Raw genomic sequence first — 56365 nt, forward strand, 5'->3', positions numbered from 1 at the left:
GGCGCTGATGGCGCACAAGAAGGAGGCGCTGCTCGTCATCGCCCTCACCATGGGCGGCACGGTCGCGTACTACACCTACACGACCTACCTGACGAAGTACCTGGTCAACACCGCGCACCTGGAGAAGCAGACCGCCACCCTGATCAGCTTCTGCGCGCTGTTCGTCTTCATGCTCATCCAGCCGCTCGCCGGCTCGCTGTCGGACCGGATCGGCCGCCGGCCGCTGCTCATCACGTTCGGCATCGGCTCGCTGCTCGGCACCGTGCCGCTGATGACCGCGCTGGGCAGCGTGGACGGCTTCCTGGGCGGGTTCGTCCTGTCGCTGATCGGGCTGATCATCATCACCGGTTACACCTCCATCAACGCGGTGGTCAAGGCGGAGCTGTTCCCGACGAACATCCGGGCGCTCGGCGTGGCCCTGCCGTACGCGATCGCCAACGCCCTGTTCGGCGGCACCGCCGAGTACGTGGCCCTGTGGTTCAAGTCCAGCGGCATCGAGTCCGGCTTCTACTGGTACGTCTCCGGTTGTGCCGCGGTGTCGCTGGCCGTCTACCTGACGATGCGCGAGACCCGCGACGCGGCCCTGAGCCGGGCCGAGCAGAAGTCGGGCGAGGCGGAATCGATCCCCGTTCGCCTCTAATCTGGCGACATGCGAGTTCTCCTGGTCGAAGACGACGATCGGCTCGCCTCAGCGCTCACCACGGCCCTCGCCCGCCACGGCCACCAGGTCGCGCGGGCGGGGCTGGCAGTCGACGCCCTCCGCCTGGCGGGGGGCGTCGACTTCGTCCTGCTGGACCTCGGCCTGCCCGACATGGACGGCCTCGACGTGCTGCGCCGCCTGCGCCGCGTGTCGGCGGTGCCGGTGATCGTGGTGACCGCGCGGACCGAGGAGCGCGAGGTGCTGCGCGGTCTGCGCTCGGGGGCCGACGACTACCTGGTCAAGCCGTTCCGCACGGTCGAGCTGATGGCCAGGATGGAGGCCGTGGTGCGGCGCGGGACGCGGCCCATGCCGGACCGGGGCCAGGTGGTCAGCGTCGGCGACGTCCGCATCGACCTCGTCGCCCGGCAGGTCACCGTGGCGGGGGCGGCGGTGACGCTGACGCGGCGCGAGTTCGACGTGCTGGCGTTGCTGGCCCGCGAGCCGGGCGTGGTGCGCAGCCGCGAGGAGATCCTCGACGAGGTGTGGGGCGATCCGCTGCTGTCGGCGTCACGCTCGCTCGACGTCCACGTCGCGGGGCTGCGCTCGAAGACGGGCCGGCCCGGACTGGTCGAGACGCTGCGTGGCACCGGCTACCGCCTGGGCTCCTCGGCGTGAACTCCCGCCTGGTGATCACGTTCACCACGCTGATCGCCTTCCTCATCACGGCGCTGGCCGTGCCCCTGGCCCTCTCCTACGCCTCCCACCGCACCAACCGCCTGCTGCTGGACCGCCGCGCCGACGCCACCCGCTTCGCGGAGCTGGCCGACCAGGCCGCCCGCGACGGCGACCACACGGGCCTGACCTCCGAGGTGGTGCGCTACGCCGAGCTGTACGGTGCGGCGGTGCGGGTGCGCGACCGCGGCGGCCGTGTCCTCGTCACGGCCGGCCGGTTCGAGGCCGACGACGCCGAGGCCACCCACCTCGCGCTGTCCGGCCGCACCACTGAGGACCTGCCGACGGTCGGCCCGTTCGGCCCGGCCACCGTGCTGCTGGCCGAGCCGGCGGGCCGCGACGCCCAGCTCTCGGGCGCGGTGCTGCTCCAGGCCCGCACCGACCAGGCCCGGCAGGACGTCGGGCTGGTGTGGGGCGCGCTGGCGCTCGGGTCGCTGATCGCGCTCGGCTACGGGGTGCTGGCGGCGCGCCGGCTGGCCCGCTGGGTGCTGCGGCCGGTCACCGAGCTGGACCGCACGACGCGGGCCATCGCCGAGGGCCACCTCGACGCCCGCGCCCACCCGGGCGGCGGCCCGACGGAGCTGCGGCGGCTGGAGGAGCGGTTCAACGCCATGGCCGACGCGCTGTCGGGGGCGATGGAGCGGCAGCGGGCGTTCGTCGCCGACGCCTCCCACGAGCTGCGCACCCCGCTCACCGTGCTGGGCCTGCGGCTGGAGAACCTGGAGCCGCACCTGACCGACGACGGATCGGCCGAGTTCGAGGAGGCCATGGCCGAGCTCGACCGGCTGGCCGTGCTGGTCGAGGACCTGCTGGCGCTGGCCCGCGTGGAGGCGGGGGCGGTCCCCGACGACAAGGAGGCCGAGCTGCGGGTCCGGCTCGGGGTGTGGCGCGAGGTGTACGCGGCGCAGGACCTCACCTTGGCCATGGACGTGCCGGAGATGTCGGTCGTGCCGGAGGCGGCGGCCCGGATCGCGGACATCGCGCTGGACAACGCCCAGAAGTTCGTGCCGGCGGGCGGCACGGTGACGGTCACGCTGCGGGACGGGGTGCTGCGGGTCGCCGACGACGGGCCGGGGCTGTCCGAGGAGGAGCGGGCCGACGCGCTGGGCCGCTTCTGGCGGTCGGTCGGCCACGCCAACGTGCCGGGCAGCGGGCTCGGACTGGCCATCGCCGCCGAGCTGGCCAAGCTGTGCGGGGCGACGCTGTCGCTGCTGCCCGCCGACCCGCACGGGCTGGTGGTCGAGATCCGCCTGCCCGAGCCGTACGCGAACGGGTAGGCCGCCTCAGCCGTACACGGAGCGGTAGTAGCGGGCGGCGCCCGGATGGAGGGGGACGATGCCGGTCCCGATGGCGTACCTCTTGTCCAGCCGGCCGCCGGGGGCCGACGGGGCCTGGAGCCGGTCGCGGGCGCGGAAGAGGGTCTCCGTGACGGTGAAGGCGGCGTCCTCGCCGAGGTCGCGCCGGCACATCAGGTAGCTCGGGGTGCCGACGGTGGGCACCGGAACCGTCCCCGCGTACACGCCGACCGGGACGTCCGCCGACTCGTAGACCGGCCCGTACGTGCGGCGCAGCACCGGGACCAGCGACCCCAGCGGGACGAGCCTGATGCCCTCCGTCGCGGCGAGCGCCGGGGTGGGCACGCCGCCCGACCAGAAGAACGCGTCGACGTCCCGCTCGCGCAACGCCAGGATGGAGGCGTCCAGCCCGAGCCGCAGCGCGCCGCCGCTCGGCAGGCCCGCGGCCGACAGCACCCGCGCGGCGGTCACCGCGGTGCCGGACCCCTCGGCGCCGATGGACACGACCCGCCCGGCCAGGTCCTTCGGTTCGAGGATCGAGGAGTCGCGGCGGACGACCAGGTGGACGTAGTTCATGTACATCCGGGCCAGCGCCGCGACGGGCTGGTGGCGTACCCGTACCGCGTCGTCGGCGCTGTCGGCGAGCGAGAAGCCCACGTCGGCGCGGCCGTCAGTGAGCATCATCAGGTTCTGTACGCTGGCCGCGGTCTTGATCACCTGGACAGCGACGCCGTCGCGCCGCAGCTCGGCGGCGAACCTGTCGCCGAGCACCTCGTACGGCCCGCCCGCCAGCCCGGTGGCCAGCCGGATCGTGTGCTCCGCGTCCTCGGCCGACGAGCAGCCCGTGGCCGCGAGCGCGGTGAGCGCGAGGAAGACGCGGCGGGACATCGGCACGAGCTCACGCTATCGAATCACGCAGAATGATAGATATGACCCAACGGGACGCACTTCTCCGGATCGCCCCGGAGCTGAGGATGTTCCTGCCCGTGAGCCGCCGCCAGGAGTGGCAGCGGGTGACGCCCGACGGCACCTCCACCCTCGGCCACCACGTCGAATCGGCCGGCATCCCCCTGACCGAGGTCGGCCCCATGACCATCGGCGGGTACGGGGTCGGGCCCTCCCGCCAGCTCGCGGCCGGGGACGTCGTCGAGGTCGGCCCGGTGCCCCGGCCCCAGCAACTCCCCCGCGAGCCGCGCTTCCTGCTGGACGTCCACCTCGGCACGCTGGCGCGGCGGCTGCGGCTCCTCGGCATCGACGCCGCCTACCACAACGACATGGACGACCCCGCGCTGGTGGTCCAGGCCAACGAGGAGCGGCGGGTCCTGCTCACCCAGGACCGCGGCCTGCTGCGCCGCCGCGCCCTGTGGCTCGGCGCGTACGTGCACGGCTCCCGGCCGCAGGATCAGCTCCGCGACCTGATGGAGCGCTTCGCCCCGCCGCTGCGGCCCTGGACGCGCTGCACCGCCTGCAACGGCGAGCTCGCGGCCGCCGACAAGGGCGAGGTCGCCGCCCGGCTGGAGGCGGGGACGCGGCGCAGCTACGACGCGTACGGGCAGTGCCGGGTGTGCGGCCAGGTGTACTGGCACGGCGCGCACAGCGATCACCTGGAGGAGATCGTCCGCACGGCGCGGGAGTGGGCCGGCAGCCTCTCCTGAGCCGGGGCGGCGCCGCGGCTCGTCCCGGAGCGGGCTTGGAGTGCGGAAGGACCGCGCGTGGCCTGGCCGGGGCGGCTCGGCCGTCCTAAGGTGACCGTGTGGCCGACCACCTTCAGCAAAACCCCGCGAGGCGCGGGAGGCGCGGTTACGCGCTGGCCGTCAGCGTCGCCGCGGCGCTGCTCGTCCTCTGCGCCGTCCTGCCGTGGGCGGGCATCGAGGCCAGGAGCGACGTCATCGGCGGCGGCCTGACCAGCGACGTCCGCGGCGTCGACGCCGCCGTGGGCGTCTACACGCTGCTGGCCGGGCTGGCGGCGCTGGTGCTCGGGGTGGCGGGGCTGCTGGGCCGCCGCCCGTGGGTGGCCGCGCTGGCCGCGCTGCCGGGGGCGTTCGCGACCGTGCTGCTGGTGATGTTCGTGGCCGACCCGGGCGGCGTCGCGGACCGGGTCTCGCTCGACCTGGGCGGGCTGCTGTCGGTGAGCCCGGTCATCAGGTACGGGTGGTTCGCGGCGCTGGCCAGCTCGCTGGCGCTGATCCTGTTCGCCGTGCTGACGGCGTTCCGCCGCCGCTGAAGCGGCCGGTCACCGAAGCGGCCGCTCAGCGGAGGCGGCCGGTCCGTCAGTCGAAGAAGCCGAGGCGGCGCAGCTGCTTGGGGTCGCGCTGCCAGTCCTTGGCGACGCTGATGCGCAGGTCGAGGTAGACGCGGGTGCCGAGCAGGGCCTCGATCTGCTTGCGGGCCCGCGTGCCCACGTCGCGCAGCCGCTCGCCCTTGTGCCCGATGACGATGGCCTTCTGCGACGGCCGTTCGACGAACATGTGCGCGTAGATGTCGAGCAGGTCGTCGCGTCCCTCGCGCGGCAGCATCTCGTCGACCACCACCGCGATCGAGTGCGGCAGCTCGTCACGGACGCCCTCCAGAGCCGCCTCCCTGATCAGCTCGCCCACCAGCACCTGCTCGGGCTCGTCGGTGAGCTGCCCGCCCTCGTACAGCGGCGGGGACTCGGGCAGGTGCTCGATCAGCACGTCGCCCAGCACGTCGAGCTGGTCGCCCCGCTCGGCCGACACGGGCACGATCGCGGCGAACTCCGCGATCTGCGACACCGCCAGCAGTTGCTGGGCGATCTGCTCCTTGGTCGCCAGGTCGCACTTGGTGACCACAGCGACGACCGGGGTGCGCTTGACGGCGGCGAGCTTGTCGGCGATGAACCGGTCGCCCTTGCCGACCGGCTCGTTGGCCGGCACGCAGAACCCGATGACGTCCACCTCGGTCAGCGTCGACAGCACCAGGCTGTCGAGCCGCTCACCGAGCAGGGTGCGCGGCCGGTGCAGGCCCGGCGTGTCCACGATGACGATCTGCGCCTCGGGCCGGTGCACGATGCCGCGGATGACCCGTCGGGTGGTCTGCGGCTTGGACGAGGTGATCGCCACCTTGGTGCCGACCAGGGCGTTCATCAACGTGGACTTGCCGACGTTGGGCCTTCCCACGAAGCAGGCGAATCCGGCGCGATGGCTGTCTGGCGAGGTCACATAGTGCATTGTGTCCCATCAGCGGGTCTGCTGGCGCCACCAGGTGAACACCTCGGGCAGCACCCGCGGCGACCACGGCGTCATCGACAGCCCCGCGAGCTCGTCCTCGGTCACCCACCGGGCGTCGGTGATCTCGTCGCCGTCGGGCACCGGAGTGCCCGACGCGAGCGTGCAACCGTAGACGGCGATCACGTACGCGCAGCGGTGCCCGTTCGGGTAGACGGTCTGGAACTCGGGGCCGCCGTACACGCCGATCACGCCGCGCACCTCGATCTCGACGCCGAGCTCCTCCCGCAGCTCCCTGGCCACGGCCTCCTCGGGCCGCTCGTCCGGGTCGACGCCGCCGCCCGGCGCGGCCCACAGCCCGGCGTCGCCGTGGCGGGCCACCAGCAGCCGCCCGGACGCGTCGAACACGCACCCGCACACCGACGGCAGCAGCAGCAGGTCGTTCCCGACCTTCTCCCGCAGCCCGGCCAGGTACGGCGACATCGGCATGTCAGCTCCTCAGCGAGCCGTCAGGACCGGCCACGAGCAGCGCCTTGACGCCCAGCTCGCGGACCACCTCCTCGTCGGCGGCGCCCGGCCCGTCGCCGGCGGTGACGAGCGCCGCGGCCTCCAGCGACCGGGCGCCGCTGGAGACGGCCATCGCGACGGCCACCTGCACGGCCGACAGCCGCAGGGAGGAGAGCGCGACGTCGGTCGCGGAGTACGTGCGGCCGGTCTCGTCGCGCACGGCCGCGCCCTCGGCGGAGCCGTTGCGCGCGCGGGCGGCACGGGCCAGAGTGATGATCTTGCTGTCTTCGGGATCGAGAGTCACGAGGACTAGGTTAGGCGCCGGCCATCCTCATCACCGCGCCGACCAGCTTCTCGGTGCTCTCCGGCTCGACGCGGGCCATGCCGGTGTGGACGACGGAGACGAGTGTGTCGCCCGAGCGGGCCAGCACCACGTCCATCGTGTACGGGTAGCCGCGCAGCCTGCCCCGCAGCCGGGCGCTCACGGCCTGGTCGCCGGGCGCCTGGACCGGCAGCGAGCGCAGCCTGAGCCGCGTGCCGCCGGGCGCCCGCAGCGCCTGGCACTGGGACAGCGACTCGGCGAGCGCGTCGAGGTGGCTCTCGACCTCGGAGCCCGAGTAGCGGGCCAGGCCCACGGCCACCTGCTCGCCGACCCCGTCCCCCTGATAGCTGACCGCCGCCTGCCCGGTCAGCGACCGCTGGGGTGCCCGCCCGCCGGCGGGCTGGAGGGCGGCGCGGCAGTCGCGGTCGGCCACCCTGAACGGCACCCGCCACGCCTCGCCGGCCCGGGGCGAGAAGCCGTCGGGCAGCCCTTTCGGCCCGTCGAGCAGCACGCGCAGCCGGGACTCCGACCGTGAGCCGGTGTGCGTGCTCGTGTGCGTGCCGGCGCGCGTGCCTCTGTCCTCCCGGCCTCTCCGCGCCTCGCACGCCGCCAGGCATCCGGCCAGGAGCCCGGCCGCCGTGACGAGCCCGATGATCCGCAGTCCGCGTCGCATGATTACCTCCGCACGCGGATCTCCCCGGGGGGGTAACCGGACAACCCACTGCACTCGCCAATAAAGCCTCAAACGCCGAAAGGGTGCTCTCGTCCGGCCTTCCGGACGAGAGCACCCTTTACGTCAAGCAACGTCACGATCGTGATGATCGAGACGTTGCCGCCCCCCGGGGAGCGCCCTCCGGCCGCGAACCCCACCCGGCGTTCGGACGCTTCCCTCGTTGACACCCTCCGCACTGGGCGTCGAGACAAGACTGGGGCAACGCGCTTGCAGAAGACTTGTAGAACGCTTGCCACAACTGCCGACAAAAGCCGCATCCCTGCAATCAAGCGGGCCTGAGGTCAGGAGCGGTCCTGGTGCTCGGCGGCGGCCGGGACGGCCTCGTCCTCCGGTGGCGTGACCCGGCGGACCACGACCGTGCTGATGCGGTTGCGGCGGCCCGCGAGGCTCTCGGCGGTGAGCCGGAGCCCGGCCACCTCCGCCTGCGAGCCGGCGATCGGCACCCGGCCGAGCGCGTGGGCCAGCAGCCCGCCGACCGTCTCCACGTCGTCGACCTCGATCTCCGTGTCGAACAGCTCGCCCAGCTCGTCCACCGGCATCCGGGCCGTCACCCGCAGCGCCCCGTCGGGCGTGGACTCGACGCGGGGCGCCTCCTGGTCGTACTCGTCGGTGATCTCACCGACGATCTCCTCCAGGACGTCCTCGATGGTGACGAGACCGGCCGTCCCGCCGTACTCGTCGATGACGATCGCCATGTGGATCTGCCGCGCCTGCATCTCGCGCAGGAGCTGGTCGATGGGCTTGCTCTCGGGCACGTACGTGGCCGGGCGCATGGTCGAGTCGATCCGCTCCGTACCGCCGTCCTGGCCGGACTCGTGCACCCGGCGGATGATGTCCTTGAGGTAGGCGATGCCGACGACGTCGTCCTCGTTCTCCCCCACGACGGGGATGCGGGAGAAGCCGCTGCGCAGCGCCAGCGAGAGCGCCTGGCTGAGCGTCTTGCCCCGCTCGATGAAGACCATGTCGGTGCGCGGCACCATGACCTCGCGCACCAGTGTGTCGCCCAGCTCGAACACCGAGTGGATCATCTCGCGCTCGTCCGGCTCGATCACCCGGCGCTCCTCGGCGAGGTCCACCAGATCGCGCAGCTCGGCCTCGGAGGTGAACGGGCCCTCGCGGAAGCCCTTGCCGGGGGTCAGCGCGTTGCCGAGCAGGATGAGCAGCTTGGGCAGCGGGCCGAAGATGCGGGTCAGCCCGTAGACGATCGGCGCCCCGGCCAGCGCGATGGGCTCGGCGTGCTGGCGGCCCAGGGTGCGCGGCGAGACGCCGACGATCACGTAGCTGACCACGATCATCACTGCGGCGGCCGTCACGTACGCCCACCCCTGGTTGCCCAGCCGGTCGATGCAGAGCAGCGTCACGATCACCGTGGCGACCAGCTCGCAGCTCAGCCTGAGCAGCAGGAGCAGGTTGAGGTAGCGCGGCGGGTCGGTGACGATGGCCTGCAGCCGCACGGCGCCGCGCCTGCCCTCGCGCACGAACTCCTCCGCCCGCACCCGTGAGATGCGGGTCAGAGCCGTCTCCGCGCTGGCGATCAGGCCACCGATCACCACGAGGGCGATGGCCAGGGGCAACCAGGCGTTCACCGCGGGTCGCGCACCTCCTGCCACGCCTCCAGCAACCGCGCCTGCAGCCCGAACATCTCCTTGTGCTCCTCCGGCTCGGCGTGGTCGTAGCCGAGCAGGTGCAGGATGCCGTGCGTGCACAGCAGTTCGAGCTCGTCGCGGGCCGAGTGGCCGGCCTCCTCGGCCTGCCGGGCCGCCACCTGCGGGCAGAGCACCACGTCGCCGAGGAGCGCCGGATCCGTGGGCGCGTCGACGTCGCCGCGCGCCCCGCCGCCCGGACGCAGCTCGTCCATGGGGAAGGCGAGGACGTCGGTGGGGCCGGGCTCGCCCATCCACTTCTCGTGCAGGTCGGCCATGGCGTTCTCGTCGACGACCATGATGGACATCTCGGCGAGCGGGTTGACGCCCATCTCGCCGAGCACGTGGGCGGCGAGGCGGACGATGTTCTCCTCGTCCACCTCGACGCCCGACTCGTTGTTGATCTCGATGCTCATCGCCGCTTACCCCGGTGCTGGATCGACTTGGCGGGCTCCGTCGCCTCCTGGAGCGCGTCGTAGCGCCCGTAGGCGTCCACGATCTCGCTGACCAGCTTGTGGCGGACCACGTCGGCGCTGGTCAGGCGGGAGAAGTGGATGTCGTCGATGCCCTCGAGGATCTCCTGCACGACGCGCAGCCCGCTCGTGGTGCCCGCCGGCAGGTCGACCTGGGTCACGTCGCCGGTCACCACGATCTTGGAGTTGAAGCCGAGCCTGGTCAGGAACATCTTCATCTGCTCGGCCGAGGAGTTCTGGGCCTCGTCGAGGATGATGAAGGCGTCGTTGAGGGTGCGGCCCCGCATGTACGCCAGCGGCGCGACCTCGATCGTGCCCGCCGCCATCAGCTTGGGGATGGAGTCGGGGTCGACCATGTCGTGCAGCGCGTCGTACAGCGGCCGGAGGTAGGGGTCGATCTTCTCGTACAGCGTGCCCGGCAGGAAGCCGAGCCGCTCGCCCGCCTCGACGGCCGGGCGGGTGAGGATGATCCGGTTGATCCGCTTCTCCTGGAGCGCCCGCACGGCCTTGGCCATGGCGAGATACGTCTTGCCGGTGCCGGCCGGGCCGATGCCGAAGACGACCGTGTGGTTGTCGATGGCGTCGACGTAGCGCTTCTGGTTGACGGTCTTGGGCCGGATCGTCCGGCCACGCGAGGAGAGGATGTCGAGGGAGAGCACCTCGGCCGGCCGGTCGGAGGTCATGCGCAGCATGGCGATGCTCCGCTCGACCGCGTCGGGCGTGAGCTCGCCGCCGCTTCGCAGCACTTCGACGAGCTCTTCGAACAGCCGCACCACGGCCCCGCTCTCGTCGGGGCTGCCGGTGACGGTGATCTCGTTTCCTCGGACGTGAATGTCGGCCCGGAAGGCGCCCTCGATGACACGCAACAGCTCGTCACGGGAGCCCAGGAGGCTGACCATCGGGTATTCGTCCGGAATCAGCACCTTGGCCTGTGTGCGCATCGGAGGTGCGGTCCGGCGGGATTCGTGTAGTTCGGACATGGGCAGGCCAGCGGCCTGATGCCTCCCGGTCTGTTCGTGTGTGCTTCTCCGCCCATGGTAGCCGGGACCACGCGAATCGCTCTCGCCAATATCACCCCGGCGGCCACGTCAGGTCACGGCCGCCCAGCACGTGCGCGTGGACGTGGAAGACCGTCTGGCCCGCGGCGGGCCCGGTGTTGAGGACCACGCGGTAGCCGGCGTCCGCCACGCCCTCCTGGACGGCCACCGCGTGCGCGGCCTTGAGGACGTCGTCGGCCAGGCCGTCGTCGGCCGCCGCCAGGGCCGCCGCGTCGGCGTGGTGCTCCTTGGGGATCACCAGCACGTGGGTCGGGGCCTGCGGGTTGCGGTCGCGGAACGCGAGCGCCCGATCGGTCTCCAGGACGACCTCGGCCGGGATCTCCTTGGCGACGATCTTGCAGAAGATGCAGTCGGTCACATGGTCACCCTACCGAGGCACTCCGTCCTCCTCACGGTGATCACCGCGCTATGCTGCTTCCGCCCCGCCTGGAACGTTCCGAACTCCCTGCGCCTGTTGCGAATCGGTGACCGAGCCCGCCGTGCGCAGGAAGATCCTCGCGGTTAGGGTGGGTGTGCGACACTTCGGCACAACAGGACAATCAGGGTCTGGGCAAGGCCGCCTGGCGAGGACACGACTGGGTAATGCCCCCTAAGGAACCGGAAGAGCGTAAACCCTCTCGGAAGGCCGCGCGTCCTCATGAGGTGACCACCGAGACCCTGCTGGCCGACAGGTCGTTAGGGGCGGTGCCGGTCGGGTGGGACGCCGACATGGCCGTGACCGCGCTGTACAGCGCGCACTTCCGGTCATTGGTGCGTCTCGCTGTGTTGCTGGTACGCGACATGGCGACCGCCGAGGAGGTCGTGCAGGACGCGTTCGTCGCCATCCACGGCGCCTGGCGGAGACTGCGCGACCCCGACAAGGCACTCGCCTACCTGCGTCAATCCGTCGTCAACCGCTCCCGATCCGTGCTGAGACACCGCGCGGTCGTCGAGAAGTATGCTCCCAAGGGTCTGCCCGACGCCCCGAGCGCCGAGAACGGCGCGATCGGCGAGCTCGAACGCTCGGCCGTGATCGAGGCGCTGCGGGCCCTGCCGGCACGTCAGAGAGAGGCACTCGTCCTTCGCTACTACGGTGATCTGTCCGAGGCTGAGATCGCCCACGCCATGGGCATCAGCAAGGGAGCGGTCAAGAGCCACACCGCGCGTGGCATGGCCGCCTTGCGTTCCGTCCTGGAGAAGATGTCATGACCCAGCCCCCCGACGAGTACGGCGACGTACTGCGCCGTGTGCTCCGCGCGGAGGCGGACACGGTCGTGCCCTCGCCGGACGGACTGGAGATCATCCGTGCCCGCATCGAGCGGCGCGGTATCCGCAACCTGTTCTGGTGGCGGGCGGGCGCCGCCGCGGCGAGCGCGGTGCTGGTGGCCGGCACGATCGTGATGGTGGTCCCCGAGCTGCGCCACCAGGTGCTGCGGGAGACCGTGCAGGACGTCCGCACCACCTCGACCCCGCCCGCCGGGTCCTCCACCAACCGGGCCGTGTCGCCCGATCCGCCGCAGCGCAGCGAGGAGCATGAGGTCGTGGTGCTGCCCGAGCCCACGACGCGGCCGCCGCGGCACGTCCCCGAGACCGCCAGGTCGACCAGCAAGCCGACGCCCACGGCGTCCTCCCCCAACCCGTGCCCCACGCCGCCCGGCGAGCCGGCCGGCCGGCGGACCGCCGGACAGGTCGACGACCAGACGGACGGGCCGACGTCCGACCAGACGGACGGGCGGACGGACGAGCCGACGGACCAGCCGACGGGCGGGCCGGCCGAGCCGCGCAACGACTGTCCCGGCACGACGCCCACCCCGACCCGGACGCCCACCCCGGCCGCCACGGTGACCGAGACGGCGCCGGCGGCCGTGCCGTGCCCCGCCGACGACTGCCCGGCCGACGCCCCCGAGCCGACGCAGCCGGTCCAGACCGTCACCACGATCCTGGACGCCAGCCCGCTCTCCTCGCAGTAGGGCCACCGGCGCCCGCGAGGCGGGCCGGCGTCAGCGGGTCACCAGCGCCCGGTACGAGCCACTCGGCGGGTGATCGACAGCCGGTACGAGCCGTTCAGCGCGTCACCAGCGGCCGGTACGGGCCATGAGGACCGCGGCCGCCGCCACCCCCGCCGTCGAGGTGCGCAGCACCGTCGGCCCGAGCAGCACCGGCACCGCTCCGGCCGCCCGGAACCGGGCCACCTCCTCCTCCGACACCCCGCCCTCGGGGCCCACGACCATGACCACGTCGCCGTCGGCCGGAGTCTCCAGGCGCGACAGCGGCTCGGCGGCCTCCTCGTGCAGCACCAGCCCGAGGGCCGCGCCGCGCAACAGCGCCTCGACCTGAGCCGTGGAGGCCGGCTCGGTCACCTCGGGCAGGTGGAAGCGGCGGGCCTGCTTGCCCGCCTCGCGCGCGGTGGAGCGCCAGCGGGCCAGCGCCTTGGCCGCCCGGTCGCCCTTCCACTGGGTGATGCTGCGCGAGGCGGACCACGGGACGATCACGTCCACGCCCGCCTCGGTCATCATCTCGACGGCCAGCTCACCCCGGTCGCCCTTGGGCAGGCCCTGCACGGCGACGATCCGGGGCCGCGGCGCCGGCACGTCGTGGCGGGCGACCACGTCGAGCCGGAGGGAGTCCTTCAGCGCCTCGCGCACGACGCACTCGGCCACCGCGCCGGCGCCGTCGGTCACGTCCACCCGCTCACCGGCGCGCAGCCGGCGCACGGCGGCGGCGTGCCGTCCCTCGGGCCCGTCGAGCAGCAGCTCCGGCCCGTCGAGGGCGTCGGACAGGAAGACGGGAACGCTCACGTTCGCCCGTCACCACCCCGCGGCGGCCTCATCTCCCGTTGAACGCGTCGCGCAGCCGTGAGAAAAAACCCTGCTGCCCCGGTGCGAACTTACCCGGAGGCCGCTCCTCTCCCCGGAGCTTGGCCAGCTCCCGCAGCAGCTCTTCCTGCGCCGGGTCGAGCCGCGACGGCGTCTCGACGTTGACGTGGATCAGCAGGTCGCCGCGGCCGCTCTCGTTGAGCCGCTGGACGCCCCGGCCGTACATCGTGATGACCTGCCCCGACTGGGTGCCCGGCCGCACGTCGAGCTCCTCGGAGCCGTCGAGCGTCTCGACGGTGAGGATCGTGCCGAGCGCCGCGGCCGTCATCGGGATCTGCACCGTGCAGTGCAGGTCGTCGCCGCGCCGCTCGAAGATCTCGTGCGGGCGCTCGACGATCTCCAGGAACAGGTCGCCGGGCGGGCCGCCGCCGGGGCCGACCTCGCCCTCGCCGGCGAGCTGGATGTGGGTGCCGTCCTCGACGCCCGCCGGGATGCGCACCTTGATCGTACGGCGGGTGCGCACGCGGCCGTCGCCGGAGCACTCCTGGCAGGGATGCCGGATGATCGACCCGAAGCCGCCGCACTGGGGGCACGGCCGGGACGTCATGACCTGGCCCAGGAACGACCGGGTGACCTGGGAGATCTCGCCGCGGCCGTTGCACATGTCGCAGGCGTCGGGGTGGGTGCCGGGCGCGGCGCCGGCGCCCTGGCAGACCTCGCACAGCACGGCCGTGTCGACGACCAGCTCCCGGGTCGTGCCGAACGCGGTCTCGCGCAGGTCCAGCTCGACGCGGATGGTCGCGTTGCGGCCCCTGCGGGCGCGCGAGCGGGGCCCGCGCGCGCCGCCGGCCGAGCCGAAGAACGCGTCCATGATGTCGCTGAACGGGAAGCCCGCGCCGAAGCCGCCGGCCCCCGCGCCCGCCCCGCCGCCGCCGAACGGGTCCGCGCCCAGGTCGTACATCTGGCGCTTGTTCGCGTCGGACAGGACCTCGTAGGCCTGCGTGATCTCCTTGAACCGCTCCTGGGTCTCAGGATCGGGGTTCACGTCAGGGTGGAGCTCCCGGGCCAGCCTGCGGTAGGCCTTCTTGATCTCGTCCTGACTGGCGTCACGGCGCACCCCGAGGGTGGCGTAGTAGTCGCTGTTTGCCACTTATCGACCTCTTATGATGCAGCCAGGATCTGGCTGACGTAGCGTGCCACCGCGCGTACGGCGCCCATCGTCACGGGGTAGTCCATCCTCGTGGGACCCAGCACGCCGAGCCGGGCCAGTTGGTTGTCGCCAGAACCGTATCCGGTCGCGACGATGGACGTGCCGTGCAGATAGGGGTTTTCCGAGCCGATGCGCACGGTGAGCGCGGACGGGGTGTCGCTGGACGTCTCGCCGAGCAACCGCATGAGCACGACCTGCTCCTCCAGGGCCTCCAGCACGTCGCGCAGGCCGACGGTGAAGTCGGCGCCGGCGAGGTTCGCCGCCCCGGCGAACACGATCTTCTCGTCGTGGCGTTCGACGAGGGTCTCCAGCAGCACCGACAGGATCGTGGCCACCGCCGGCCGGTCCTCGGCGGGCAGCCGCTCGGGCAGGTCGGCGACGAGGTCGGGCACGGCGCTCAGGCCGCACCCGTCGAGACAGGCGTTGAGCACGGCCCGCAGGTGGGCGATGCGGGTGTCCTCCACGACCTCGGGCAGCTCGACGACGCGCTGCTCGACGCGGCCGGTGTTGGTGATGAGCACCAGCATGACGCGCCGCTCCGAGAGCGGCACCAGCTCGACGTGCCGGACGGTCGAGCGGGTCAGCGTCGGGTACTGCACGACCGCGACCTGCCGGGTGAGCTGCGCGAGCAGCCGCACGGTGCGGGTGACCACGTCGTCGAGGTCGACCGCCCCGGCCAGGAACGTCTCGATCGCCCGGCGCTCCGCCCCGGACAGCGGCTTGACCTGCGACAGCCTGTCGACGAACAGCCGGTAGCCCTTGTCGGTCGGCACGCGGCCGGCACTGGTGTGCGGCTGGGTGATGTAGCCCTCCTCCTCCAGCGCGGCCATGTCGTTGCGCACCGTGGCGGGGGACACCTTGAGATTGTGGCGCTCGGCCAGCGCCTTGGAGCCCACCGGTTCGTTGGTGGACACGTAGTCTTCGACAATGGCGCGGAGCACCGCCAGCTTACGTTCGTCGAGCACGTGCTCACCTCCTGCCTCTGCCTCGGGGAACGACCCTCTAGCACTCTGTGTTCCCGAGTGCCAAGTGTACGGCTCTCACCCACAAGGTGCGATAACAGCCGGCCATCCTGCCGCTGGCGCGGGCCCGCCTCCAGGGATCACACTTGCCGACATGACCGACGAGTCCCCCTCCCAGCCGAACGGCCCGGCGCCCGGGTCCGGCCCCTATCCCGGTCAGCCTCCTCCTCCGCCGTACGGCCGGCAGCCGTACCAGACGGGGCCGCACGGCATGCCGCCGCAGCAGGCCCCGTACCCGCGGCAGCCCCCGTACCCGCAGCCTCCGTACCCGCAGCAGCCCTACGGGCCGGGGCCGGTGACGGGCGAGCAGGCCGCCTACCCGCAGGTCCCGTACCAGCCGGGCCCCTACGGCTCTCCTTCGGGCGAGCAGGGGCCGTACGGCGGCCAGCCGCTCACCGGCCCGTACGGCAGCCCGCCCTTCCCGGTGGCCGGCGCGTACGCCGGCGGCCCGCTGTACGCGCCCCGGGTGGACCCCAAGCTGCTCCGGCCCCCGCTGTGGTGGGTGTGGGCCGCCTGGGGACTCGCGCTGGTGTGCGTGGTGGCCGGGGTGGCGCTGTTCGCGAGCGGCGTGGCGGACACGGCGCGGAGCGCGCTGCCGACGAAGACGTTCGGCTCCGGTGAGACCGTCACCGTGACCGTGGACCCGGCCGACGAGCCCGTGGTGTACCTGGCCAGCGCCTCGCCGGTGCAGTACACCTGCTCGGCCGGCGGCGGCACCGGCAGGGCGCTGCTGGCCAGGATGCCCGGGAGCATGACGGTCACGCAGGACTCGACCACCTGGCGGGCCATCCTCGCCCTGAACGTGCCGGAGGCGGGCGCCTACCAGCTCAAGTGCGACACCGCCGAGGGATCGGGCGCGCGCTTCGCGGTGGGATCGGCCGTGGACGCCGGCGGGCTGCTGGGCGGCGTGGCCGCGCTGTTCCTGCTGCCCGGGGCGGGCGTGCTCGTGGCGGTGGTCCTGACCGTCGTCGTCCTGGTACGGCGCAGCGGCCACCGCAAGCGCCTCGCGGCAGGCGGGTGATTTGCTACGGTCCCCGGTGTGTATGACGGTGATGTTCTCGCGGGCAACTGGCGGCGGCCGGGCAAGGGCACGATCCCGAAGGTGCCCGCCGAACCCGACCTCGTGGTGGAGGACGCCGACAGCGGGTTCTGCGGCGCGATCGTGGCCTGCGACAAGGAGGCCGTCACGCTGGAGGACCGGTTCGGCAGGCGGCGCCTGTTCCCGCTGGCGCCCGCCGCGTTCCTGCTGGAGGGCAGGCCCGTGACGCTGGTGCGGCCGGTCGCGGCGCCCGGCGGGCCGAGGCGCAGCGCGTCGGGGTCGATCGCGGTCGAAGGCCTGCGCGCCAAGGTCGCCAAGGAGAGCCGCATCTACGTCGAGGGCGTGCACGACGCCGCCCTCGTCGAGAAGATCTGGGGCCACGACCTGCGCGTGGAGGGGGTGGTCGTCGAGTACCTGGAGGGCGTCGACGACCTGCCCGCGATCGTCGAGGAGTTCGGCCCCGGGCCGGGGCGCCGGCTGGGGGTCCTGGTGGACCACCTGGTGCCCGGCTCCAAGGAGAGCCGCATCGCGGCCCGGGTGACCTCTCCGGAGGTGCTGGTGGTCGGGCATCCGTTCATCGACATCTGGCAGGCGGTCAAGCCGTCCGCGCTGCGCATCCCCGCCTGGCCGGACGTGCCGCGCGGGGTGCCGTGGAAGGAGGGCGTGATCGCCGCCCTGGGGTGGCGCGTGGAGCCCGCCGAGGCGTGGCGGCGCATCCTGGGGGCCGTCTCCTCGTTCGCGGATCTGGAGCCCGAGCTGCTCGGCCGGGTGGAGGAACTGATCGACTTCGTCACGGAGGCACCATGAGCCAGGATCCGCCGCAGCACCAGCCGGACGACGACGTCACCCGGCGCGTCCCCCGCCCGGACCAGCCAGGCCCGGCCTCGGGGCCGCACCCTGGACCCGGTTACGGCTCGGGGCCGCAGTCGGGTGGCCAGGGCCACGGTTACGGCCAGCAGCCGCCTCCGCCGCCGGGGTACCAGCAGCCCGGATACCCGGGGCCCGGATACTCGGGGCCCGGATACTCGGGGCCCGGATACCAGCAGCCCGGTCACCCGCAGTCGGGCCCTCACCAGCCCGGGCCTCAGCAGCCTGGATACGGCTACCAGCAGCCTGGCCACCCGCCGCCCGGTTACCCAGGCAGCTCCGGATACCAGCAGCCCGGTTACGGCTACCCGCCGCCGCCCCTGCGCCCGCCGCACCAGCCCGGTGTGTACGGCCCGCGCCCCGGCACCGACGACACCACCATGGCGATGCTCTCCCACCTGCTGGGCCTGCTGGTCTCCTGGGTCGGCCCGCTGATCATCTACATGATGAAGAAGGACGAGGCCCCGTACGTCAGGGACCAGTCGGCCGAGGCGCTGAACTTCCAGATCACGATGTTCATCGGCTACGTGGTCGCCGGAATCCTGTCGATCTTCGTGATCGGGCTGTTCCTGTTCCCGGTCGTGTGGATCGTGTCGCTGGTCTTCCACATCCAGGCGGCGCTGGCCGCGAACCGGGGCGAGAACTACCGCTACCCGATCTCCGTCCGCCTGATCAGCTGACCAGGTCGCGTACCAGCGCGTCGGCGAGCAGCCGGCCCTTCAGGGTGAGGACCATGAGGCCGGCCTTGAACGCCTCCGGCTCCAGCAGCCCGCCCCCCAGCGCGGCGGCGACGGCCGTCCGCGCGCCGGGGACGACGTCGGCCAGCGGGTAGCCGGACACCAGCCGGAGCTCCAGCATGAGGCGTTCGGTCTCACGGTCGTCGGCGGTCAGCACCTCCCGCGCGTGCGCGGGCGAGACGCCCGCGGTCAGGCGCTGGGCGTAGGCGGCGGGATGCTTGACGTTCCACCAGCGGGTGCCGCCGACGTGGCTGTGGGCGCCGGGGCCGGCGGCCCACCAGTCGCCGCCGGTCCAGTAGAGCAGGTTGTGGCGGCAGCGGGCGGCGTCGGACGTGGCCCAGTTCGACACCTCGTACCAGCGGAACCCGGCCTCGCCGAGCATCGCGTCGGCGATCTGGTAGCGGTCGGCGGCCACGTCGTCGTCGGGCATGGGCAGCTCGCCGCGCCGGATGCGGGCCGCCAGGCGGGTGCCGTCCTCGACGATGAGCGAATACGCGGAGACGTGGTCCGGCTCGGCCTCGATGGCGGCGGCGAGCGAGGCCCGCCAGTCGTCGTCGGACTCTCCCGGCGTGCTGTAGATGAGGTCGAGGTTGACGTGGTCGAACCCGGCCTTGCGCGCCTCCTTCACGGCCTGGCCGGCCCGGCCGGGGGTGTGGTGGCGGTCGAGGACCTTGAGCACGTGCTCGCGGGCGCTCTGCATGCCGAAGCTGACACGGGTGAAGCCGCCCTCGCGCAGGCTCTCCAGCGAGGCGGGGTCGACGGACTCGGGGTTGGCCTCGGTGGTGACCTCGGCTCCCGGCGCGAGGCCGAACTCGTCCCTGACGGCCGCGAGGACGCGGACCAGGTCGGCCGGGGGCAGCAGCGTGGGGGTACCGCCGCCGAAGAACACCGTCTGGACCGGGAGATCGGCGTCGCCGAGGACGCGCCGCGCCAGCCGCACCTCCTCGACGACCGTGTCGGCGTAGTCGCGCTGCGAGGCGCCGGGGCCCAGCTCGGCGGCGGTGTAGGTGTTGAAGTCGCAGTAGCCGCAGCGCGTCACACAGAACGGCACGTGGACGTAGAAGCCGAACGGGCGCTCGCCGAGGCCGCGCAGCGCGCTCTCGGGGAGCTCGCCCGAGGCGGGCGCGGCTTCGCCGTCGGGCAGGGTGGATGGCACACCTCCAGTCTGCCCGCCACCGGCCACTGCCCCGACCACGGGACAGCGCCGCCCGGCGACCGCTCCTGCAACCGTCCTCAGCTCGGCGAGCCGCCCGGTGACCGCCGCTCCGTCGCCCCTAGCTCGGCGAGCCACCCGGTGACCTCCGCTGCGTCGTCCTCAGCTCGGCGAGCCGCCCAGCACCCGGGTGGCCACGTCGTCCCAGAACGCGGCGCGCTCTGGTACGGCCAGCACGCGCCGCAGCAGCTCCTTGTCGCCGTGGAAGGCCCGGAACGCCTCGGCCACCGTCACCCCGTCGCTGGGCCGGCGCACGATCCGCACCCCGTCGCCGGCGCCCAGCTCCCCCGTCTCCACGACCTTCAGGTACGCTCCCGGCCGCCCGGCCTCGGTGAACCGGCGGACCCATCCCGGCTCGTCCATCCAATTGCGGAACACCACGCACGGCACCCGGGGGCCGCTGATCTCCAGCACGACCGACCCGATGCGCCACCGCTCCCCGAGCATGGCGCCGTTGACGTCGAGTCCCTCGGTCGTCAGGTTCTCGCCGAACCGGCCGTCACGGAGCGGGCGCCGCAGCTCACCCTCCCACCAGTCGTAGTCCTCGCGCGCGTACGCGTAGACGGCATGGCCCTCACCTGCGTGATTGACCAGGTCACCTCGCCCGTCGCCGGCGAGCCCGCCGGGGCGCGCCTCGACCCGGTCGAGCACCGGTGACTTGTCGATCGCCGTGCGCCCCGTCTTGCCGGCCCAGGCCGCGTCCACCACTTTTCCGACATTTACCGAGATGATCCGCATGGCGCTGACGGTAACCGAGCGGTCCGGCGACGGCGATCCCTTTTCCGCCCGGAAGTCCTGTCCGGGGAATCGTCCGACGGCCGATCAGAGGTTCTCCGGCATGTCGGTCATCGCATTGAGAAGCGGTACGAGCTGCTTCTCCTCGTAGTCGAGGTGTGCCTCCAGCTCACGGGCGAGCCGCTCCAGCTCGTCCCCGATCTCCACCGGGTCACCCGTGGCGACCAGGGACCGGATCCGGGCCAGCAGACGTCCCACGACCTGGTGCTCATCCCTCAGCCGGCCCAGGACGGCGGCGAGTTCGGGGTGCAGGCCGTCCAGGTGCGGGAAGAGCACGTCGTCCTCACCGGTGTGATGGGTGTGCAGGGCCTCGCAGAACCTCAGGCAGTGCGCCCGCAGGTCGGGCGCGCGCATCGACCCGCTCCGCAGCTCCGCGAGGTCGCGGCGGAACGTGTCGTGCAGCTTCACCAGCTCGTCACCCCAGGCGACCGCCCGCTCGTGGGACGCGCTCCCGCCCGGTGCGTTCCCCTTGCCGCCCCGCTCGTGGGCCGGGTGCCCGCCGCCGCTCATGCCGCCTCCCCCGCCACGAGGGCCGGCGCCCGGTCGAGCACGCCCTGCGCGAAGGCGAACAGCGCGGAGACCAGGGCCGCGATCGCCGAGGCGGCGAAGCTCCAGCCCGCTCCCGCGGTCGACAGCAGCGCCGCCGTCACCGCGCCGGCCAGGCTGCTCCCGACCACCCTGACCAGCGAGTTGACGCCTCCCGCCGCGGCCGTCTTGGCCGGTTCGACGTGCTCGACCGCCATCGTGCCGAGCGCCGCGTACCCGAGGCCGATGCCGAGGCCCAGAACGGTCGCCGCCCCGTACAGGGCCGCCGAAGACCCGTGCGCGAGGCTCAGCCACAGCGCCGCGACGGCCACCACCGACGAGCCCGCGCCGACCAGCGACGAGGCGCTGAAGCGGCGCATCAGCCGGCCCGCCAGCAGCGAGACCCCCAGCATCAGCAGCGCCGTGGGCAGCAGGTACAGGCCGACCTGGAGCACCGAGGCGCCGAGCCCGGCCTGGGCCACGGACGACAGCGTGGTGATCACGCCGAACAGCGCGAAGCCGAGCAGCATCGAGGCCACGGTCGCCCCGACGGTCCCCCGGTGCAGGAGCATCGGGATCTCGATGAGCGGCGCCGCGGCGCGCCGGGCCGACAGCACCCAGGCCCCGAACAGCACGGCGCTCGCGACCAGCAGCCCCAGAGTGATCGGCGACGTCCAGCCCCAGGCCGCTCCCTTGCTGACGGCGAGCAGCAGGCAGACCAGCCAGGCGGCCACCAGCGCCGCCCCCGCGAAGTCGGGCAGGGCAGCCGACTGGCGGCGGATCGGCTCGCGGACGAACAGGACCACCAGCGCCATTCCGACGGCCGCGAGACCCGCCAGGATCCAGAACAGCGCCTGGTAGCCGCCTCCGACCAACCCCGCGATGATCATGCCGCCTCCGCTGCCGACGCCCATCATGGCGCTCAGCACGCCGATCGCCGTGGGCAGCCGGTCACGCGGCACCTCCTGCCGGGCGATCCCCATGGCCAGGGGCAGCAACGGCGCGGCGAAGCCCTGGAGCACCCGGCCGGCGATGACACCGGCGAGCGTGGTCGCCAGGGCGGCGACGACCGACCCTACGACGAGCAGGCCGAGGGAGACGATGGCCAGGCGCCGCCGGCCGTACAGGTCGCCGAGGCGCGCCAGCAGAGGGATGGAGATCGCTCCGGACAGCAGCGAGGCGGTCAGTGTCCAGGAGACGGAGGTCAGCGGCGCCTGGAGGTCGCTCTGCAGCGTGGGGAGCATCGGCACCACGGCCGTCATCTGGAGGGTGCCGACGGCCACGCCGAAGGCCAGGACGCCCACGGCCGCCCGGGGAGAGTTTCTATACATGTATAAAAAGTAACATGGCAGGATGCCGGCGCGCACGGGGCGACCCCCCAAGATCTCGAAGACGGACATCCTCACCGCGGCCCACCGCGTCATCGACCAGGAGGGCACACAGGCTTTGACCATGCGCAGGCTGGCCCGCGAGGTGGGGACCACGCCGATGGCGCTCTACCACCACGTGCGCGACAAGGACGAGCTGCTCCTGCTGCTCCTGGACGACTACGCGGCGAGCCTCCCGCGGCCGGAGCCGCCGGCGGGGGCGGGGCCGGGCGAGCGCGTCGTGGCGGCCGCCGTCACCATGCGCAACGCGCTCATGGGGGTGCCGTGGATCGTCGAGGTGCTCAGAGCCGACGACCTGATGTCGGCCCGCGCCCTGTGGTACCCGGAGGAGATCATCGACGCGGCCGTCCAGGCGGGGCTGACGCCGGAGGAAGCCGTGGACGCGTACCGGATCATCTGGCACTACACGGCCGGAGAGATCACCGCACGGTCGGCCGCCGCGCGCCGGCGTGAGAACGGCAGGCCGACGCACCGCAGCCAGGTGTTCGAGAGCCTCGACGCGACCCGGCTCCCCCGCCTGGCCGCGCTCGGCGCCGGCTGGGAGGAGCTGACGTCCCGCGACACGTTCGACAAGGGGATTCGAGCCCTGGTCCGCGGCCTGCTCCCCCACCCCTCCCCCTGACCCCGGGACCCGGGCTGCGGACTCCTCCCGGACCGGCCCTTCAGAACCCGGCCGGGACTCGCCGGCCGCCGCCTCCCCGCACCGGAGGGGGCCGCGGAACCGTGCCACCTCGGCCCCGGTCTCATCCCCGGGCGCCGAAGCGGTCGCGGGTCACCGGGGCGGCGAAGTTGAGCTGGGACTCGGCGTCGAAGCCGGCGAGCTGTAACAACTTCTCCAGCGCGGCCTGCCGCGTCTCCTCCACGGTCTCGCCCCGCTCACCGAAGCAGTCGGCCGCCACGTCGAGCACGGCCATGACCACCGCCGCGTCCGGATACGGCACGTCGATCACGATCGCGCCGTCCTTGGCCCGGTCGGCGGGCACCAGGTGCAACCGCAGCAACCGGCGCATCTCCTCGGCCATGGCGACCCCCAGCACGGCCGCGTACTCGAACTTCTCGGCAGCAAGCATGTCACCCTCCAGTCGCACAGGTGTTCGGGAACACCAAAGCTAGCCTCCAGCACCGACAGAATCCGCGCTCCAGGCCTCCCCTCGGCGACGCGCTCGACAAGATCCTCCAAGCAGCCTCGAACGGTGTACGCGAAGTCCGTCATCGCCGACGACCTCCATGTCGCCCTCGGCGGCGACCCGGTGCTCCAGCGGTTCGCGCTGAGCGCCTCGCCCGGCGAGATCGTCGCCGTCGTGGGCCCGAACGGCTCGGGCAAGTCCACCCTCCTCCGCTGCCTGACGGGGCTGCAGCCAGCCGACCGGGGCCGGGTCACCGTGTTCGGGGCAGCGCCCGCCGATGACGCCACGTTCTGGCGGGACGTGGCGCTGCTGACCGACGAGCCCGCCTGGTACCCGGGCCTGACCAGCCGCGAGCACCTCGAACTCGTCGAGGCCGTCCACGGCACGCCCCGCATGACCGCCGGGACGGCTCTCGACCTCTTCGAGCCAGCCGGGCGCGCCGACGCGCCGTCGCAGAACCTGTCCACGGGCCAGCGCCAGCGCGCTGGACCGGTACGTCACCGGGTTCGCCCTGGCCCTGGTGGCGGCGATCGCCGGGCAGCCGGTCTGCTCGCTGATCGCCGGCATGGCCGGGCAGATGACGCCGGCGCGCACGAGCGCGGGACCGGCGCTGGCCGTGCTGACCTTCGCCGGACTCGTCGCCGTCGCACGGGCCGCGGGCCCCTCGCGGTGTCCGCCCCGGACGCGACCTGCTGGCCTCCCGCGCCGTGCTGCCCGCGCTGCTCGCCGCCGCCTGGACGACCGCCGCGCGCGCCGGCGGCCGATCAACCGTCCAGGCCGTCGCGGGCGCGGCGGTACTCGCGGCCTATCTGCTGAGAGCGCGAACGGCCACGAACGCCCGATGAGCCGAACATCGCCCGCCGCCCGGCCACCGCATGGGCCGGGCGGGGGGTGGGGCCGGGGGAAAGCTAGCGCTTGGACTTGTCGGCGCTGGAGTCGGTCGACAGGGCGGCGACGAACGCCTCCTGCGGCACCTCCACCCGCCCGACCATCTTCATGCGCTTCTTGCCCTCCTTCTGCTTCTCCAGCAGCTTGCGCTTGCGGGAGATGTCGCCGCCGTAGCACTTGGCGAGGACGTCCTTGCGGATGGCGCGGATGTTCTCGCGGGCGATGACGCGGGCGCCGATGGCCGCCTGGATGGGCACCTCGAACTGCTGCCTCGGGATCAGCTCGCGCAGCTTCTTGGCCATGTCGACCCCGTAGGCGTACGCCTTGTCCTTGTGCACGATCGCGCTGAAGGCGTCGACCGGCTCGCCCTGCAGCAGGATGTCGACCTTGACCAGGTCGGCCTCCTCCTCGCCGGCGGGCTCGTAGTCGAGCGAGGCGTAGCCGCGGGTGCGGGACTTGAGCTGGTCGAAGAAGTCGAAGATGATCTCGCCGAGCGGCAGCGTGTAGCGGATCTCGACGCGGTCCTCCGACAGGTAGTCCATGCCCTTGAGCTGCCCGCGGCGGCCCTGGCAGATCTCCATGATCGCGCCGATGAACTCGGACGGCGCGAGGATCGTGGACTTGGTGACCGGCTCGAAGACCTGCGCGATCTTGCCGCCGGTGGGGAACTCCGACGGGTTGGTGACCGTGAGCTCGCTGCCGTCCTCCATGACCACGCGGTAGACGACGTTGGGGGCGGTCGAGATCAGCGAGAGGCCGAACTCGCGCTCCAGCCGCTCGCGCACGATCTCCATGTGCAGCAGGCCGAGGAAGCCGACGCGGAAGCCGAAGCCGAGCGCGGCCGACGTCTCCGGCTCGTAGACCAGCGCGGCGTCGTTGAGCTGGAGCTTGTCGAGCGCCTCGCGCAGCTCGGGGTACTCGTCGCCGTCGATCGGGTACAGGCCCGAGAAGACCATGGGCTTGGGGTGCTCGTAGCCGGCCAGCATCTCGCCGGCCGGCTTGGCGGCCGAGGTGACGGTGTCGCCGACACGTGACTGGCGGACGTCCTTCACGCCGGTGATGAGGTAGCCCACCTCGCCGACGCCCAGGCCGCGCTCGGCGGGCTTGGGCTCGGGCGAGATGACGCCGATCTCCAGCGTCTCGTGGGTGGCGGCGGTGGACATCATGAGGATGCGCTCGCGCTTGCTCAGGTGGCCGTCGATCACCCGGACGTACGTGACGACGCCCCGGTAGGTGTCGTACACCGAGTCGAAGATCAGCGCGCGGGCGGCGGCGTCGGCGTCGCCCACCGGCGCCGGCACGGAGGTGACCACGTGGTCGAGCAGCTCGCGCACGCCCGCGCCGGTCTTGCCGGACACGCGCAGCACGTCGGAGGGCTCGCAGCCGATGAGGCCGGCGAGCTCCTCGGCGAACTTCTCGGGCTGCGCGGCGGGCAGGTCGATCTTGTTGAGCACCGGGATGATGTGCAGGTCGGCGTTCATGGCCAGGTAGAGGTTGGCCAGGGTCTGGGCCTCGATGCCCTGGGCGGCGTCGACCAGCAGGACCGCGCCCTCGCACGCCTGGAGGGAGCGCGACACCTCGTAGGTGAAGTCGACGTGGCCGGGTGTGTCGATCATGTTGAGCACGTGACCGTCCCACGGCAGCCGGACGGCCTGGGACTTGATCGTGATGCCGCGTTCGCGCTCGATGTCCATCCGGTCGAGGTACTGCGCGCGCATGGAACGGTCGTCCACCACGCCGGTGATCTGCAACATCCGGTCGGCAAGGGTGGACTTGCCGTGGTCGATGTGCGCGATGATGCAGAAGTTGCGGATCAACGCGGGGTCGGTCTGGCCAGGCTGAGTGCGCACCGAAGTCCGTTTCGACAGGGTTGAGGTCAAGCGTCTTTCATGGTGACATGCCCGGGTGATCCCCCGAACCGTCATCCGCCGCGGCCTGCGCCTGCTCGCGCTTGCCTTGGTCGTCGTGGTCGCGCTGGTCGGCCTCCTGGCCGCCGCGTTCCGTGTCCAGTTTACCGGCGCGCCGGCAGGCTGGGCGAAGAGCACGGGTAACGACGCCCTCTGGCTGGGCCACATGTGGGTGGACGGGCGCCGGAAGCGGCAGGATGTCCAGGATCTGGCGGTACGGCTGCGTGGCACGGGCATCAAGGACCTGTACGTCCATTCCGGTCCGTTCGAGGCCGACGGCCGCCTGGATCCCGCCAAGTACCCCGCCGCCCGTGATTTCCTGGCGTGGGTGCGTGAGGCGCTGCCGGGCGTCCGCGTCTCCGCCTGGCTCGGCCAGAAGGTCGACGGCACCCTCGACCTCGACGACGCCGAGTCCCGGGCCAACGTGCTCGACGGCGTCCGGGACGTGGTCGCGGCCGGCTACGACGGCGTCCACTACAACTTCGAGCCCGTCGGCAGCGGCGACGAGGAGTTCCTGGACCTGCTGGCGCGGACCAGGCCCCTCACCAGGCTGCTGTCCACCTCGACCCCGCAGGTCGAGCCGTACCCGCTCATGCGCCTGACCGCCCGTGCGGCGATCTCCCACGACAAGTACTGGTCGCAGGACTACTTCCGGCGGGTCGCGGAGCGGGTGGACCAGGTGGCGGTCATGACGTACGACACCTTCATGCCGTCCGGGCCGCTCTACGGCGGTTTCGTCGCGCGCCAGGCCGAGCTGGCCCTGGACCTGGTCCCGGAGCGGGTCCACCTGCTGGTCGGCGCTCCCGCGTACCACGACCACGGCGTCTCCTGGAGCGACGGCGCGGAGAGCGTGGCGGACGCGGCGCGCGCCGCCAGGCTGGCGCTGTCGGAGCACGGCCGGCGGCAGAATTTCGGCCTCGCGCTGTACGTGGACTTCGCGGCGACGGAGGAGGACTGGAGGGAGTACGCTACGCAGTGGCTCATTTGACGGAGCGCACCCAGGTCGTTGATTTGAGCAGCCACCTGGGTTATTGGTATCCTGTACAACTGCGTGTGGCGCGCCCTCTCTCGAGCCCGCGCGCCCCATCCATCACCCAGACTTTCTTCGAGGCTTCTTCGTGGCGAACATCAAGTCCCAGATCAAGCGCAACAAGCAGAACGAGAAGGCCCGCCTGCGCAACAAGGCGGTCAAGTCGTCCCTGAAGACGGCCGTTCGCAAGTTCCGTGAGGCCGCCGAGCAGGGCGACGTCGAGCAGGCCGCCGCGGCGCAGCGCATCGCCGCCCGTCAGCTGGACAAGGCTGTCAGCAAGGGCGTCATCCACAAGAACCAGGCCGCCAACCGCAAGTCGGCGATCGCCAAGCAGGCCGCCGCGCTGGCCGCCAAGTAACCTGGTTCCTTCGAGCGCCGCACTTCACCTGTGAAGTGCGGCGTTTGCGTTTCAGTGCCCCATATCTGCCGATAAGGGCGTTGTCCAGCCGTTCCGTGTCACAGTTTCGATATCACATCGGCATCGCCGCACCGTATCGGCTGCGTCACCGTTGCCAAGATCCCTTGCCCTCGTTCCGGTGAGTCCCCAGAGTTCACACAGGACGGCGGAAGGGGGACCCCGTGCGGGGGCCGTGGGTGGTCAGGCGCGCGCTCAGCGAGCCGTTGCTGCTGCTGGCGGCGTTCGGGTCGATCCTGCTGGCGACGACCACGCTGGTGTCGCTCACCATGTACGCCACGTCCACGGCCGAGGCGGGCCTGCGGCGCGCGATGGAGACCGCCCCGCTGGGGCAGGTGGCCGCGGTCATCTCCACTCCCGTCACCGGCCGGACGTTCCCCCGGCTCGACGCGGCCGTCCGCGAGCGGGTCGGCGCCGCCTACGCCGGAGCGCCGGTCACGATCACGACCGCCTTCCGCTCGGACTCGTACATGCTGCCCGGCCAGGAGCGCCGCAAGCGGCCCGGCCTGCTCAGGTTCGGCTCCCACGACGCCCTGGACCGGCACGCCAGGCTGGTGACCGGCTCCTGGCCCCGGCCGGCCCCGGCCGGGGAGTCCGTGGTCGAGGCCGCCGTGTCCCTCTCGGCGGCGTCGGCGGCCGGGTGGGAGTCCGGGCAGGAGTTCACCACCGAGGGCCGCCTCGGCCACCGGCGGGTGCGGGTGCGCGTCACCGGCGTCTTCCAGCTCGACGACCCGTTCGGCGACCGCTGGGCCGGCGAGCAGCTGCTCAGCCGGGGCGTGGAGACCGGTGACTTCACCACGTACGGGCCGCTCATGGTGCCGCGCGAGACCTTCCTCGCCCGCTTCGCCACGAACGTGACCGCCACCTGGACCGCCGTCCCCGACCTGCGCGGCCTCACGCCGGAGGCGCTGCGGCCGTTCGCCGCCCGCGTGGCCGGGCTGCGCCAGGCCCTCCAGGACAGCGGCTGCCCCTCCTGCACCGCCACGAGCCGCCTGCCGGAGCTGCTGACCCAGCTCGGCACCGCCGCGCTGGTCGCCCGCTCCACCATGCTCATCCCGGTGCTCCAGCTTCTGCTGCTGGCCGCGTACGCGCTGATGCTCACCGCGCGGCTGCTCGCCGACCACCGCCGGATGGAGGTCGCGCTGCTGCGCTCGCGCGGCGCCGGCACGCCCCGGCTGGCCGCGCTGGCGGCCGGCGAGGCGCTGCTGGTGGCGTTGCCGTGCGCGGCCGTCGCGCCCTTCCTCGCGCCGCCGCTGCTGTCGCTCATCGGCTCGCTGCCGTGGATCGCGGCCTCGGGCGTGCGGCTGGCGCCGCGGGCCGATCTCGGCACATTCCTGGTGTCCACGGGCGTGGCCCTGGCCTCGGCCGGGCTGCTCATGCTGCCCGCCCTCGCCGGCGCCCGCCGCACGTACGTGGAGGAGCAGGCGGAGCGCGGGCGCGGCGGCGGGCGCGGCCTGGTCGAGAGGGCCGGCGCCGACGTGGCGCTGCTCGTGGTGGCCGTGCTGGCCATCTGGCAGCTACGCCGGTACGGCGCGCCCGTCACCGCCACGGCCACCGGCGAGCTGGGCGTCGACCCGCTGATCGTCTCCGGGCCCGCGCTGGCGCTGCTCACCGGCGGCATGCTGGGCCTGCGGCTGGTGCCGCGCGTGTCCCGGCTCGCCGAGCGGCTGACCGCCCGCCGTCACTCGCTCGCCCCCGCGCTCGGCGCCTGGCAGGTCAGCAGGCGCCCGCTGCGCTACTCCGGGCCCGCGCTGCTGCTGACCATGGCCATCGCGATCGGCGTCATGTCGATGGCCACGGCGGCCACCTGGCGCACCTCGCAGCAGGACCAGGCGGCCCACCGGGCGGGCGCCGACCTGCGGCTGTCCGGCCCGCCCGACGGACCGGAGCTGGGGGCGCTGGGGCGCGGGACGGCGTTCGCCGCGCTGCCGGGCGTCACGGCGATCTCCCCGGCGTTCCGGGGACAGGCCGAGTTCGGCGGCGACGACGCCGTCCTGCTGGGGCTCGACGCCTCGCGGCTGACCGAGCTGTTCCGGCTGCGCCCCGACCTGTCCGACCGTGACCCGGGCGAGCTGTCCCGGGCCCTGCGCCCGGCCGGGCCGGGCTCCGGAGGGCTGGAGATCCCCGGCCGGCCCGCCGCGCTCGCCGTCGAGGTCAGTTCGGACGCCGCCGCGCCGCTGCGGCTGACCGTCTCCGACGCGCTCGGCGTGTGGCGGGAACTCCCGCTCGGGACGCTGAGGCCCGGCGCCAACCGCTTCGAGGCGGACCTCGGCGGGCTGGCCGGCCGCAGCGGCCGGATCGCCTATCCGCTGCATGTGCGCGGCGTCACCGCCGGGCCCGTCGCGGAGGGCACGGGCGAGGTCACGCTGACCGGCCTGAGCGCCGATGGCCGGCCGTTCGGCGCGCCGGGAGCCGACCGGCCCCTGCCGGTCACGGATATCCGGCCCGCTGTCCTCACCCCGGGCCCCGCGGCGGACCAGGGACCGCTGCCCGTGGTGCTCACCGCCGGGCTCGCCGAGTCGCTGAAGCTGCGGACCGGACAGATCGGGCGCGTCACGCTCGACCGGGACGTCGTCGAGGTGGAGGTGGCCGGCATCGTCGAGGGGATGCCCACGACGGCCGGCGACCAGCAGGCCGTCCTCGCCGACTGGGCAGCGCTCCAGGCCCGCGCCCTGGCGGCCGGGCAGCAGCCCAGGCCCGCGACCGAATGGTGGCTGGCCGTGCGCGACGGCGCCACCGCGCCCGCCCGCGCCGCCCTCGACCGCCGGCCCGAGTGGGACGTGACCGCGGTCGACCGGCGCGAGCTGACCGCCGCGCTCCGCGACGACCCCCTCGCCGGCGGCCTGCAGGGGGCGCTGATCCTCGGGTTCGTGGCGGCGCTGGTGTTCGCGGTCCTCGGGTTCCTCGTCAACGCCACGGTCGCGGTCAGGGAACGGGCGGCGGAGTTCGCCGTCCTGCGGGCGCTGGGCGTCAGCTCGCGGCAGCTGCTCGGGCTGCTGGCCGTCGAGCAGGCGTTCGTCGTCGGGCTGTCGCTGGTCGCCGGCACCGCGCTCGCCGCCGTCATGGGGGTGCTGGTCGTGCCGCACATCGTGCTCACCGGGCAGGCGTCGGCCGTCACGCCGGACGTGGTGCTCGACGTCCCGTGGGCCGCCACCGCCGGCCTGCTGGCGCTCGTGACGGCTCTGCTGTTCGCCATCGTCGCCGGGCTCGCGCGCACGGCGCGCGGCCACGGCGCCCGCCTCGGGGAGCTCCAGTGAAGCCCTTGGTGCCGGCCCGCGTCCACCTCGGGAGGGCGCGATGAGGCCGTTGATCCCGGCGCGCGTCCACCTCGGCCCGGTGGCGCTGCTCGCCGTCCTCACGCTGAGCGCGTGCCTGCTCGTCGGCGGGCTGCCGCGCGCGCTGCAGGCGTCCTTCGACGAGGCCCTGCACGCGGCGCTGCGCGGCGCGCCCGCGTCCCAGACCGACCTGCTCGCGCAGATGGAGGCGGCCCCAGGCGGGAACGGCCTGCGCGATCCCGCCCAGTTCGCCGCCAATGACGCGCGGCTGCGCGCGCTGCTGCCCGCGCCGCTGCGGCCGCTCGTGCTGCCCCCCGGGCAGGGCACCAGCCACATGAGCGCCGAGACGTACGACACGCCGGTCCACGGCTCCGGCGGCATGCGCTACCTCAACCTCGGCTGGCTGTCCGACGCCGACCGGCGGGTGCACTGGACCGAGGGCCGCCCGCCCGGCGCCCCGGCCTCCATGACCTACGAGCGGCAGACCATTCCCATGTTCGAGGTGGGCGTCTCCGAGGACGCCCGCGCCAGGATGGGGCTGAAGATCGGCACCACGCAGATCCTCGGCGAGAGCGACTACGCGGCCGTCAAGGTCGTCGGCGTGTTCGCGGCCGTGAATCCGGCCGACCGCTACTGGACCCACCACAGCGACACCGTGCGGGTCGTCGAGACGCAGCCGCCCGGCAAGCTGGAGATGGAGCGGCGGGCGACCGCGCTCATCCCCGCCGCGGGTCTGACCCGGCTCGACGGGAACGACCGCAACCTCGTCTACACCTGGGTCCTGGGGCTCGACCCGGACAGGCCCACCTCGCTCGACGCCACCGGCGTCGAAGAGGCGGTCGCCGGCTACGCGCGGGCGGTGACGGTGGAGCCGGCGACCTCGGCCGGTCGCTACCGGCTCGCGACGGGCCTGGCCGGCCTGCTCGACAGGTTCCTCGCCGCGCAGGGCACGGCGCGGACGGTGACGGTCCTCGTCCTCGGCGGGCTGCTGGCCGTGGCCGCCGGCGTGATCGTGCTGGCCGTGCGGCTGCTGTCGGAGCGCGCGGACACCGCCCTGGCACTCGCGCGGGCCCGCGGCGCGTCGCTGTGGCGCCTGGCGGCCGCGGGGGCGGGACCGGTGGCGATCGCCGCGGTGCCGGCCGCCGTCGCCGGGTACGCCCTGTCCTGGCTGGTGCCCGGCCCGCCCACGCTCGTCGTCCACGCCGGGCCGGCTCTGGTGCTCGCCGTGGCGCTGGGGTTCGCCGCGGCGCGGCCGGTGGTCGCCCACCGCACGCCGCTGCGCGAGCGCCGCGACGACGTGGCCGCCGCCCGGCCGCCGCTGCGCCGGACCACGCTGGAGGCGCTGGTCGTGGTGCTCGCGCTGGCCGGGGCGTACCTGCTGCGCTCCCGCAGCCTCGCGGGCGACGCGGGCGACGACCCGTTCCTGCTGGTCGTGCCCGTGGCGCTCACCGTCGCGGCCGCGCTGGTCACGATCCGCTGCTACCCCTACCCCCTCCGTCTCCTCGTACGGTTCGCCTCCCGCGGCCGGGCGGCCGTGCCGTACCTCGGGCTGATCAGGGCGGCCCGGGCGCGGCCCGCCAGCGTGCTGCCGGTGCTCATCCTGCTGCCGGCGCTGGCCGTGTCGGTGTTCGCCGCGGTGATCTCCAGTGGCGTGGAGATGGCGCAGCGGCAGGCCGCCTGGCAGGCCACCGGCGCGCCGATCAAGGTGACGTCCCGGGTCGAGCTGCCCGCCGGCGCGGTGGACCGGGTCAAGGCGGTGCCGGGCGTGGAGCTGGTCGTACCCGCGCAGACCGGGCAGGTGCAGCTCGGCTACACCGGTGAGCGGGCCGAGGCCATCGCGGTGGACGTGGCGGCCTGGCGGCGGGTGCTGGAGGACTCGCCGATCCCCCTGCCCGCGCTGTCCGAGACCGCCTCCGGGGTGCCCGCGCTGGTGTCGCCGGAGCTGCGCGGGCGCGGCACGATCGACATCGGCTGGCAGGCCCGGACGAAGGTCACCGAACGGGGCGTGGTCACGGCCGTGCCCGGGTTCTTCACACGCGGCAAGTTCCTCGTGGTGCCGCTGCGGGTGAACGCGCGGCCGTCCGTGAACACGCTGCTCGTCAAGGGCGACGCCGACCTGGCCGCGGTGGCCCGGGCCGTCGGTCAGCCCCTGGCGGCCGTGACCTCCCAGGCCGCCGAGCTGGCCACCATCCGGGACGCCCCGCTCACCGGCACCGTGCAGACCGTCCTGTGGATCACCACCCTGGCCCTGGCCGGGTACGCGCTGGTCGCCGTGGTCGTCATGCTGGTGATCGGGGCGGCGGACCGGGCGCGGGCGCTGGCGTTCCTGCGTCCGCTCGGGCTGTCGGAGCGGCAGGCGCGCGGGCTGACCGTCCTGGAGATCCTGCCGCTGGTGCTCGTCACGGCGCTGGCCGGACTCGGGCTGGGGCTCGCGCTCCCGGCGGCGCTCGGGCCCGGCATCGACCTGTCGTCGTACGCGGGCGGGGTGGCCGTCGAGGGGTACGCGCCCGACCTGGCCGTGCCGCTGCTGCTGGCTGCCGGGCTCGCCGTCGTCGCCGGGCTCGGCGCGTACGTCCACACCGCGGCGGGTCGCCGGCGCGGCTCCGGGACGCTCCTGCGAGCGGGCGACCTCACATGACGCGGCGCTCCACGAGACCGGCGTACCCGTGCCCGTGCTCATACGACCGACCACAACCCCTCCGTGAGCAGGTGATCCCGGCATGAACACCACGCTGTCCGAGCTGGAGGCCCGGGCCGGCGCGCCCAGGGCGGCCTTCGGCGGCGACGCCCACATCGTCTGCGACAACCTCGTCCGCATCTACAAGACCGAGGGCGTCGAGGTGGTCGCCCTCCAGGGGCTGGACCTGCTCATCGACAAGGGCGAGCTGGTCGCCGTCGTCGGCGCGTCCGGCTCCGGCAAGTCGACGCTGCTGAATGTGCTGTCCGGGCTGGACGTGCCCACCGCGGGCGTGGCCAGGGTGGCGGGCATGGACCTGCTGTCGATGACGGCCAAGGACCGGCTGCGCTACCGGCGGGAGGTGGTCGGCTTCGTCTGGCAGCAGACGTCGCGCAACCTGCTCCCGTACCTGACCGCCCGCGAGAACGCCGAGCTGCCGGTACGGCTGGCCGGCCGGCGGAAGCAGGGCCGGGCGATGGAGCTGCTGGAGCTGCTCGGCGTCGGCGACCGTGCCGGGCGCAGACCCGGCGAGCTGTCCGGCGGCGAGCAGCAGCGGGTGGCCATCGCGGTCGCGCTGGCCAACTCCCCCCAGCTCATCCTGGCCGACGAGCCGACCGGCGAGCTGGACAGCGACACCTCCGAGGAGGTGTTCGACGCCCTGCGCACGGCCAACAGGGAGCTGGGCGTGACCGTGGTCATCGTGACCCACGACCCGCTCGTGTCGGAGCAGGTGGACCGGACGATCGGCATCCGCGACGGCCGTACCAGCAGCGAGACGCTGCGCAGGGAGGGCGCGGAGGGCCAGGTCGTGGCCGAGGAGTACGCCGTGCTCGACCGGGTCGGGCGGCTGCAGCTTCCGCGCGACTTCATGAACGCGCTGCAGATGGAGCGACGGGTACGCCTGGAGCTCGAATCCGACCATATCGGCGTATGGCCGGCGAGAGAGGAGCCCTCGGGTGAGCAGTGAGCCCTTGGTCGTGGTCGAAGGGCTGCGCAAGGTCTACCGCACCGGGCCGAAGGAGGTCGTGGCGCTGCGGGAGGTGACGTTCGAGGCGTTCCCCGGCGAGCTGATCGCGATCCGGGGGCGGTCGGGGTCCGGCAAGACCACGCTGCTCAACCAGATCGGCGGCCTCGACCGGCCCGACGCCGGCCGGGTGACCGTCGCCGGGCAGGAGGTCACGGCGATGGCCGAGGACGACCTGGTGGGGCTGCGCCGGGACGTGGTCGGGTTCGTGTTCCAGTCGTTCGGGCTGGTGCCGGTGCTGTCGGCGGCGGAGAACGTCGGCGTCCCGATGCGGCTCACCCGCGCGCCCGCCGCCGAGCGGGAGGAGCGGGTGCGGATGCTGCTCGCCCTCGTGGGGCTGGAGCGGCACGGCAACCAGCGGCCGTACGAGCTGTCGGGCGGGCAGCGGCAGCGCGTGGCCATCGCCCGGGCCCTGGCCAACCGGCCGCGGCTGCTGGTGGCCGACGAGCCGACCGGGCAGCTCGACTCGCAGACCGGTCGGCAGATCATGGAGCTGATCCGGGCACTGGTACGCGGCGAGGGCGTGACGGCGCTGGTCGCCACCCATGACCCGGGGCTCATCACACTCGCGGACCGCGTACTGGAGATCGCCGACGGAGTGCTGCACGAGGTGGTACCCCAGGAGTCCTGACGATCGCCGCCAGGTTCGCCGCGGCGACGAGGGCGGCGCCCGCGAGCAGCAGCCCGGCCGCGCCCGTGAGCCCCGCCACCGGCGCCGCCACCGCCAGTCCGAACGGCCGCGACGCGAACGAGATGAGCTGGTCGAACGCTCGCACCCGGCCCAGCGCGGCCTCCGGGATCTCCTGCGCCACGACGGTCTCCCACAGCGGGCTGAGGACGCCGAGACCGCACATGGCGACGAAGTACGCCCCCGCGACGGCCCAGGCGGGAGCCGGGGCGGCCAGGGCGACCAACGGCAGGGCGTACAGGGCGGCGGCTACCTGCACCGCGACGATCGGCCGGCGGACCGGCAGACGCGGCGCGGCGAGCACGCCCACGACCAGGCCGGCCGTGCCGCACTGGGCGATCAGCACCCACGCGCCCTCGCCGCCGAGGCTCCGGACGGCGGCCATGGGGCCGAGGGTGAGGAAGAGACCGGCGGTGAAGTGCCAGACGCCGTGGCCGAGGACGCCGCGCAGGAACCACGGCCGCGCCCTGACCTCCCGCCACCCCTCGGCCAGCTCGCGCCCGAACCCCTTCCCCTCGCCCTGGAGACGCGCCGCGTCGACCGGGCCTCCACCGGCGCGAACTCCTCCCAGGGTGAGGGCCGACCCGGCGAACAGGACGCCCGTCAGCGCGGCCGCCCAGCCCGGCCCCGCCACCAGCGCCACCCCGCCGGCCAGCGCGGGGGCGGCCACGGCGGACACACTCGTGACGACGCCGATCCGCGCGTTCACGCGCAACCGCTCGGGTCCGGGCACCACGGCCGCCACCAGGCGCGGCACCGCCGGCATGCCGAACGCGATGGCCACGCCGGACACCGCCGACAGCACGGCGAGCACGGCCAGGCGCCCGGACCCGGCGATCAGCTCGGCACCGATGGCGACCTGGGCCAGGCAGCGTACGAGATCGGCGAGCAGGATCACCCGCGCGGGTGGCAGCCGGTCGGCCAGCACCCCGCCGACCGGGAGGAACACGAGCAGCGGCACCAGCTCGCACGCCAGCACCAGCCCGAGCCCGTCGGCGCCGCCGGAGGTGCGCAGGACGGCAAGGGTGAGGGTGGTGGGGATCAGAGCGGTGGCCAGGGCGGAGAGGCCGCGCCCGATCAGCAGACGACTCATCATGGCTCGCCACGATATTTCGTCAGCGAACCTTTCGTCAACGAAATACTTTTGCTGCGTATGATCAGGCCCGTGGAGGACTCGGTCGATCGGCACCTGGCGCGCTGGCGTGGCAAGGCACCCTACGAGGAGCGGGTGGAGGGCGTCGTCACGCGCATGCAGCACCTGGTGAAGCACCTGGCGCACACCAAGGAGGCGGCGCTGGCGCAGGTCGGCATGCAGGACTTCGAGTTCGAGACGCTGCACCGGCTGGTAGCGGCCGGCGGCTCGGCCACGCCGTCGGAGCTCGCGGCGGAGCTGCTGCTGTCACCGGCGGGCATGACGGGCCGCCTGGACACGCTGGAGCGCTCGGGCCTGGTGCGGCGGGTCCGCGGCGAAGGCGACCGCCGCCGGGTGGACGTGGAGCTGACCGCCAAGGGGCACGAGCTGTGGACGGACGCGATGGCCATCCGAGGGGAGGTGGAGTCGGACCTGCTGTCGGCCCTGGACACGGCGGAACAGGAGACGTTGGACGCCCTCCTCAAACGCCTCCTCCACCACGTCGAAACCCCCCGCTGAACCACGAAGAGCCTGCTGACAAAACTGGTGCAGCTGTCAAGGCGTGGTCACCCGCTCCGGGACGATGCGGGAACGTGCCGCAGCAGCGTCGCCGCGACAATCGCGACGCCCAGCAGCACCACCGCCCCGATCATCGCGGTGACGTGCACGCCGGACACGTAGGCCGCGTTCGCTGCTTCGGTCAGCCGTGCGCCGGTCTCGTGCGGCAGTCCGGCCGCCGCGGCCACGGCGCCGCCGAGGGTGTCGCGGGCGGCGGCGGCCGTGTCCGGTGGCAGGCCGGCGGGCATGGTGTCGGCGAGCTCCGCCCGGTACACGGCCACACCGACACTTCCGAGGACCGCCATTCCCAGGGCACCGCCCAGCTCGGTGCCGGTCTCCGAGAGCGCCGAGGCGCTGCCCGCCCGCTCCGGCGGTGCGCCGGCCAGCACCAGGTCCGTGGCAAGCGCGACAACCGCGCCGACACCCGCGGCCATGGCCACGCTGCCGGTCACCAGGATCGCCGGCCCCCCGTCCACGCGCACCCCGGTGATCAGCGCGAGCCCGCCGGCCGCGAGCACCAGCGCACCGGTGACGACCCCGCCGGGACGTACGCGCCGGGCCAACACGGCCGCGATCGTGGTGCCGGCTGCCATCCCGACGAAGCTGGGCGCCGACCACAGCGCTGCGGTGATCGGGCGCATGCCGAGCACCAACTGCAGATACTGCGCGGACACGAGGCTCAACCCGAGCACGGCGAAGACGGCGAACAGCGCGGTGACGATGGCGGCCCCGAACTGGCGCCGGCGGAACAGCGCCAGGTCGATCATCGGCGCTGGCCCGTGCCGTTGGCGGCGCAGGAACACCACACCGAGCAGCACTCCGGCCACGATGGACAGCGCGGCGGTGGGGGTGGCGCCGTGTCCGGCCACGCTCTTGATCCCGTGGATCACGAGAAGCACCGCGGCGAGTGAAAGGACGACGCCGAGCAGGTCGAACCGGCCCGCCCGCGGGTTGGTGTGCTCGGGCAGCAATATCGGGCCGAGCACGAGCAGCAGCACCATCGCGGGCACGTTGAGCAGGAACACCGAGCCCCACCAGAACCGCTCGAGCAGCAGACCGCCGATGATCGGCCCGAGCAGCGAGCCTCCGGCGAATCCTGCCGTCCACAGCGAGATGGCCAGCGTCCGTTGCCGCGCGTCGGTGAACAGGGTGCGGATCAACGCCAATGTCGACGGTGCGAGGGTGGCGCCGCCGACGCCGAGCAGCGCCCGTGCCGCGATCAGCATCGAAGCGCTGGTCGAGCAGGCGGCGACGATCGAGGCGACCCCGAACGCCGCCGCTCCCATGAGCAGGAGCCGCCGGCGCCCGATCCGATCGCCCAGGGCACCCATCGTGATCAGCAGCCCCGCGAGCAGGAACCCGTACACATCGGCGATCCACAACTGTTGCGCGCTCGTCGGTTCGAGGTCGGCGGCCAGCGACGGCAGAGCGAAGAACAGCACCGACATGTCCATCGACACGAATATGCCGGGCAGCAGCAGGACCGCGAGACCCAGCCACTGCCTCGGTCCGGCGCCACTCATCCGGTAGCCCCGAAGGCCGCGGACAGGATGTGCTCGGTGTCGGCGCGGCCTCGCTCCCACACGAACGCCTTGCCCGAGGCGTCCGCGACGAGATAGTGGCACGGCACGCCCTGGTCGTAGTGCTCGGCGCCGAGCAGCGCTTGCTTGGCCTGTTCGACGTTCTCGCACGTGTCGAGCAGGAAGCGGGGAACCTGCGTGACATGGAGCCCGACCTGAGGACCGATCGGCGCAGTGGGCGGTTCGTCGTCCGCGACCTCCGCGAGCAGCAGCACGACACACGGGCCGGTCTCGTTGATGCCCTCGGTGCAGCCGTCCGACTCCGACATCGCGACAGCGGTCGAGGCGAGCCCGTCCTCGGGGTACATCGTGACCACGTAGGGACGCGATGCCATGGGCAACCCACCCGCCGCCGCTGGATCACCATCTGTGGCCATGACCGCGAGGGCCTGCTCGCTGAGCGTGAAGAGGTCGCAGTTGCGGGCCACCCGGCCACGACCCTCAGCGGCCATCTCCGGCGGACACCACACCGCCGAGCAACCGGAGCCCGCAGGAAGTGTGGGCATTCCGTCGAGACAGAGCCTGTCGTCGTCCACGTCGCCCCCGAGCGCCCCAGCCGCCCCCGGGATCCGCGCGTGCTGCTGCGGCCAGTTACGCCCGAACCACGTCCAGCGCGCCCGGTCGATCACAGGGTCGATCTCGGTGGGCACCCATCCGGCGCCGGCGCGAGCCTCCTCGGCCAGCGCCGCGCCGATCGTCAGGTGGTCACCCCTCATGACCAGATACCGAACGGTCATGAAGTCGTCGCGGCCACCGGCCACAATGGAAAGTTCGTTCATGGCCTTGATGCTGCTTGGGGGTGCTGACCGATCACGCACCAACCGCTGGCAGCGTCCCCGGCAGATCGTCAGCGGCGGTGCGCCGGTCCCGCGCCATACCGGCCGGTGCGAGTGCGTCGAGGTGGCTCAGTGCGGCTCCCGCCGTGTACGCCGCCTCGTAGCCGGCGACGCCGAGATCGGCGCGGACGGCCTTCGCCACCTGTTCCACGTCAGGATCGCCTCCGGCCCGCCTGTGCCAGCGGCGGCAGCACCCTGGCGTCCCCGCGCCACACGCCGACCCGACCGAGCTCAACCAGCGTCAGAGGCTTCTGCTCGATTCGCACCGGGGTGAACATGACCGGCCACGGCACGAGCTAGCGGCCCGTGCGGCTCGCCACGATGACCTGGACCGCGTGCTCCAGCGCGTACGCCGGGTCGGCGCCGCCGCCCTTGACCTGCTCGTCCGCCTCGGCCACGGCCTGGATGGCCTGCGACAGCCCCTGCGGCCCCCAGCCGTTGAGCTGCCGCTTGACACGGTCGATCTTCCAGGGCGGCATGCCCAGGTGGCTTGCCAGCTGGCCGCCCCGGAGGTTGCGAGGAGCCCCGGCCACCTTGGCGATCGACCGCAGCCCACCCGCCAGCGCGCTCACCAGCAGCACGGGCGCGACCCCGGTGCCGAGCGCCCAGCGCAACTGCTCCAGAGCCTCGGCGAGCCGCCCCTCCACCGCCGAGTCCGCGACGTTGAAGCCCGTGACCTCGGCCCGCCCCTTGTGGTAGCGGGCCACGGCGGCGACGGAGACCGTCTTCTCCTCGGTGTCGAACATGAGCTGGTTGCACGCGGCCGCCAGCTCGCGCAGGTCGTTGCCCACGGCGTCGAGCAGTGCCTGCGCGGCGTCGGACGCGATCGAACGGCCCGCCCGCTTGAACTCGGTCCTGATGAAGTCGAGCCGCTCCCCCGCCTTGGTCGGCTTGACGACCGTGACGACGCTCGCCTTGGCCTTCTTCAGCCCGTCGACGAGCGCCTTGCCCTTCGCCCCGCCCGGGTGCGCCAGCACGAGCACGGTGTCGCCCGACGGGTGCGAGGCGTACGCCACGACCTCGGCGGCGACTTCCTTGGGCAGATCCTGCGCGGACCGGATCACCACCACGGACCGGTCACCGAAGAGCGACGGCGAGGTGAGCTGGAGCAGCTCGCCCTGCCCCATCCTGGACCCCACGAGATCATGAACCTCGGCTGCGGGGTCACCGGCCCGGGCCGCCGCCACGACGGCGCCGACCGCCCGCTCGGCCAGCAACTCCTCGTCGCCGACGACCAAGGTCACGAGTGCTGGATCGCTTCCCGCCATGTCCAGCAGCATCCCACGCTCCACCGACAACCCGGTACTCGGCGAAGCCGCCTGGCGATCACCCGTCGGATCACTCGGGGGAAGCCCTCCTCCTGCGGCTGCTGCCCGATGAGACATGGGACCTGCCCCCGGCAGCCGGCTCCGGCGTCCGCACCCGGGCGTCCGCCACGGCCGGGCGCGGGCGTGAGCCGGGTCCTCACACAGGCAGACGCCACACGTGCATCCCGGGAGGCGCCTGTTCACGGGCGAACCCCGCCGCCTCCAATTCGGCGACCAGGTTCCCGGTCGAAGGCCGATGGTTCGTGATGACCACCTCATCCTCACTGAGCACCACGTCGTCGTGCCGCCGCCTGATCCGGTAGACGAAGCGCGAGGTGGTGCTCTCGCCCGCGACCTCGAGTACCTGGCCGGCCACCTCGTAGACATGCCGGCCCACCTGGTACGAGCCCATGGTCCGCAACTCGTCGGGCGCCGACGCGACCGGATCTCGCCAGTTGAAGATGAGCCGTCCTCCGGGTTCCAGCTGACCGGCCAGCACCCGCCACAGCTTCGCCCGCTCCGCCACCGGGAAGCTCTGCAGCACTGAGATCATCACGATCGCTTCGACGGGCTCCTCCACCTCGACGTCCAGTGCCCCACAGGGCAGCACGGTCACCCGGCGCAACGTGTCAGGCTCGGCCGCCAGGCGAGAGACCAGCACGGACCGCATCCCCAGGGACGGCTCGACGGCGTAGATCTCGGCTGGTGTCTCGCGCGCGATCAGCTCGGTGATCAGGCCCGTTCCTGCGCCGATCTCCATCACGCTCCGCCGCACTCCCGCCAGCAACGGCGGGAGCAGCTCGCGAATCCCCGGGACGTGGCCGTCCTCGTGAAAGAGGTCGTAGAACGGCACGGCGACTGCGTAGATGTCCTCATTCATAGGCTTGAGCGTAGAAGACGCGAGGATCCGTACCACTTCATTTATCGGGAGAGGACTGCGGGAGCGCTGGTGGAAGCAGCGCGGAGGCGCTGATGGGATCGGCGCAGGAGTGCTCGTGGGAGATCGGCGCAGGAGTGCTCGTGGGAGATCGCAAGCCACCGAGTCAGCCGCCCGCGCCCCACACGGACACGCGCACGCATCCCCGTGGCGCAAGGGGAGGAGTGCCGCGAGGTTGCGGTATCAGGGGGGCCGATCGCCTCCTTGCGGGCCGCGGGTCACGATCGCCAGGCGTCCCTCACGTTCCACCACGGCCAGGTCGCCCGAGCGGTCCGTGCGGTAGACCCGCGCGCCCAGGCGCTGGAGGAGCGACAGAGTGGGTTGCGCCGGATGACCGTAGTCGTTGCCCTCCCCCACGCTGATCAGCGCGGCACGGGCACCCACCGCGCCGAAGAACGCGGGATCCTGCCGGGGCGACCCGTGGTGCGGCACCTTGAGAATGTCGGCCGGTGGCAGCAGCCCTCCGCGTAGCAGGGCATCCTGGGCTTCGGTTTCGATGTCGCCGCTCAGCAGCGCCGAGCCGGCTCGCCAGCGTACGTGGATCACGACGCTGGAGTTGTTCGCCGCGCTGCCCTCTCCTTGGCCGGTGGGCGGGGCGCGGGCGGGTTCGGGCGCCAGGACGGTCAGCTCGGAGGGGCCCAGCCGCCAGTGGGTGCCCGGTGGCGCCGTCCACTGCGGGATGCGTCGCCGGGCGAGGTCCGCCGCCAGGCGCGACGCCTGGTTGTCGAGGGTCCGCTGCGGGCTGACGACGACGGCGCCCACGCGCCTGCCCCTCAGGACGCCGGACAGCCCGTCGATGTGGTCGGCGTGCGGGTGGGTGAGGATGACGAGCGGGACGTCGGTGATGTCCAAGCGTCGCAGGCAGCGGTCCATGGTGACGGGATCGGGACCGGTGTCGACCACGACACCTCGTCCGGGGCCTGCGGCGAGAACCAGGCCGTCACCCTGGCCCACGTCGCACACCACCATCAGCCACGCCCTGGGCGGCCATGGGGCGACGACCGGCCGTACGAACAGCACCGCGACCAAGACCCCGACCGCCACCGCCGACGCCACCACCATCCAGGCGCGGCGCCTGACCAGGAGCGTCACTGCGACGGCGGCCAGGGCCAGCAGCGCGAGACCCGCGAGGCCGCCGGGCCAGGGCAGGGTCGCGAGTGGAAGGTTCACGGCCCAGCGGGCCACCATGATGATCCAGCCCACCGCGTAGCCGGCGGGGATGACGATGATCCGGGCCGCTTCCGGCCAGAACGGCGCCACCAGGGCGGCGGCGAACCCGAGCAGTGTCGCGGGCGCCACCGCCGGACCGGCGAGCAGGTTGGCGGGGATCGCGGCCAGGGAGACCTGACCAGCCATCAGTACGAGGATCGGTGTCACGGCGACCTGCGCGGCGGCGGGAACGGCGACGGCCTCGGCCACCCACCTGGGCAACCGGCCTCTCCGCGTGGACGGCGCCTCGCCTGACGGACCGACGGACGACCTGCCTGATGGGCCGGCGAACGACCCACCTGACGGACCGACAGACGACCCGCCCGACGGGCCGGCGAACGACCCACCTGACGGACCGACAGACGACCCGCCCGACGGGCCGGTGGACGACCTGCTTAACGGGGCGGCGGCCGGATCACGGGTGTGGGCAGGGGGCGGGCGCGTGTCGGATTGAGATGTGCCGGTGTGGAGGGTGGCGGTTGGAGATGTGTCGGCGTGGGAGGTGGCCGCGGGTTGGGTGTCGGCGGTGGTCTGGGGGTGGCGGGTCAGGCGGTCGCGCCAGCGCGGGGCGAGGAGGAGGATGCCGGCCGTCGCGCAGACCGAGAGCGCGAAGCCGTACGAGCTGGCCAGGTCGGGCGAGAAGAGGATCAGTAGGAGTACGGCTGCCGAGAGGGCGGCCATTCCGTCCTTGGGGCGGCCGGTGCCGAGGGCGATGGCGGCGACCAGGCCCATGAGGAGCGCCCTCAGCACGCTCGGGGACGGTCTGGCGACCACGGCGAAGCCGATCATCGCCACGGCGGCGAGGCCGGCTCTCAGGGCGAGTGGAAGTCCGGCCAGGCGGGACAGGGCGAGCGCTGCGCCCGCCACGATGGACAAGTTGGTGCCGCTCACGGCATTGAGGTGGTTGAGGCCGGATTCCTTGAGGTCCGCGCTGACTTGGGGATCCATGCGGGAGACATCGCCCACCACGAGCCCGGGCAGCAGGCCGCGCTGATCCGGTGGGAGAACGTCGGTGGCCGTCCGCAGACCGGCCCTCAGCGTGCCCGCGATCGCTTGGAGGCGGCTCGGGGATGTCAGCACCTCGGGAGTCCCGCGGACGAGAAGCACGGCGGCGGTCAGTTCGCCGGGGATGGGCTCGGCCAGCCGTGCGACTACCTGGACGCGCTGACTGGGAAGGAGAGGGCGCCATTCGGGCCCGTGGGCGAGGACGAGGACGGGGAGGCTCACGGCTTCGCGGAGGCGGGGCGTCCGGTAGGTGTCGAGAGTGGCGTGGACGACGACCTGTTCTTGGCGGAAACGGCCGAGCTTGATCTTGGGGTCGTCGGCGAGAGTGATCTCGGCGGTGATCGTCGCTCCGTGCCTTGCGAGGTCGGCGATGGGGGCGGTGGTGACGGCGTGGACGCGGGTCGCGACCGACGCCGAGGCGGCGGCCGTGCAGGCCAGGGTGGCGATGATCACGTTCCGCCAGGGCCGCCAGCGGTGGTGGCGGTGGGCGAGGGCTGCTGTGCCGAAGGCTCCCAGCACCGACAACGCCGACGCTGTCAGGCCGGCTGTGGGCGGGCTGCTGAGGAGGGCCAGGGTGACGGCCCAGACGGCCAAGGCGGGGCAGGTGAGGATCCACGTATGGCCGCCGATCATCTGGACTCCGGGTGCCGGGGAGTCCGATGCCGCGGAGTCGAGTCCCGTGCCTTCAGGCCCTCGGGGGCCGGGCGGCGGGGTGTCGGAGTCCATGGTGCCGGCTCTCATGCCTCCGGTCCTCGTGGTGCCGGCGCTTCCGAGTGCCCTGAGGTCGCTTGCTCCCCCTCTGGGGCCCTTGCTGTCGGAGGTCAGGGGGTTGGGACCTGTCGCCGCGAAGGGGGCGGTGCCGTCGGCTGTCGCCGCGGTTGCTGGTGTCTCAGCGCCTGGCGTGCTGGGGGCCGGGTCGGTGGCAGTGGGGTCGCGGGGCATGTCAGATGCGGACCTTGTCCTTGATCTCTTCATACTTCTTTGCGCCGATGCCCGGGACTTCCTGGAGTTGCTCCACGCTGGTGAAGCCGCCGTGGGCGGTGCGGAAGTCGGCGATGCGTGCCGCCAGGACTTCGCCGACGCCGGGCAGTTGGTCCAGTTGGTCGGGGGTGGCTGTGTTGAGGTCGAGCACCGTGGTGGCGGGGTCGCTCAGAGGCGGGCCGGGAGCGTTGCCGGGGCCGGCGGCGCCTACGGTGATCTGTTCGCCGTCAGTCAGGCGTCTCGCCAGGTTGACCGAGGCAGCGGCTTCGAGTTGACGCACTCCCCCGGCGGCCTTCACTGCGTCGGCCACGCGTGCGCCCATGGGGAGGGTGTAGATGCCGGGCTTACGTACCTTGCCGGTGATGTGAATGGTGATCTCGGCAGCGGGGGTGACTGCCGATGGGGCCGCCGGACGGGGTGGATGGGCGACGGGGGACGCGATGGGGGACGCGACCGGGAGCGGCTCGGGGGTTGGCTCCGAGCGCCAAAGGAAGATGCCGGCGGCCAGTGCTGCCATGACGGCCAGGGTCAGGAGTACGCGTAGGCCTGGGCGGCCTGGGTCCAGGGCGGGCGCCTTGGTGGAGACGGCGGCGCGGAAGGCTTGGAAGGAGGGGGGCAAGGTTGGGGCCAGTGGCGTTCGAACCGTCCCTGGGGTGAGGTCGGCTGTGGGATCGGCGTTGGTTTCACGGGCGAGGGTGTTCGGTTCACGGGCAGGGGCTGTCACACGGGCGAGTTCCGCGTCACCGGCAAGCCCCGCGTCACGGGCAAGCTCCCTGAAACAGGCAGGGGGCGCTGGACGGGCAGAGGACGCCGCACGAGCAAGGTCAGAGCCACCGGCAAGGTCCGTGTCATGGGAGAGCCCCGTTTCACGGACAACACTGGCGTGGGTGTCTCGGTCGTGGAGACCTTGCAAGTGGGGTCTCCCAGGGTCGATGCCCTGGGGGTGGAGGTCCCGGGCGTGGCCGTCCAGGCGATAGGCGTCGCGACGGTGACGTCCCTGCGGGTGAGTGTCGCGAGAGTGTGTGTCAGGGAGGTAGGCGTCTTGCGGGTGGGTGTCCTCTGGGTGGGCGTGCTGCGGGTAGTCACTCTGCGGATAGGAGCTCTGCAGGTAGGTGTCCTGCGAGCGGGCGATGTCAGGACGCGCGTCGCGAGGGCGGGTGCCACGGGAACGGGCGTCTCCGCGACGGGCGTCGTGAGAGTGGACGTCATGGGAGTGGACGGCATGAGCATGGGCGTCACGTGCGCGGGCCTCATGAGCGGGAGCCTCTCCGGGATGGGCGTCGCGAAGGACTGATCCGCCGGTGCTGAGGGGCGGGTAAGGGTGTCTCCCGTGGCCGGCTCTGGGGCTGGGTGAGGCGGGGTCAGGGGGCCCGGGGGATTGCGCGTCTCGGGCGGGGAGGGCAGCGGTGACTCGGGGAAACGCCGGGGGCTGGTGGTCGGGGGTGTTCTGGAGGGCGGTGATCGGGCGAGGGTGGCGGCGGGCAGGAGGCGTGAGGGAGCGCAACCGGGCCTCGGCCACGGTCCGCTCGGTGGTCGGGTCCTGGGAACGCACGTCCCAGAACGTACGGCCCCGCCGGGCGTCGGAAGCGAGGCGAACGGCGTTCTGGGGATGGAGGGGCGGCGCACGCCGGGGCTGTGGACGACGGGCGTCACGACGACGAGCGTCACAACGACAGTCGTCACGACGACGGCCTCTGAACGGCGGCCATCAAAACGGCAGGCTTCAGAACGGCGGCCGTCGAAACGGCAGGCTTCAGAACGGCAGGCGTCAGGAGGTGTCCGGGCTGACCGTGAGGCCCAGCATCCCCGGCCCCACGTGGACCCCGACGACCGCCCCCACCTCCACCAGCCGTAAGTCCGTCAGCCCCGGCAGGCGCTTGGGCAGGCGTTCCGCCAGGGCCCTGGCCCGGTCGCCGGCGGCGAGGTGCTGGACCGCCACCCGCGCCGGTCCCCGGCCGGCCGCCGCGACCGCCAGGTCCTCCAGGCGGGCGATGGCGCGCGTGGCGGTGCGGACCTTCTCCAGCAGCAGCACCCGCCCGTCCACCAGGTGCAGCAGCGGCTTGATGGCCAGCGCCGAGCCGACCAGCGACGCCGCCGTGCCCACGCGGCCGCCGCGCCGCAGGGAGTCGAGCGTGTCGGCGTAGAAGAACGTACGGGTACCGGACGCGCACCCCAGCGCCGCCTGGACCACCTCCTCCAGCCCTGCGCCCCGGGCGGCGGCGTCGGCCGCGGCCATGACCGGGAAGCCGAGGCCCATGGCGATGGAGCCGCTGTCGATCACCTCGACCGGGACAGGCGCCTCCTTGGCGGCGAGCCGGGCCGACTCCACCGTGCCGGACAGGTCGCCCGACAGGTGGATCGACACCACTCCGGTGGCGCCCGCGGCGGCCAGGGAGGCGTAGCACTCGGCGAACCGGGCGGGGGCGGGGCGGGAGGTGGTCGCCGCGTGCAGGTCTCCGGTGAACGCGTCCTCGTCGCACGAGACGCCGCCCGACAGCACCTGTACGGGCACCACCGAGACTCCCGGCAGTGCAGGGAGGTAGGCGGTGGAGTCGGTGACGACCGCGACGGAGGGTGACATATCAGGAGACTAGCCAGTTAGGGCGGATTTCAACCCTGCCCTGGAAGGGTTACTGGACGGGGGTGCCGCCGCGCCACACCCGGCGCGGCTTGAGGCCGAAGGACCAGGCGAAGGCGCCCTCGTGGTCGGCGTCCCACTGCACGATGTCGGCCAGGCGGCCCGGCGCGAGCACGCCGCGGTCGGGAGCGCCGAGAACCGTGGCGCCGCCCAGCGTGGCCGCCCGCAGCGCGTCGTTGACGCTCATCCCGAACGCCGAGACCGCCATCGCGATGACCAGCGACATCGAGGTGATGCCGCAGTAGCCGGGGTTGTGGTCGCTGCCGAGCGCGATCTGCACGCCGTGCTTGATCATCTGGCGCACCGGCGGGAGCTTGCCGCGCTGGAGTGCCGTGGCCGGGCAGACCACGGCCGGCACGCCGTACCGGGACATGATCGCGATGTCCTCGTCGGACATGTGGTGGAGTCCGTCGGCGGAGGCGCAGCCGAGCTCGGCGGCGAGCTGAACGGCGCCGCGGCGGCTGAACAGACCAGCGTGGACGCGCGGCAGCAGGCCGACGTTGCGGCCCGAGGCGAGCACCCAGCGGGACTCCTCGGTGGTGAAGTGGCCCTCGTCGCAGTAGACGTCGACGCTGTCGGCGCCCGCAGCCGCGGCGTCGGCGCACCAGGCGCCCACCGCCTCGACGTACTCGCGCTGGCGGCCGAAGTACTCGGGCGGCACGACATGACCCGCGAGGAACGTGACGTGCACCCGCGGCATCATCGGCTCCTTCTCCAGCTCGCGCAGGAGCCGCACGTCGGCCAGCTCGCCGTCGCGCGTGAGGTGGTAGCCGGTCTTGGCCTCGACGGTCGTGGTGCCGCTGAGCAGCCAGCCGCGAAGGCGCTCGCGCACGCCGTTGCACAGGGTCCACGGGTCGGTGCCGCGGGTCACGGTGACGGTGGAGCCCACGCCGCCGCCCGCGGCGGTGATGGCGGAGGAGGTCGAGCCGCTGGTGCGGATGGCGAGCTCGGCGTAGCGGTTGCCGGCGTAGACGGGATGCGTGTGCGCGTCGATGAGGCCGGGTGTGACCAGGGCGCCGCCGAGGTTCTCGACGTGGTCGACGTCGACGATGTCGTCGACGACTCCGGGGACGCTCTGCGGCAGGTCGGGAGCCCGCCCCACCCAGGCGATCCGGTCGTTGTGCACGAGGATGGCCGCGTTGCTGAGGACCTCGTTGCCGGTCCACAGGCGGCCGATGTTGGTCAGAAGCCGAACGGTCACCGCATCACCACCCCGCACGAGCACGTCACCCAGCGCACGGCTCGGGCCGAGCCCACTGAGTCGGCTCCGGGTAGGGACGACATGGGGGGTCTCCTGCTTCTCATCCGCTTGGCTGGGCGGTGACCGTATCGCCGGACTCATGATCCGGCGATTTCAGTTCAGTTACGTTATTTCACAGGCTGGCTCGGTGTACAGGGTTATTCGGAAGAAAGCCCAATCATCCCAGCGGTCACCCAGCCCCGATCGTTCCCTCGGACCCCCGCAGGCACCATGAATCGCATCAGCCGTCATCTGAAACCCGCGACATTAGTGTGGTAAGGCTCGGCATATCCTAGCAATCCGAGAGTTCCACGGCCACTGCCGCTTTTGGGCAGCTCTGCGCGCTATTTCGACAGAGCTGCCCTGCCCATCAGACTAAGAGACGCGCTCGATGGGCTTGCCCACCCGCTCCAGCTCCTGGTAGAGGCTGGGCAGCACCCGCGCGTGGAGCACGGTGCCGTCCTCGACGTGGTCCAGCGAGAGCACCTCGCCCTCCTTGTGGGCCCGTGAGATCAGGTCTCCCCGCTCGTACGGGACGAGGAGGGTGACCTCGTGGTCGAGCCGGGGCAGCCGGCGCTCGACCAGCTCCATCAGCTCGGGGATCCCGGCGCCGGTGCGCGCGGAGACCACGATGCTGTCACGCTCGCGCCGGGCGATGCGGTCGAGCACGTCGGGGTCCGCGGCGTCGGCCTTGTTGATCACCACGATCTCGGGCACGTCGGAGGCGCCCTCGATGTCGGCGAAGACCTCGCGGACGGCCGCGAGCTGGCCCTCGGGGTCGGGGTGCGAGCCGTCGACCACGTGCAGGATCAGGTCGGCGTCGGCGACCTCCTCCAGCGTGGAGCGGAACGCCTCGACGAGCTGGTGCGGCAGGTGCCGCACGAAGCCGACGGTGTCGGCGATCGTGAACAGCCTGCCCTCCGGCGTGCGCGCCCGGCGCACGGTCGGGTCGAGCGTGGCGAACAGCGCGTCCTCCACCAGCACGCCCGCGCCGGTGACGCGGTTGAGCAGGGAGGACTTGCCCGCGTTGGTGTAGCCGGCGATCGCGACCGCCGGGACCTCGCGCTTGGCGCGCCGCTGGCGCATGGTCTCGCGCGAGGTGGACATGCCGCTGATCTGGCGGCGCAGCTTGGCCATCCGCTCGCGGATGCGGCGGCGGTCCAGCTCGATCTTCGTCTCACCGGGGCCGCGGCCGCCGATGCCGACGCCGCCCGCGGCGCGTCCGCCGACCTGGCGCGACAGGTTGCCGCCCCAGCCGCGCAGGCGCGGCAGCAGGTACTGCAACTGGGCCAGCTCGACCTGGGCCTTGCCCTCACGGCTCTTGGCGTGCTGGGCGAAGATGTCGAGGATCAGCGCGGTGCGGTCGATGACCTTGACCTTGACCGTTTCCTCCAGCTGGCGGAGCTGGCCGGGGGTCAGCTCGCCGTCGCAGATCACGGTGTCGGCGCCGGTCGCCTCGACGACGTCGCGCAGCTCCAGCGCCTTGCCGGAGCCGATGTAGGTGGCGGGGTCGGGCTTCTGCCGGCGCTGGATGAGGCCCTCGAGGACCTCTGATCCGGCTGTCTCGGCCAGGAGCTTGAGCTCCAGCAGGGAGTTGTCGGCGTCCTCCGCCGTGCCTGAGGTCCAGACGCCGACGAGGACGACCCGCTCGAGCCGCAGCTGCCGGTATTCGACCTCGGAGACATCCTGGAGCTCGGTGGAGAGTCCGGCCACGCGACGCAGCGCCTGGCGCTCCTCTAGATCCATCTCGCCGGTCTCGAACTCGTCGAGCGCGGAGTATTCGTGCATTCGTGTCATCTCTAATAGGCAACGTCTGGACACCGTGGTGTCTTCCCCGATGGTGGCACGACATCCCTGGCGCGAGCACCTTGTTATCGGGGCAACACGGGTGACCTTCGCTACCGGGGAGCGTCAGGAGGGTGACACCGTGATGTCTCCCGACCCGGCCTCCAGGGTCAGTTTGTGCGTGGAGGTGTCGTCGTCCTTGACGGAGATGTTCTCGTCGCCCGAGCCGACCTTGGTGGTCACGGCGTACGAGCCGTCGGGGACGCGCAGCCCGATGTCACCCGAGCCGGCGTCGGCCTGCACGCTGTCGGGGGCGGTCACGTACTTGAGCTCGACGTTGCCGGAGCCGGCCTCGGCGATGGCGGTCTTGCCGCCCAGGCCGGTGCCGTCCACGTCACCTGAGCCGGTGGAGACCTCCATCGGCCCGGTGAGGGAGCGGAGCGTGATGTCGCCGGAGCCGTTCTTCACGGTGACGGCGAGGCCCTTCGGGACTTCGACCTTGTAGTTGACGTCGCAGTCGCCCCAGCTCTTGAGCGCGTTGTCGCAGGTGTAGCTGAGCAGCAGCGTGTCGCCCTCGACCTTGTGCTGCGTCTTGGGCCTGTTGTCGCGCCACTGGATGGTCTCGGTGACGCGTACGGCGGCCCCGTCGTACTCGGTGACCGCGACGTCGCCCGACCCGCTCTTCACCTGGAGGCGGGCCACCTTGTCCGTGACCTGGTAGTCGACGGTGTCCTGATTGGTGGGGCCGGCCAGGCCCTGGAGCCCGCAGCCCGTCAGCAGCGCCACCGAGGCGAGCAGCCCGCCCGCGATCACGATCTTCTTCATGCCTGGATCCTCCCCCGCCACGGGTCTCGTGACATCGGGGATGCCCCCTAAGCGCCCCCGGGGGTACCCCCACCTTTGACCCTGGAGCGGGCATGAAGTAGCTTCGCTTCCATAATCCAGAAGAGGCTTTCCACAACATGGAAAAGAGGAGCGACATGGAGATCAACGGCCCGATCCTCGACCGGTTCGACGAGATCCTCACGCCGGAGGCGCTCGGCTTCGTGGCGGCGCTCCAGAAGGAGTTCGACCCCCGCCGCCTGGAGCTGCTGGCGGCTCGCCGGGCGAAGCAGGAGGAGCTGTCGGCCGGCGGCACCCTCGACTTCCTGCCCGGGACGAGGACGGTCAGGGAGGAGGAGTGGAGCGTCGCCCCGCCGGCCCCGGGCCTGGAGGACCGCAGGGTCGAGATCACCGGCCCGGTCGACCGCAAGATGACCATCAACGCGCTCAACTCCGGCGCCAAGGTCTGGCTGGCCGACTTCGAGGACGCCAACTCCCCGCTCTGGGCCAACTGCGTCGGCGGCCAGCTCAACCTGCGCGACGCCCTGGACCGGACCATCGACTTCGAGTCCGGCGGCAAGACGTACGCGCTGGGACCGGACGCCGAGCTGGCCACGATCGTCGTGCGCCCGCGCGGCTGGCACCTGGAGGAGAAGCACGCCAAGGTGGACGGCCGGCCCGTCTCGGCGTCGCTGTTCGACTTCGGCCTCTACTTCTTCCACTGCGCGCAGCGCCAGCTCGACAAGGGCAAGGGCCCGTACTTCTACCTGCCCAAGATGGAGTCGCACCTGGAGGCGCGGCTCTGGAACGAGGTGTTCGTCCACGCGCAGGAGCTGCTCGGCATCCCCCAGGGGACGATCCGGGCGACCGTGCTCATCGAGACGTACCCGGCGGCGTTCGAGATGGAGGAGATCCTGTACGAGCTGCGCGAGCACTCGGCGGGGCTGAACGCCGGCCGCTGGGACTACCTGTTCAGCGTCATCAAGAAGTTCCGCACCCGGGGCCGGGAGTTCCTGCTGCCGGAGCGCAACGCGGTCACGATGACGGCGCCGTTCATGCGCGCGTACACCGAGCTGCTGGTGCGCACCTGCCACAAGCGGGGGGCGCACGCGATCGGCGGCATGGCGGCGTTCATCCCGTCGCGCCGCGACCCCGAGGTCAACGCGGTGGCGCTGGAGAAGGTCCGCGCGGACAAGACGCGCGAGTCGGGCGACGGGTTCGACGGCTCGTGGGTGGCGCACCCGGACCTGGTGCCGGTCTGTCGTGAGGTGTTCGACGGGGTCCTCGGCGAGCGGCCCCACCAGATCGACAGGAAGCGCGAGGACGTCAGCGTCTCGGCCGCCGACCTGCTCTCGGTGGCGAAGACGCCCGGCGACATCACCGAGGCGGGCCTGCGCAACAACGTGGACGTGGCGCTGCGCTACCTGGCCGCCTGGATGGGCGGGCTGGGCGCGGTGGCGATCCACAACCTCATGGAGGACGCGGCCACCGCCGAGATCTCCCGCTCGCAGATCTGGCAGTGGATCCACAACGACATCACGCTCGCCGACACGGGCGCGCAGGTGACCAAGGAGCTGGTCGAGCGCATCATCGGCGAGGAGCTGGAGCGCATCTCCGCCGAGCCGGGCCACGACGAGGAGCTGTACGCTCAGGCCACGGCGCTGTTCAAGGAGGTCGCCCTGGACGACGAGTTCGCCGAGTTCCTCACGCTTCCCGCGTACGCGCGCATGCCGTAGAAGGAGCCGTATGACACCGAGCCCGTCCCCCGCCATCGCTCCCCTGACGGCCGCCCTGCGCTCGGGCCTGCCCGCCGACTCGGTGATCACCGATCCGGTACGGCTGCGCACGTACGAGTGCGACGGCCTGACCTACCACCGGGCCGTGCCCGGCGTGGTCGCGCTGCCGGAGACCGCCGAGCAGGTGGCGCTCGTGGTGCGGCTGTGCAACGAGCACGGCGTGCCGTTCGTGGCGCGGGGCTCCGGCACCGGGCTGTCGGGCGGCGCGCTGCCGCGCGAGGACGGCGTGCTCATCGTCACCTCGAAGATGCGCCGCGTCCTGGAGATCGACCTGCCCAACCGGCGGGCCGTGGTGGAGCCGGGCGTCACGAACCTCGCCATCACCGAGGCCGTGCGCGACCAGGGCCACTACTACGCCCCCGACCCGTCCAGCCAGCAGGTCTGCTCCATCGGCGGCAACGTGGCGGAGAACTCCGGCGGCGCCCACTGCCTGAAGTACGGCTTCACCGTCAACCATGTCGAGGCGTGCGAGATCGTCACCCCCGACGGCGACCTGGTCCGGCTCGACCGCATGGACCCCGGTTACGACCTGCTGGGTGCGTTCGTCGGCTCGGAGGGCACGCTGGGCGTCGCCACCAAGGTCACGGTACGGCTGAGCCGCGCGCCCGAGGCGGTGACCACGGTGTTGGCGGCGTTCCGGAGTATCGAGGAGGGCGGCCGGGCCGTGTCCGCGATCATCGGCGCGGGCATCGTGCCGGCGGCGATCGAGATGATGGACGCGCTGTCCATCGAGGCCGCCGAGGCGGCCGTGGCCTGCTCCTACCCGCGCGGCGCCGGAGCGGTGCTGATCGTGGAGCTCGACGGGCCCGAGGACGAGGTGGCGGCGCAGTTCGGCCGGCTGCGGGAGCTGTGCTCGGGCGCGTTCGAGACGCGGGTGGCGGCCGATCCGGCCGAGCGGGCGGCGATCTGGAAGGGCCGCAAGTCGGCGTTCGCGGCGGTGGGGCGCATCAGCCCCGCCTACATCGTGCAGGACGGCGTGGTGCCGCGCACCTCGCTGCCGCGCGTGCTGGCCGCCATCGACCGGCTGTCGGCGGAGCACCGCATCAGGGTGGCCAACGTCTTCCACGCCGGCGACGGCAACCTGCACCCGCTCGTGCTGTTCGACGACGCCGAGCCGGGCGCGGGCGAGCGGGCCGAGGTGGTGTCCGGCGCGATCCTCGACCTGTGCATCGAGCACGGCGGGTCGATCACCGGCGAGCACGGCGTGGGGGTGGACAAGGCCCGCTACATGCCGAAGATGTTCTCCGTCGACGACCTCGACACCATGCAGCTCGTCCGGTGCGCCTTCGACCCGAGGGGCCTGTCCAACCCGGGCAAGGTGTTCCCGACGCCGCGGCTGTGCGGCGAGGTCCCGGGCGTGCGGAAGGGCGTGCACCCGCTGGTCGAGTCCGGGGAGGCGGAGCACTTCTGATGTCACGCGAGCTGCTGGAGAAGACCGGCGTGACGGTCAGGGACGCCGTGGCCGGCGACGCGGTGGCCGGGGTGCGGCCGCGCTGGGTGGTGCTGCCGGAGACGGTCGGGGAGGTCTCGGCCGTGCTGCGGGCCTGCGCCGAGCAGGATCTCGCGCTCACGCCGGTGGGCGGCGGCACGAAGCTGCACTGGGGCGCGCCGCCCGAGCGCTGCGACGTGCTGCTCGACCTGTGCTGCCTGAACGAGGTGCTGGAGCACGCGGCGGGCGACCTGGTCGTGCGCGCCCAGGCCGGGGTGACGATGGGCGCGCTGGCCGGCGTGCTCGCGGCCGAGGGGCAGGAGCTGGCGCTGGACGCGCCCCCGGACGCCACCGTGGGCGGGACGCTGGCCACCGCGGCGTGCGGGCCGCGCGCCTTCCGGTACGGGACGCCGCGCGACCTGCTCATCGGCGTCACGGTCGTGCTGGCCGACGGCACCGTGGCCCGGTCGGGCGGCAAGGTCGTCAAGAACGTCGCGGGTTACGACCTGGGCAAGCTGTTCACCGGCTCGTACGGCACGCTGGGCGTGATCGCCGAGGCCACGTTCCGGCTGCACCCGCTGCCCCCGGACCGGCGCTGGCTGGTGGTGGACGGGGTGGAGCGCCCGCGCCAGACGGCCGCGCTGCTGGCGGCCTCCCAGGCGGAGCCGGTCGCGGTGGAGCTCGACCGGCCCGGCGGGGCGGCCCCGGTGACGCTGGCCGCGCTGGTGGAGGGCACGGCGGCCGAGCCGCGGGCCAGGGCGCTGCGCGAGGCGGTGGGGGCCGGCGAGGTGACCGAGCGGGCGCCTTCCTGGTGGGGCGCGCCGCCGCCGCACGACGAGGTGCTGCTGGAGGCCCGCTTCGTGCCCGCCGCGCTCGACGGGGTGCTGGAGGCGGCGGGCGAGCACGGGCTGTGGCTGCGCGGCTCGCCGGTCTCCGGCCGCCTGCGTCTGGCCCCGGCGGGAGACGTCACCGGGGAGCGGCTGGCCGGCGCCGTGGCCGCGCTGCGGGAGCGGGCGCACGCCGTCGTCGTGCTCGCCTCGCCGTACGAGGGCGTGGACCGGTGGGGCCCGGTCGGCGCGCTGCCGCTGATGCGGCGGGTCAAGAACCAGTTCGACCCCGGGCGGAGGCTGTCTCCGGGACGGTTCGCGGGAGGGATCTGACATGGACCCGGAGCTGATCGACGACTGCGTGCACTGCGGGTTCTGCCTGCCCACGTGCCCCACGTACGTGCTGTGGGGCGAGGAGATGGACTCCCCGCGCGGCCGCATCCACCTGATGAGCCAGCACGTCGAGGGCACTCCTGTGACGCCCGAGATGGCCGGGCACTTCGACGCGTGCCTGGGCTGCATGGCCTGCGTCACCGCCTGCCCGTCCGGGGTGCGCTACGACCGGCTGATCGAGCAGACACGGGCCGAGGTGGAGCGCGTCCACGTCCGGGAGCCGCGTGAGCGGGCCGTGCGCGGCCTGGTGTTCAGTCTGTTCCCCTACCCGCGCCGGCTCGGGCTGACCAGGCCGCTGACGGGGCTGACGCGGCGGCTGGCGCCGTTCCTGGAGCGGGCGCATCCCAGCCTGGGGGCGATGGCCGCGCTCACGCCCCGCGTGGAGCGGCGCCAGCGCCTGCCGCGCGTGGTCCGCGCCAGAGGGCCGCGCCGGGCCGTCGTCGGCATGCTCACCGGCTGCGTGCAGCGGGAGTTCTTCCCGCAGGTGAACGCGGCCACCGCGCGGGTGCTGGCGCTGGAGGGCTGCGACGTGGTCGTCCCGGCGGGTCAGGGCTGCTGCGGCGCGCTCAGCGTCCACTCCGGCCGCGACGACCAGGCCAGGCGGCTGGCCCGCCGCACGGTCCGCGCCTTCGAGCGGGCCGGCGTGGAGACGGTGGTGGTCAACGCGGCCGGCTGCGGCT

General features: G+C 72.7%; 54 protein-coding genes (2 of these 54 running past the window's edge). 24 read left to right on the forward strand and 30 right to left on the reverse strand.

The window, feature by feature from the left end; all coding sequences use genetic code 11:
* The 3 genes in view from AB0H64_RS30015 to AB0H64_RS30025 are tightly spaced (at most 9 nt apart) and all read left to right on the forward strand, a layout consistent with a single transcriptional unit that may run on beyond the window.
* Window positions 1–640, forward strand: partial view of an MFS transporter gene (locus AB0H64_RS30015; protein WP_357631245.1) — the final stretch only. Its footprint begins 686 nt before the window's first position; only the last 640 of its 1326 coding nucleotides appear in the window; the start codon falls outside the window, past its left edge; its stop codon occupies window positions 638–640.
* Between the two features lie 9 nt (window positions 641–649).
* Window positions 650–1315: a response regulator transcription factor gene (locus AB0H64_RS30020; RefSeq protein WP_357631246.1), complete on the forward strand. Its 666-nt coding sequence runs from the start codon at window positions 650–652 to the stop codon at window positions 1313–1315.
* Window positions 1312–2649 carry a HAMP domain-containing sensor histidine kinase gene (locus AB0H64_RS30025; protein ID WP_357631249.1) on the forward strand — a complete coding sequence of 446 codons (1338 nt, stop codon included), beginning with the start codon at window positions 1312–1314 and terminating at the stop codon, window positions 2647–2649. Before AB0H64_RS30020 ends, AB0H64_RS30025 begins: the two co-directional genes overlap by 4 nt.
* Window positions 2650–2655: 6 nt before the next feature.
* On the opposite strand, the gene AB0H64_RS30030 is transcribed toward AB0H64_RS30025, so the two are convergent.
* Entirely contained in the window at window positions 2656–3555 is a 900-nt protein-coding gene (locus AB0H64_RS30030) for a TAXI family TRAP transporter solute-binding subunit (RefSeq protein ID WP_357631404.1), read from the reverse strand.
* A 32-nt stretch (window positions 3556–3587) separates the two neighbouring features.
* On the opposite strand from AB0H64_RS30030, the gene AB0H64_RS30035 reads away from it, so the two are divergent.
* Complete coding sequence (locus tag AB0H64_RS30035) at window positions 3588–4322, forward strand: Mut7-C RNAse domain-containing protein (protein WP_357631252.1); 735 nt, start codon at window positions 3588–3590, stop codon at window positions 4320–4322.
* A 98-nt stretch (window positions 4323–4420) separates the two neighbouring features.
* Window positions 4421–4891: a hypothetical protein gene (locus tag AB0H64_RS30040; RefSeq protein WP_357631255.1), complete on the forward strand. Its 471-nt coding sequence runs from the start codon at window positions 4421–4423 to the stop codon at window positions 4889–4891.
* Window positions 4892–4937: 46 nt separating this feature from the next.
* Here the strand turns inward: AB0H64_RS30040 and era are convergent, their stop codons facing one another.
* The 8 genes from era to AB0H64_RS30080 form a co-directional block, all read right to left on the reverse strand.
* Window positions 4938–5855: a GTPase Era gene (gene era, locus AB0H64_RS30045; RefSeq protein WP_357631258.1), complete on the reverse strand. Its 918-nt coding sequence runs from the start codon at window positions 5853–5855 to the stop codon at window positions 4938–4940.
* A gap of 9 nt (window positions 5856–5864) precedes the next feature.
* Entirely contained in the window at window positions 5865–6341 is a 477-nt protein-coding gene (locus tag AB0H64_RS30050; RefSeq protein ID WP_357631260.1) for an NUDIX domain-containing protein, read from the reverse strand.
* Window position 6342: 1 nt separating this feature from the next.
* Window positions 6343–6663, reverse strand: a complete 321-nt coding sequence (locus tag AB0H64_RS30055) for a cytidine deaminase (protein ID WP_357631263.1) — start codon at window positions 6661–6663, stop codon at window positions 6343–6345.
* Window positions 6664–6673: 10 nt separating this feature from the next.
* A complete protein-coding gene (locus AB0H64_RS30060) occupies window positions 6674–7354 on the reverse strand; it encodes a hypothetical protein (protein ID WP_357631266.1) in 681 nt (226 codons plus the stop codon).
* A 341-nt stretch (window positions 7355–7695) separates the two neighbouring features.
* A complete protein-coding gene (locus AB0H64_RS30065; RefSeq protein WP_357631269.1) occupies window positions 7696–9000 on the reverse strand; it encodes a hemolysin family protein in 1305 nt (434 codons plus the stop codon).
* On the reverse strand, window positions 8997–9473 hold the full coding sequence (gene ybeY / locus AB0H64_RS30070) for an rRNA maturation RNase YbeY (RefSeq protein ID WP_357631271.1): 477 nt from the start codon (window positions 9471–9473) through the stop codon (window positions 8997–8999). The genes AB0H64_RS30065 and ybeY overlap by 4 nt, the downstream gene beginning before the upstream one ends.
* Entirely contained in the window at window positions 9470–10510 is a 1041-nt protein-coding gene (locus AB0H64_RS30075) for a PhoH family protein (RefSeq protein ID WP_357631273.1), read from the reverse strand. The genes ybeY and AB0H64_RS30075 overlap by 4 nt, the downstream gene beginning before the upstream one ends.
* Window positions 10511–10601: 91 nt before the next feature.
* The gene (locus AB0H64_RS30080; protein ID WP_355437895.1) at window positions 10602–10946 is read right to left on the reverse strand and encodes a histidine triad nucleotide-binding protein; all 345 of its coding nucleotides are present in this window, start codon (window positions 10944–10946) and stop codon (window positions 10602–10604) included.
* A 350-nt stretch (window positions 10947–11296) separates the two neighbouring features.
* On the opposite strand from AB0H64_RS30080, the gene AB0H64_RS30085 reads away from it, so the two are divergent.
* Both AB0H64_RS30085 and AB0H64_RS30090 read left to right on the forward strand, forming a co-directional pair.
* Window positions 11297–11776: a SigE family RNA polymerase sigma factor gene (locus AB0H64_RS30085; protein ID WP_175595049.1), complete on the forward strand. Its 480-nt coding sequence runs from the start codon at window positions 11297–11299 to the stop codon at window positions 11774–11776.
* Window positions 11773–12537, forward strand: coding sequence for a hypothetical protein (locus AB0H64_RS30090; RefSeq protein WP_357631276.1), 765 nt, complete (start codon window positions 11773–11775; stop codon window positions 12535–12537). Before AB0H64_RS30085 ends, AB0H64_RS30090 begins: the two co-directional genes overlap by 4 nt.
* Before the next feature lie 102 nt (window positions 12538–12639).
* Here the strand turns inward: AB0H64_RS30090 and AB0H64_RS30095 are convergent, their stop codons facing one another.
* From AB0H64_RS30095 to hrcA, 3 genes are read right to left on the reverse strand one after another with little or no spacing between them, the layout of a single operon-like run.
* Entirely contained in the window at window positions 12640–13365 is a 726-nt protein-coding gene (locus AB0H64_RS30095) for a 16S rRNA (uracil(1498)-N(3))-methyltransferase (protein ID WP_357631279.1), read from the reverse strand.
* Between the two features lie 28 nt (window positions 13366–13393).
* The gene (gene dnaJ / locus AB0H64_RS30100) at window positions 13394–14533 is read right to left on the reverse strand and encodes a molecular chaperone DnaJ (protein ID WP_357631281.1); all 1140 of its coding nucleotides are present in this window, start codon (window positions 14531–14533) and stop codon (window positions 13394–13396) included.
* 11 nt (window positions 14534–14544) lie between these two features.
* Window positions 14545–15558 (reverse strand): heat-inducible transcriptional repressor HrcA, encoded by a 1014-nt coding sequence (gene hrcA / locus AB0H64_RS30105; RefSeq protein ID WP_357631283.1) that lies wholly within the window; start codon window positions 15556–15558, stop codon window positions 14545–14547.
* A 151-nt stretch (window positions 15559–15709) separates the two neighbouring features.
* On the opposite strand from hrcA, the gene AB0H64_RS30110 reads away from it, so the two are divergent.
* The 3 genes from AB0H64_RS30110 to AB0H64_RS30120 are packed head-to-tail and all read left to right on the forward strand — an operon-like array spanning window position 15710 to window position 18201.
* Window positions 15710–16636, forward strand: coding sequence for a hypothetical protein (locus AB0H64_RS30110; protein WP_357631286.1), 927 nt, complete (start codon window positions 15710–15712; stop codon window positions 16634–16636).
* Between the two features lie 18 nt (window positions 16637–16654).
* The gene (locus AB0H64_RS30115; protein ID WP_357631288.1) at window positions 16655–17461 is read left to right on the forward strand and encodes a DUF3097 domain-containing protein; all 807 of its coding nucleotides are present in this window, start codon (window positions 16655–16657) and stop codon (window positions 17459–17461) included.
* Window positions 17458–18201, forward strand: coding sequence for a DUF4870 domain-containing protein (locus AB0H64_RS30120; RefSeq protein ID WP_357631291.1), 744 nt, complete (start codon window positions 17458–17460; stop codon window positions 18199–18201). Before AB0H64_RS30115 ends, AB0H64_RS30120 begins: the two co-directional genes overlap by 4 nt.
* Here the strand turns inward: AB0H64_RS30120 and hemW are convergent.
* The 4 genes from hemW to AB0H64_RS30140 form a co-directional block, all read right to left on the reverse strand.
* Window positions 18194–19414, reverse strand: coding sequence for a radical SAM family heme chaperone HemW (gene hemW / locus AB0H64_RS30125; RefSeq protein WP_357631294.1), 1221 nt, complete (start codon window positions 19412–19414; stop codon window positions 18194–18196). The two genes, AB0H64_RS30120 and hemW, sit on opposite strands and share 8 nt — an antisense overlap.
* Before the next feature lie 159 nt (window positions 19415–19573).
* Window positions 19574–20209 carry an MOSC domain-containing protein gene (locus tag AB0H64_RS30130; protein WP_357631297.1) on the reverse strand — a complete coding sequence of 212 codons (636 nt, stop codon included), beginning with the start codon at window positions 20207–20209 and terminating at the stop codon, window positions 19574–19576.
* Window positions 20210–20293: 84 nt separating this feature from the next.
* Window positions 20294–20776 carry a hemerythrin domain-containing protein gene (locus AB0H64_RS30135; RefSeq protein ID WP_357631300.1) on the reverse strand — a complete coding sequence of 161 codons (483 nt, stop codon included), beginning with the start codon at window positions 20774–20776 and terminating at the stop codon, window positions 20294–20296.
* Window positions 20773–22122, reverse strand: a complete 1350-nt coding sequence (locus AB0H64_RS30140; RefSeq protein WP_357631302.1) for an MFS transporter — start codon at window positions 22120–22122, stop codon at window positions 20773–20775. Before AB0H64_RS30140 ends, AB0H64_RS30135 begins: the two co-directional genes overlap by 4 nt.
* 22 nt (window positions 22123–22144) lie before the next feature.
* Between AB0H64_RS30140 and AB0H64_RS30145 the strand changes: the two genes are divergently transcribed.
* A complete protein-coding gene (locus AB0H64_RS30145) occupies window positions 22145–22801 on the forward strand; it encodes a helix-turn-helix domain-containing protein (protein WP_357631304.1) in 657 nt (218 codons plus the stop codon).
* A gap of 121 nt (window positions 22802–22922) precedes the next feature.
* On the opposite strand, the gene AB0H64_RS30150 is transcribed toward AB0H64_RS30145, so the two are convergent.
* Window positions 22923–23249, reverse strand: coding sequence for a hypothetical protein (locus AB0H64_RS30150; protein ID WP_357631307.1), 327 nt, complete (start codon window positions 23247–23249; stop codon window positions 22923–22925).
* 123 nt (window positions 23250–23372) lie between these two features.
* Here AB0H64_RS30150 and AB0H64_RS30155 point away from each other — a divergent pair, with 123 nt between their 5' ends.
* Entirely contained in the window at window positions 23373–24122 is a 750-nt protein-coding gene (locus AB0H64_RS30155; protein ID WP_357631310.1) for an ATP-binding cassette domain-containing protein, read from the forward strand.
* A 92-nt stretch (window positions 24123–24214) separates the two neighbouring features.
* On the opposite strand, the gene lepA is transcribed toward AB0H64_RS30155, so the two are convergent.
* Complete coding sequence (lepA, locus tag AB0H64_RS30160; protein WP_357631313.1) at window positions 24215–26044, reverse strand: translation elongation factor 4; 1830 nt, start codon at window positions 26042–26044, stop codon at window positions 24215–24217.
* 55 nt (window positions 26045–26099) lie between these two features.
* Here lepA and AB0H64_RS30165 point away from each other — a divergent pair, with 55 nt between their 5' ends.
* The 6 genes from AB0H64_RS30165 (at window position 26100) to AB0H64_RS30190 (ending at window position 35153) form a co-directional block, all read left to right on the forward strand.
* Entirely contained in the window at window positions 26100–27089 is a 990-nt protein-coding gene (locus AB0H64_RS30165) for a hypothetical protein (protein WP_357631316.1), read from the forward strand.
* Window positions 27090–27219: 130 nt separating this feature from the next.
* The gene (gene rpsT / locus AB0H64_RS30170) at window positions 27220–27489 is read left to right on the forward strand and encodes a 30S ribosomal protein S20 (RefSeq protein WP_357631319.1); all 270 of its coding nucleotides are present in this window, start codon (window positions 27220–27222) and stop codon (window positions 27487–27489) included.
* Window positions 27490–27710: 221 nt separating this feature from the next.
* Window positions 27711–30803, forward strand: a complete 3093-nt coding sequence (locus AB0H64_RS30175) for an ABC transporter permease (protein WP_357631322.1) — start codon at window positions 27711–27713, stop codon at window positions 30801–30803.
* Between the two features lie 40 nt (window positions 30804–30843).
* Complete coding sequence (locus AB0H64_RS30180; RefSeq protein ID WP_357631323.1) at window positions 30844–33459, forward strand: FtsX-like permease family protein; 2616 nt, start codon at window positions 30844–30846, stop codon at window positions 33457–33459.
* Window positions 33460–33541: 82 nt separating this feature from the next.
* Complete coding sequence (locus AB0H64_RS30185) at window positions 33542–34465, forward strand: ABC transporter ATP-binding protein (protein ID WP_357631325.1); 924 nt, start codon at window positions 33542–33544, stop codon at window positions 34463–34465.
* Window positions 34455–35153 carry an ABC transporter ATP-binding protein gene (locus tag AB0H64_RS30190; RefSeq protein WP_357631328.1) on the forward strand — a complete coding sequence of 233 codons (699 nt, stop codon included), beginning with the start codon at window positions 34455–34457 and terminating at the stop codon, window positions 35151–35153. The genes AB0H64_RS30185 and AB0H64_RS30190 overlap by 11 nt, the downstream gene beginning before the upstream one ends.
* Here AB0H64_RS30190 and AB0H64_RS30195 read toward each other — a convergent pair.
* Window positions 35083–36306: an MFS transporter gene (locus AB0H64_RS30195; protein ID WP_357631330.1), complete on the reverse strand. Its 1224-nt coding sequence runs from the start codon at window positions 36304–36306 to the stop codon at window positions 35083–35085. The two genes, AB0H64_RS30190 and AB0H64_RS30195, sit on opposite strands and share 71 nt — an antisense overlap.
* A gap of 69 nt (window positions 36307–36375) precedes the next feature.
* Between AB0H64_RS30195 and AB0H64_RS30200 the strand changes: the two genes are divergently transcribed.
* Window positions 36376–36861, forward strand: a complete 486-nt coding sequence (locus AB0H64_RS30200) for a MarR family transcriptional regulator (protein ID WP_357631333.1) — start codon at window positions 36376–36378, stop codon at window positions 36859–36861.
* A 47-nt stretch (window positions 36862–36908) separates the two neighbouring features.
* Here the strand turns inward: AB0H64_RS30200 and AB0H64_RS30205 are convergent, their stop codons facing one another.
* The 7 genes from AB0H64_RS30205 to AB0H64_RS30235 all read right to left on the reverse strand — a co-directional run bounded on the left by AB0H64_RS30205 (window position 36909) and on the right by AB0H64_RS30235 (window position 45272).
* Window positions 36909–38423 (reverse strand): MFS transporter, encoded by a 1515-nt coding sequence (locus tag AB0H64_RS30205; RefSeq protein ID WP_357631336.1) that lies wholly within the window; start codon window positions 38421–38423, stop codon window positions 36909–36911.
* Window positions 38420–39259, reverse strand: coding sequence for a carcinine hydrolase/isopenicillin-N N-acyltransferase family protein (locus tag AB0H64_RS30210; protein WP_357631339.1), 840 nt, complete (start codon window positions 39257–39259; stop codon window positions 38420–38422). The genes AB0H64_RS30205 and AB0H64_RS30210 overlap by 4 nt, the downstream gene beginning before the upstream one ends.
* Before the next feature lie 31 nt (window positions 39260–39290).
* Window positions 39291–39467, reverse strand: coding sequence for a hypothetical protein (locus tag AB0H64_RS30215; RefSeq protein WP_357631342.1), 177 nt, complete (start codon window positions 39465–39467; stop codon window positions 39291–39293).
* 145 nt (window positions 39468–39612) lie between these two features.
* A complete protein-coding gene (holA, locus tag AB0H64_RS30220) occupies window positions 39613–40596 on the reverse strand; it encodes a DNA polymerase III subunit delta (RefSeq protein WP_357631344.1) in 984 nt (327 codons plus the stop codon).
* A 184-nt stretch (window positions 40597–40780) separates the two neighbouring features.
* Window positions 40781–41503 (reverse strand): class I SAM-dependent methyltransferase, encoded by a 723-nt coding sequence (locus AB0H64_RS30225; RefSeq protein ID WP_357631347.1) that lies wholly within the window; start codon window positions 41501–41503, stop codon window positions 40781–40783.
* Window positions 41504–41743: 240 nt separating this feature from the next.
* Window positions 41744–44407, reverse strand: a complete 2664-nt coding sequence (locus tag AB0H64_RS30230; protein WP_357631349.1) for a ComEC/Rec2 family competence protein — start codon at window positions 44405–44407, stop codon at window positions 41744–41746.
* Window positions 44408–44717: 310 nt separating this feature from the next.
* On the reverse strand, window positions 44718–45272 hold the full coding sequence (locus AB0H64_RS30235) for a ComEA family DNA-binding protein (protein WP_357631353.1): 555 nt from the start codon (window positions 45270–45272) through the stop codon (window positions 44718–44720).
* A gap of 333 nt (window positions 45273–45605) precedes the next feature.
* Here AB0H64_RS30235 and AB0H64_RS30240 point away from each other — a divergent pair, with 333 nt between their 5' ends.
* The gene (locus tag AB0H64_RS30240) at window positions 45606–46049 is read left to right on the forward strand and encodes a hypothetical protein (RefSeq protein WP_357631355.1); all 444 of its coding nucleotides are present in this window, start codon (window positions 45606–45608) and stop codon (window positions 46047–46049) included.
* Between the two features lie 474 nt (window positions 46050–46523).
* Here AB0H64_RS30240 and AB0H64_RS30245 read toward each other — a convergent pair whose 3' ends face one another.
* The 4 genes from AB0H64_RS30245 to AB0H64_RS30260 form a co-directional block, all read right to left on the reverse strand.
* Entirely contained in the window at window positions 46524–47336 is an 813-nt protein-coding gene (locus tag AB0H64_RS30245) for a DegV family protein (RefSeq protein WP_357631358.1), read from the reverse strand.
* A 49-nt stretch (window positions 47337–47385) separates the two neighbouring features.
* Window positions 47386–48594: an imidazolonepropionase gene (hutI, locus tag AB0H64_RS30250; RefSeq protein ID WP_310710416.1), complete on the reverse strand. Its 1209-nt coding sequence runs from the start codon at window positions 48592–48594 to the stop codon at window positions 47386–47388.
* 414 nt (window positions 48595–49008) lie between these two features.
* Complete coding sequence (gene hflX / locus AB0H64_RS30255) at window positions 49009–50421, reverse strand: GTPase HflX (RefSeq protein WP_357631407.1); 1413 nt, start codon at window positions 50419–50421, stop codon at window positions 49009–49011.
* Between the two features lie 123 nt (window positions 50422–50544).
* On the reverse strand, window positions 50545–51243 hold the full coding sequence (locus AB0H64_RS30260; RefSeq protein ID WP_357631361.1) for a DUF4097 family beta strand repeat-containing protein: 699 nt from the start codon (window positions 51241–51243) through the stop codon (window positions 50545–50547).
* 137 nt (window positions 51244–51380) lie between these two features.
* Between AB0H64_RS30260 and aceB the strand changes: the two genes are divergently transcribed.
* The 4 genes in view from aceB to AB0H64_RS30280 are tightly spaced (at most 10 nt apart) and all read left to right on the forward strand, a layout consistent with a single transcriptional unit that may run on beyond the window.
* Window positions 51381–52976, forward strand: coding sequence for a malate synthase A (aceB, locus tag AB0H64_RS30265; RefSeq protein ID WP_357631364.1), 1596 nt, complete (start codon window positions 51381–51383; stop codon window positions 52974–52976).
* Between the two features lie 10 nt (window positions 52977–52986).
* Entirely contained in the window at window positions 52987–54447 is a 1461-nt protein-coding gene (locus tag AB0H64_RS30270) for an FAD-linked oxidase C-terminal domain-containing protein (RefSeq protein WP_357631367.1), read from the forward strand.
* Window positions 54447–55625, forward strand: coding sequence for an FAD-binding oxidoreductase (locus tag AB0H64_RS30275; RefSeq protein WP_357631370.1), 1179 nt, complete (start codon window positions 54447–54449; stop codon window positions 55623–55625). Before AB0H64_RS30270 ends, AB0H64_RS30275 begins: the two co-directional genes overlap by 1 nt.
* Window position 55626: 1 nt before the next feature.
* Window positions 55627–56365 carry the 5' portion of a heterodisulfide reductase-related iron-sulfur binding cluster gene (locus AB0H64_RS30280; protein ID WP_357631372.1) on the forward strand. Its footprint extends 464 nt past the window's final position, so the window shows 739 of its 1203 coding nt (coding positions 1–739); its start codon is at window positions 55627–55629; its stop codon lies beyond the right edge, outside the window.

The sequence above is a fragment of the Nonomuraea sp. NPDC050733 genome (assembly GCF_040654215.1).
GTDB lineage: Bacteria > Actinomycetota > Actinomycetes > Streptosporangiales > Streptosporangiaceae > Nonomuraea.

Excerpts from the sequence above, each read along its gene's own strand:
- AB0H64_RS30020 (WP_357631246.1), top strand. The coding sequence starts at position 650 with ATGCGAGTTCTCCTGGTCGAAGACGACGATCGGCTCGCCTCAGCGCTC.
- AB0H64_RS30030 (WP_357631404.1), bottom strand. The coding sequence starts at position 3,555 with ATGTCCCGCCGCGTCTTCCTCGCGCTCACCGCGCTCGCGGCCACGGGC.
- AB0H64_RS30035 (WP_357631252.1), top strand. The coding sequence starts at position 3,588 with ATGATAGATATGACCCAACGGGACGCACTTCTCCGGATCGCCCCGGAG.
- era (WP_357631258.1), bottom strand. The coding sequence starts at position 5,855 with ATGCACTATGTGACCTCGCCAGACAGCCATCGCGCCGGATTCGCCTGC.
- AB0H64_RS30050 (WP_357631260.1), bottom strand. The coding sequence starts at position 6,341 with ATGCCGATGTCGCCGTACCTGGCCGGGCTGCGGGAGAAGGTCGGGAAC.
- AB0H64_RS30060 (WP_357631266.1), bottom strand. The coding sequence starts at position 7,354 with ATGCGACGCGGACTGCGGATCATCGGGCTCGTCACGGCGGCCGGGCTC.
- ybeY (WP_357631271.1), bottom strand. The coding sequence starts at position 9,473 with ATGAGCATCGAGATCAACAACGAGTCGGGCGTCGAGGTGGACGAGGAG.
- AB0H64_RS30075 (WP_357631273.1), bottom strand. The coding sequence starts at position 10,510 with ATGTCCGAACTACACGAATCCCGCCGGACCGCACCTCCGATGCGCACA.
- AB0H64_RS30085 (WP_175595049.1), top strand. The coding sequence starts at position 11,297 with ATGGCCGTGACCGCGCTGTACAGCGCGCACTTCCGGTCATTGGTGCGT.
- AB0H64_RS30090 (WP_357631276.1), top strand. The coding sequence starts at position 11,773 with ATGACCCAGCCCCCCGACGAGTACGGCGACGTACTGCGCCGTGTGCTC.
- AB0H64_RS30110 (WP_357631286.1), top strand. The coding sequence starts at position 15,710 with ATGACCGACGAGTCCCCCTCCCAGCCGAACGGCCCGGCGCCCGGGTCC.
- AB0H64_RS30120 (WP_357631291.1), top strand. The coding sequence starts at position 17,458 with ATGAGCCAGGATCCGCCGCAGCACCAGCCGGACGACGACGTCACCCGG.
- AB0H64_RS30130 (WP_357631297.1), bottom strand. The coding sequence starts at position 20,209 with ATGCGGATCATCTCGGTAAATGTCGGAAAAGTGGTGGACGCGGCCTGG.
- AB0H64_RS30135 (WP_357631300.1), bottom strand. The coding sequence starts at position 20,776 with ATGAGCGGCGGCGGGCACCCGGCCCACGAGCGGGGCGGCAAGGGGAAC.
- AB0H64_RS30140 (WP_357631302.1), bottom strand. The coding sequence starts at position 22,122 with ATGTATAGAAACTCTCCCCGGGCGGCCGTGGGCGTCCTGGCCTTCGGC.
- AB0H64_RS30145 (WP_357631304.1), top strand. The coding sequence starts at position 22,145 with ATGCCGGCGCGCACGGGGCGACCCCCCAAGATCTCGAAGACGGACATC.
- AB0H64_RS30150 (WP_357631307.1), bottom strand. The coding sequence starts at position 23,249 with ATGCTTGCTGCCGAGAAGTTCGAGTACGCGGCCGTGCTGGGGGTCGCC.
- AB0H64_RS30180 (WP_357631323.1), top strand. The coding sequence starts at position 30,844 with ATGAGGCCGTTGATCCCGGCGCGCGTCCACCTCGGCCCGGTGGCGCTG.
- AB0H64_RS30185 (WP_357631325.1), top strand. The coding sequence starts at position 33,542 with ATGAACACCACGCTGTCCGAGCTGGAGGCCCGGGCCGGCGCGCCCAGG.
- AB0H64_RS30195 (WP_357631330.1), bottom strand. The coding sequence starts at position 36,306 with ATGATGAGTCGTCTGCTGATCGGGCGCGGCCTCTCCGCCCTGGCCACC.
- AB0H64_RS30205 (WP_357631336.1), bottom strand. The coding sequence starts at position 38,423 with ATGAGTGGCGCCGGACCGAGGCAGTGGCTGGGTCTCGCGGTCCTGCTG.
- AB0H64_RS30210 (WP_357631339.1), bottom strand. The coding sequence starts at position 39,259 with ATGAACGAACTTTCCATTGTGGCCGGTGGCCGCGACGACTTCATGACC.
- holA (WP_357631344.1), bottom strand. The coding sequence starts at position 40,596 with ATGCTGCTGGACATGGCGGGAAGCGATCCAGCACTCGTGACCTTGGTC.
- AB0H64_RS30225 (WP_357631347.1), bottom strand. The coding sequence starts at position 41,503 with ATGAATGAGGACATCTACGCAGTCGCCGTGCCGTTCTACGACCTCTTT.
- AB0H64_RS30230 (WP_357631349.1), bottom strand. The coding sequence starts at position 44,407 with ATGATCGGCGGCCATACGTGGATCCTCACCTGCCCCGCCTTGGCCGTC.
- AB0H64_RS30235 (WP_357631353.1), bottom strand. The coding sequence starts at position 45,272 with ATGGCAGCACTGGCCGCCGGCATCTTCCTTTGGCGCTCGGAGCCAACC.
- AB0H64_RS30240 (WP_357631355.1), top strand. The coding sequence starts at position 45,606 with ATGGGAGAGCCCCGTTTCACGGACAACACTGGCGTGGGTGTCTCGGTC.
- AB0H64_RS30245 (WP_357631358.1), bottom strand. The coding sequence starts at position 47,336 with ATGTCACCCTCCGTCGCGGTCGTCACCGACTCCACCGCCTACCTCCCT.
- hflX (WP_357631407.1), bottom strand. The coding sequence starts at position 50,421 with ATGCACGAATACTCCGCGCTCGACGAGTTCGAGACCGGCGAGATGGAT.
- AB0H64_RS30260 (WP_357631361.1), bottom strand. The coding sequence starts at position 51,243 with ATGAAGAAGATCGTGATCGCGGGCGGGCTGCTCGCCTCGGTGGCGCTG.
- aceB (WP_357631364.1), top strand. The coding sequence starts at position 51,381 with ATGGAAAAGAGGAGCGACATGGAGATCAACGGCCCGATCCTCGACCGG.
- AB0H64_RS30270 (WP_357631367.1), top strand. The coding sequence starts at position 52,987 with ATGACACCGAGCCCGTCCCCCGCCATCGCTCCCCTGACGGCCGCCCTG.
- AB0H64_RS30275 (WP_357631370.1), top strand. The coding sequence starts at position 54,447 with ATGTCACGCGAGCTGCTGGAGAAGACCGGCGTGACGGTCAGGGACGCC.